This window comes from Pseudoalteromonas sp. PA2MD11, assembly GCF_017808125.1.
Lineage (GTDB): Bacteria > Pseudomonadota > Gammaproteobacteria > Enterobacterales > Alteromonadaceae > Pseudoalteromonas > Pseudoalteromonas simplex.
Genome location: NZ_JADKNF010000015.1, coordinates 1 through 57671 on the forward strand (window position 1 = coordinate 1; position 57671 = coordinate 57671).

The window sequence follows — 57671 nt, forward strand, 5'->3', positions numbered from 1 at the left end:
GGTGACAATAGCGTTTTGGACCCACCTGACCCCATGCCGAACTCAGTAGTGAAACGAAACAGCGCCGATGATAGTGTAGCAGCTGCTATGTGAAAGTAGGTCATCGCCAGGCTCCAAATTAAAGAAAGCCCGATTCGAAAGAGTCGGGCTTTTTTGCGTTTGTAGCTATCAGACAGGTAGGTTGGGTAGAGCGAAACGAAACCCAACGTGAGTTAGCGAGTTATAAGTTAGCAAGGGTAAAGTTGAACTGTAGTGTTGTTTAGTACAGAGTCACCCTCAGCATTAACCCAGTTCATTCCCCAGGTAGGTTGGGTAGAGCGGAGCGAAACCCAACATAATCCATATGACCCTCTTCATAACCCATGGTTAAAAATTCTTAAAATCTCTACTGGTCTAACAGGTTAGCGATCTCTAAAACGGCTTATTTCACCTTGCGCTAATTCGTCTTTTATTAATGAACTTTACCTCTTCATTGTGCATGACGAATTACCACGCTGTTGGGTTTCACTCCGCTCTACCCAACCTACGCCAGACTTCCAAACCTTTACTCCTTCAACTTTCCCCTCGATAACTTTACTCTCGTAATTCACGAACTCGCTCAGCTGCCGTTCATTAAATTAACTTTGCTTTGTTTATGGCTTTGATTTAGGATCAAATCAGTTTAAAAGCAAGAACTAATGGCCTGTGTCTAGATTACTTATTTGTTTATTATTATTTTTTTCGAGTGCTTCAACCTTTGCTGTTGAGGTGACTAATTTATATCAAGATACTCTTAAAGTTGCAGACAAATCACGTGATGCTCGTTTGGCAGCAAGCCGTGAAGCTCTGCTAAATGTGTTGGTGAAAGTAAGTGGGGACACAAGCGCAGATCAAAACCCGGTTGCTAAACAACGCACCCGCGACATTTCCGATTACATGCTCAAATTTGAATATGACGAAAAAGCAGATGGCAGTTTAAATCTGGTCGTGAAGTTCGAAGCCAATAAGATTAATGCATTAATCAAAGATCTTGGCTTGCCACTTTGGGGGACACGTCGTCCTTTAGTGGCGATCTGGCTAGGCATTGAAGATAACTGGCGCCGTGAATTGGTTACTCAAGAATCATACCCACAGCTTGAACAGCTTATATACGACAAAGCAAGTCGTCGTGGTTTACCTGTCGTTGTGCCACTACTTGATTTACAAGATCGCGCTATTGTTGGGATACCAGAAGTGTGGGGTAATTTCTCTGAGCCTGTAGAGCGAGCTTCAAGCCGTTATAGTGCTGAGCGCAGTATTACTGCAAGAATGTATCAACAAGCTGATTCAGAAACCTGGATCCTTGATTGGCGTTTCACTAATGCTGAATTATTCGATACTAATCGTTTGATGGGTGATAAGCAGCAAATTGTTGCAGATATGATTGATAGTTTAGCAGGTGGCTTAGCAGCAGAATACGCAATAGATCCAACGATGATTGGCCAACTTGCTACAGCAACTTTCTATCTTAAAGGTATCAATAACTTTGTTGATATTGAATTTGCTAAACGCCGTTTAGAGAGCTTAAGTGTTGTTACTCGTGCCGTAATATCTGTGCGTACACCTGATAGCGTTCAATTTACAGTTAATCACACAGGCAGCATGAATGATTTTAGAAAAGCGTTAGAACTTGATAATGCCTTTAAAGCCTATCAGGACCCGCGTGATTTCTATCAAGTGGTCAATAAAGATGAGCTTGAATATCAGTGGCAGGGGCTTTAATCGCAGTGCAAGAACCAATGCAAATGGCATTGCCAGTTACTTTGCCTGATGATGAAACATTTACTTCTTATTTTGGTGGCGAAAACTCGCTTGAAGTGAGTCACCTTAAAGATGCGTTCACAAAGCTGAGTAACAAATTTCAATATACTTATTTATGCGGTTTGGGCGATTCAGGTAAATCGCACCTGTTGTATGCGACCTGCATTCACGCTCAAGAGCGCGGTTTGTCAACCATGTTACTTTCGATGCGTGAAGTGATTGACTACGGCCCTGTGGTACTTGAAGGTCTCGAAAACCTTGACGTGTTATGTATTGATGACGTGCACTTGGTAGCAGGCAACGATGCATGGGAGAAAGGATTATTTAACTTTTTCAATCGCTTCAATGAGCCGGGCAAATACCTTGTGGTCACAGCTGATTTATTACCTGACATGCTGCATATCAACCTACCGGATTTAGTTTCGCGTTTGAAGTGGGGCACAACGTTACAAATTCGTTCAATGAGCGATGATGACAAAGCCGAAGCGCTCGTACGCCGTGCTCACATGCGTGGCCTTGAATTGACGGATGAATGCGCGCGCTTTTTATTAACGCGATTAAGCCGTGATATGCGTGCATTATTAGACGTTTTAGATAAACTTGACCACGCCTCAATGGCTGCACAAAGAAAATTAACAATTCCTTTTATAAAATCAACGTTAAAGCTTTAGTAGGGCTAGAATCTAGTCCTTGCTTTCAGTTATCATTAGCTATTACAAAAATCCTTCTGTGAAAGACCAGGTACTCAATGAACTTAGAAAATATTTTAGCGCAAGCACTTGAGGCTGTTGCCAGTGCGAACGAAATCGCGCAATTAGAAGATATCAGGGTTAATTACCTTGGTAAAAAAGGTGAAATCACCAACTTACTTAAAACGCTAGGCAAGATTGCCCCTGAAGAGCGTAAAGAAGCGGGTCAAGTGATTAACCAAGCAAAACAAGAAGTACAAACAGCCATTAACGAAAAGCGTGAGTTACTAGCAAGTAAGGCTCTTGAAGAGAAACTAGCTGCAGAAACGATCGACGTAACTTTACCGGGTCGTGTTATGCCAACAGGTGGCTTACACCCAGTAACTCGTACTATTGAACGTATTGAAAGCTTTTTTGGTGAGTTAGGTTTTGCGGTTAAATCAGGTCCTGAAGTTGAAGATGATTTTCATAACTTCGATGCGCTAAATATTCCTGAGCACCACCCTGCGCGAGCTGATCACGATACTTTCTATTTCAACCCTAAGCTTGTGTTACGTACACAAACCAGTGGTGTACAAATCCGTACCATGGAAACTGAGCAGCCACCACTGCGTATCATTTCTCCGGGTCGTGTTTATCGTAACGATTATGACCAAACACACACGCCAATGTTCCACCAAGTGGAAGGCTTAATGGTTGATACAGATGTAAGCTTCACTGAGTTAAAAGGTATTCTGCACGACTTCTTACGCAACTTCTTTGAAGAAGATATGGAAATCCGTTTCCGTCCTTCTTACTTCCCATTTACTGAACCATCAGCTGAGGTTGATGTTATGGGTAAAAACGGCAAGTGGTTAGAGGTATTAGGCTGTGGCATGGTTCACCCTAACGTTCTTAAATCAGTGGGTATTGATCCAGAAAAATACACAGGCTTTGCATTCGGTATGGGTGTTGAGCGCTTGACTATGTTGCGTTACGGCGTAAACGACTTACGTGCATTTTTCGAAAACGATTTAAAATTCCTAAACCAGTTCCGTTAAGAGTGAAGATATAAAATGAAATTTAGTGAAAAGTGGTTAAGAGAGTGGGTTAACCCAGCAATCGACACACAGGCTCTTTCGGAACAGTTATCAATGGCTGGACTTGAAGTTGACGGTGTTGAGCCTGCAGCAGCTGAGTTCACAGGCGTTGTTGTTGGTGAAGTGGTTGAGTGTGGTCAACACCCAGACGCTGATAAGTTACGTGTAACTAAAGTAAACGTAGGTGGTGATGAGCTACTTGATATCGTGTGTGGTGCACCTAACTGTCGTCAAGGTTTAAAGGTCGCTGTTGCGACTGTTGGCGCTGTATTACCTGGTGACTTCAAAATTAAAAAAGCCAAACTTCGTGGTCAACCTTCACACGGTATGCTGTGCGCATTCGTTGAGTTAGGTATCAGCGAAGAGGGTGATGGCATCATGGAATTACCAAGTGATGCACCAATCGGTACTGATTTACGTGAGTACTTAAGCCTAGACGACAACATTATTGATGTTGACTTAACACCAAACCGTGGCGATTGTTTAGGTATCAAAGGCCTAGCGCGTGAAGTGGGTGTACTTAACAGCGCTGATGTAAACACACTTGAAATCGCACCAGTTGCAGCAACGATTGATGACAAAGTATCGATTGAGCTTGTGAATGATGAAGCGTGTCCTCGTTATTTAGGTCGTGTGATCAAAGGTATTAACCTTGATGCAGAAACACCACTTTGGATGGTAGAAAAACTTCGTCGCAGTGGTATTCGCTCAATTGACCCTGTTGTTGATGTAACAAACTACGTGTTATTAGAGCTAGGCCACCCAATGCACGCATTTGATTTAAATGCGATTGAAGGTGGCATTAAAGTACGTAGCGCAAACGCGGGTGAAGAGTTAGTTCTGTTAGATGGCAACACTGCAAAACTAAACGAGTCTACGCTTGTGATTGCTGATCACAATAAAGCACTTGCTATTGCAGGTATTTTTGGTGGTGAAAAGTCAGGTGTAACTGAAGCAACTTCGGATATTTTATTAGAAAGTGCATTCTTTAACCCTGTCGCTATTGCTGGTCAAGCACGTAGCTACGGTTTACACACAGATGCGTCACACCGTTACGAGCGTGGTGTCGATTTTGCACTGCAAAAAGATGCGATGGAACGAGCGACAGCATTACTTCTTGAAATTGTTGGCGGTGAAGCAGGCCCAGTTGTTGAAGCAGTTGCAACTGACAAATTACCAAAAGTAACAGAAGTGCGTTTACGTCGTGAGCGTTTAGACCGTGTAATTGGCCACCACATTGATGATGCAAAAGTAACTGACATCCTAACGCGTTTAGGTTTAGACGTGAAAATTGTTGATGGTGTATGGAGTGCTGACGTACCAAGCTATCGCTTTGATATTCGTATCGAAGAAGATTTAATTGAAGAAGTTGCGCGTGTTTACGGCTATAACAGCATTCCTAACGTTGCACCAACTGCTAAATTAAAAATGACTAACCATGACGAGTCGCATGTTGCAGTTACTAAATTCCGCAATACGCTTGTAACTCGTGGTTACCAAGAAGCAATTACTTACAGCTTCGTTGATCCAAAAGCACAAGCAATTTTACACCCGCAAAGTGATGCGCTTGTATTGCCACACCCAATTTCGGTTGAAATGTCGGCAATGCGCGTGAGCTTGATGCCGGGTCTATTAGCGTCTCTAGTTTATAATCAAAACCGTCAGCAACCACGTGTACGTTTATTTGAGCACGGCTTAAAATTCTTACGTGACGAAAATGCTGAAAACGGCGTAAACCAAGTTGCTGTTATCGGTGGTGTAATCTCTGGTCTTGCACACGGTGAACATTGGGTTCAAGAAAAGCGTAGCGTTGATTTCTATGATTTAAAAGGTGATGTTGAAGCACTTTTAGCGATTAGTAACGATTCATCACGTTTTGAGATAAAAGCAGAGCAGTCTGATGGCTTACACCCAGGCCAATCAGCGGTTATTTATGTTGATGGTAAGAAAGTCGGTTTCTTTGGTGCAGTGCACCCACAAGTGCAAAAGTCACTAGATATCAACAACACAGCATTTGTGTTTGAAATCGAAATGTCTGCACTAGAAAAAAGAAAATTACCAGAAGCCGTGGCAGTGTCGAAATTCCCGTCAAACCGCCGTGATATCGCGATTTTAGTGGAAGATCACGTAAAATCTGGCGATATTTTAAATGTCATAGAAAAAGTTGGCGGAAATCAATTGGTTGACCTAAACTTATTCGATGTGTATAAGGGCAAAGGTATTGAGCCAAATTATAAGAGTTTGGCGATTGCTCTAACACTGCAAGCGGTTGATAGAACGCTCGAAGAGAAAGATATCAATCAAGTAGTTGATAATGTGGTGGCCGCACTGGCCGAACAATTTAACGCATCGTTGAGGGACTAGATATGGCGCTTACTAAAGCCGACATAGCTGAACACCTATTTGAAAAACTCGGGATCAATAAAAAAGATGCCAAAGATTTAGTTGAAGCGTTTTTTGAAGAAATCCGCTCAGCGCTAGAAAAAGGCGAGCAGGTTAAGCTCTCTGGATTTGGTAACTTTGATCTTCGAGATAAAAAAGAACGTCCAGGCCGCAATCCGAAAACAGGTGAAGATATCCCTATTTCGGCGCGCCGCGTTGTAACTTTTAGACCAGGTCAAAAGCTAAAAACTCGTGTTGAAGTTGGCACAAGCAAAGCAAAATAAGAAAAGGCAGCGTTAGCTGCCTTTTTTATTTGTCTGAGCACTGCACATTAGCGAGTTGGAAGTATCAAAACCCGCGTGGTGATACGAAGCTTCCTTCTTGGATACTGTCGTAGGTTTTTTGTGCTAAATCATCTAAGCTGTCTAGGCTTTTGCCTGCGGCAGCAAGTTGATGTTCGATAGGTAAAATATCGACATCTTCATATCCTGATAATTGTGCTACACGTGCAAACGTGTAGGCATGCTTATACTTTTCGTGTTTGTAGAATAAGCTCACAAGAGTAGGGTAGATCTCAGGGTTGGGTGTTTCACCTGCTTGATTTAGCTCTAGCGTTTTGTAGAGCAAATCAATGGTTTTTTCATCATCAAACTTAACGTAGTAGCTAGCTAAGAAAAACTGCATTTCGGCATCTTCAGTCACCCGTTTATCTTGCTTTTCTTCCAGGGCGAGTAATTTAGTTAACGCAGATTGGTCATTATTACGTGACCAATGGTAATACAACAAGCCTGGGTGGTCTGTGTTTTTGGTATCTTGAAAAATACGTGTCATTTCTTTGATGCTTGTTAAATGACCTTCAACACGAGACGTAGTTTTTTCTTTTAGTTTTATATGCTCAATCTTGGCCGCAAGCGATACGCATTGATCGTATTTCTCAAAGTCTTTTAATAATTGATATTTGTTTTCGTCTGTTGGCGACTTATATTCAACATAACGTTGAATGATGACCTCGGCACGTTGCTCTTTACAGTGACTGTCTTTATTTAAATCACTGCAGAAGCCAGGTGTTTCGTCGCACACTTTTGCCAGTGTAAGCGGATCTTCACAGCCTGCTAATGCCAATAAACCAAGCAACACGCTTGCTCTTAATAACATTCCTTAACCTCTACTTAATTTGTACTACTTTATTCTAGCGCAATGATTTGTTCTGTAACAGTGGAGAATCGTTCGAGTTTAAATTAGAATACCCCTGCCTGAGATGTGTTGCTCTCAAATCACAACACATTTTTTAAGGCTATCCGTTCAAAATTGTTTAATTAGGTAAAAAAAATGACCTCATCTCACGAGTTAGAATACACAAGCAGCTGGCAAGAACGTCAAGATTACGCAGAAAGTATGCAACCTATTATTGGTAGACTTTACCGTAATCGTGGTATCGAAATCGCTGTATATGGCCGTCCTCTCGTTAATGCCAGTACAATCGATATCATCAAAGCACACAAAACAGTTGCTCAGTTTGAAGGTACAAAACTACGTTTACGTGAAAGCTTCCCTTTCTTAGAAGCAATTAGCAAAATGGACTTAAACTCAGCACGTATCGATATTGGTAAACTAGCGTATGGTTATTTGTTTAACGATGCTGCGAAAGGTCGCTCAGTTGAAGAATACTTAACTGACGAACTAGCAGAAATCGCAAACTCAGAGCGCAAAGAGCCACGTGATGTTGTGTTATACGGTTTCGGTCGTATCGGTCGTTTATTAGCGCGTCTATTAATCGAAAAGTCAGGTCCTTATGCAGACCTACGTTTACGTGCAATCGTTGTACGTGGCGGTAAAGACGGCGACTTAGAAAAGCGTGCAAGCTTACTTCGCCGTGACTCTATCCACGGTCCATTCAACGGCTCAATCACAATTGATAAAGAGCGCAATGCAATTAAAGCTAACGGTAGCTACATTCAAGTTATCTATGCTAACTCTCCTAGCGAAGTTGATTACACAGCTTACGGCATTGATAATGCGCTTATTGTTGATAACACAGGTATCTGGAAAGACGAAGCAGGCCTTGGCCAGCACTTAGAAGCAAAAGGCGCAGCAAAAGTATTATTAACTGCACCAGCTAAAGGTAACATCAAGAACATCGTATACGGTGTTAACAACCAAGATATCAAACCTGACGATAAAATTGTCTGTGCAGCAAGCTGTACGACCAATGCTATTACGCCAACGTTAAAAGCGCTTAACGATAAGTTTGGTATCAAAAATGGTCACGTTGAAACTGTTCACTCGTACACCAATGACCAAAATTTAATTGATAACTACCACAAAGCTGAGCGTCGTGGCCGTGCTGCTGCACTTAACATGGTTATCACTTCAACAGGTGCTGCAAAAGCGGTTTCTAAAGCTTTACCTGAGCTTGAAGGTAAACTAACTGGTAACGCTATCCGTGTTCCTACACCAAACGTATCAATGGCTATCTTGAACTTAAACCTTGAAAAAGGTACAACTGTTGAAGAACTAAATGCATTCTTACGTGAAACAGCACTTCACTCAGACCTTCGTGATCAAATTGATTACACAGCGTCTACTGAAATCGTATCGACTGACTTAGTCGGTAGCCGTTACGCAGGTGTTGTTGATTCACAAGCGACAATCGTAGATGACAACCGCGTTGTACTTTACGTTTGGTACGATAACGAGTTCGGTTATAGCTGTCAGGTAGTACGTTGTATGCGTGATATGGCTGAAGTAACTTTCCCAAGCTTACCTCGCTAATACCTAAGTTATAAAGAATCTAGAAGCCAGCATTATGCTGGCTTTTTTAGTCGTGAAAGTTTTTGCAAATTTTCAGCATGTGATAGGCTGTTAAGGGTCTACACCATATTACTAACAAAACGTTCTAACTACAGAGCGTTGACTTAATTCTTAACTAACAAGCGAATAGCTAAGAATTATTTTTAACCAATAGGTTTATAGAATGAAAATCACCAGCAATTTTGACAGTGGTAATATCAAGGTTATTGAAGCCGTTGATCCACTGAATATTCAATTAGAAATCAATAAAGACAATCAGTCTGATTTTTTCCAGTGGTTTCACTTTCGTCTTGAAACAACTGCGTTTCAAAACCATAAATTACACATTAATAACCTAGAGAACTCAGCATACCCTGATGGCTGGGAAGGTTACCATGCGGTTGCATCATACGACCGTCAAACTTGGTTCCGTGTCCCATCTGAGTACGCAAACGGCACACTATCATTTGAAGTAGAGCCTGAGTGCGGCAGTATGTACTTTGCTTACTTTGCGCCATACAGCTATGACCGTCACTTAGATTTACTAGCATGGGCACAAAGCCAACATGCCTGTGAATTAGAAACATTAGGCGAAACCCTTGATGGCCGTGACATGAGTATTTTACGTGTGGGTATTCCTAGCAGTGAGAAGAAAAAAATCTGGATCACGGCGCGCCAGCACCCAGGCGAAACTATGGCTGAGTGGTACGTTGAAGGTTTACTTCATAAATTACTTGATGATGAAGACCCACATGCAGCGGCACTATTATCTAAAGCGGTATTCTACATCGTGCCAAACATGAACCCAGATGGCAGTGTGCGTGGTCACCTACGTACTAACGCTAAAGGTGTTAACTTGAACCGTGAATGGCAAACACCGAGCATGGAAAATAGCCCTGAAGTTTTCTTAGTGCTTAACAAAATGCGAGAAACTGGCCTTGATATGCATTTAGATATTCATGGCGATGAAGCAATTCCTTATAACTTTGTTGCGGGTAGTGAAGGTATCCCGGGCTACGATGATCGCTTAAAAGAGTTAGAAGATAGCTTTAAAGCTGCGCTTTTAACTGTGACGCCTGAATTCCAAGACGAACACGGTTACCCAAAAGATGAGCCGGGCCAGGCCAACTTAACTGTCGGTTCTTCTGCTGTTGCACATGAATTTAATGCATTAGCGTACACGGTAGAGATGCCATTTAAAGATAACGATGATTTACCAGATCCAGATTACGGCTGGTCAGATCGTCGCTCGTATCAGTTTGGTCAAGATACCTTAGCGGCTATTGTTAACGTGGTTGATAAATTAAGATAACGAACCTTACGGGCATCAGCAAAACTGATGCCCGTAATTGTATCTATTGACTGAAAAATGACGGTGTAGAGCAGGATGCATCAAATGTTAACGAGGTAGGTACATTTATCATATTGAAAATTAACTGTTAACAAACTTGGTTGGTTTAAGTTAATATCCAATATATTCAGCTGTGAAGTAACAAAATTTCATTTTTATTTCTCACAGTTATCGTGTCGCGCATTCTCACAAGCTCACGCTGAGTATCGTAACTAACAATAAAAAATATAATCATAGAGGATATCCATGGAAGCTTTAGTAAGCGCCGTTAACGACATAATTTGGAGTGATGCACTCATTTATTTATGTCTAGGTGCAGGTCTGTTTTATTCCGTTTTAACCCGATTCGCACAAGTTAGACATTTTAAAGAAATGTGTAAATTATTACTTAGCTCTAATAATTCAGATACGGGTATTTCTTCGTTTCAAGCGCTAGCGGTTTCGTTATCAGGCCGTGTAGGTGTAGGTAATATTGCCGGGGTTGCTGCAGCAATCGGCTTTGGTGGTCCGGGTGCGATTTTCTGGATGTGGATAGTTGCGTTCCTTGGCGCAAGTACTGCGTATGCCGAGTCAACACTTGGTCAGATTTATAAATCAGAAGAAGACGGTCAATATCGCGGTGGCCCAGCATATTACTTCGACCGCTGCTTACAGCAAAAGTGGTTAGCCGTATTATTTGCAGTGTCGGCGATTATTGCTTGTGGTGTATTCCTTCCGGGCGTTCAAGCGAATGCGGTAGGTAATGCATTCACACAAGTTTTTGGTGAAGGCACATTGGTTAGCACCAGCTTTGGTGAAGTAGGTAGCTTTAAGCTGGTTGCGCTTGCAATCATCTTAATTGTGCTTGCATTTATCATCTTTGGTGGCATTAAACGTATCGCAAACTTCACACAAATTGTGGTGCCATTTATGGCGCTAGGTTATATCGTGTTAGCGTTAATCGTGGTGTTCTTAAACCTAGATAAAGTGCCGGATATCTTCTCAATGATCTTATCTGATGCATTCACCGCGCAAGCAGGCTTTGGTGCTGCAATTGGTTGGGGTGTTAAACGTGGTATTTACTCAAACGAAGCAGGTCAAGGTACGGGTCCGCATGCAGCATCAGCTGCCGAGGTAGATCACCCAGCTCAACAAGGCTTAGTGCAAGCATTTTCTGTTTATGTTGATACCATTTTTGTTTGTACAGCAACTGCGTTAATGATTCTAATCACTAAACAATACAACATTGTGGGTGAGTTACCTGCAGGTCAATTCATTGTGCAAAACGTTGATGCTGCAACTGAAGTAGGCTCTGCGGCTTTTACACAAATGGCATTATTTAGCGTATTTGGTGGCTTTGGTGAAGCATTCGTTGGTATTGCTTTATTCTTCTTCGCATTTACTACAATTCTTGCTTATTACTATATTGCTGAAACGAACGTTGCTTATTTAAACCGTTATTTCAAAGGCAATATTCCGTTGGTTGTTGTGAAGTTTGTCATCATGTTTATGGTGGCTTACGGTATGGTAAACAACTCAGGTTACATCTGGAATATTGGTGACATTGGCGTAGGCTTAATGGCCTGGATCAATATTGTGGGTATTTTGGCTATTTTCTTTGTCGCAAAACCTGCACTTAACTGTTTACGTGATTACGAAGATCAAAAGAAAGCCGGTGGTGAAATCACTTTTGATCCAGTTAAATTAGGCATTAAAAATGCGACTTTCTGGGAAAAGCGTCTAGCTGAAAAGGCGAAACAGAAACAATAAATCGTTTTTTTGAGTTTTTACGGTGAATTTAGTTGTGCAGGTTTTCGAATCTTCATAAATGAATGAAATTCAAAAAAGACATCGACTCATAAAACAAGTACAATAAAGGGCGCCTAAAGGCGCCTTTTTTATGCGTAGTATGGAGAAAGATATGGCGATTATTAGTTGCCCGCAGTGTGCAAAATCAATATCTGACAAACATAAGCAATGCCCGCATTGTGAATGCCAAGTCACCGATCTAAGCAATGAGCAATTGCAGCAAATGCAAAAAGAAACGCGCATTCGTAGACAACAAAAGTTTATGAATCAGTCTTTCCTCGCACTGATTTTATTTTTAGGGGGCTTTTTCTGTTATTACTTTATGCACCCCGAAGCAAAGTCTCTTGAGTGGTATGCCTATACATCGGCAATGGCAGTAGGTTTTGTGTGGTATCTTGTAAGCCGCATCTATTTAGTTGTTTTAAAAAAGAAAAAGTAACATGAATATTGATCACATCGTTAAAAATATCACCCCAGAAGTATTTGAACGTCTTCAGTATGGTGCCTCTACGGGTAAGTGGCCAGACGGCACCCCTTTGACTGAGGAGCAAAAACAACAAACCGTTCAACTCGTGATGCTTTATCAAGCTAAAGTTTCGCAAAGCAATGAGCAGTTTACCATTGGCGCAAATGGTGAAATGGTGCAAAAGAGCAAAGCTCAATTGCAAAAAGAATTCGCATCAGAAAATGAAATAGCTAGGTTTAGTGAAAATGATCTTTAAACACCTGTTTACTCCAAAGTGGAAGCATCCTAAAAACCAAGTGCGTTTAGCTGCGGTAGAACGTCTTGATACAGAGCGTGACCTTAGCATCTTAAATAGCATTGCCCTTGAAGACAGCTCAGCTGAAATACGCAAAAAAGCATTAAACAAAGTGAACGATATTGTTTTATGGTGGCAAGCATACAAGCAAGACCAAGCACTGAAAGACCTTGCTGAGCAGCATATTAACCAAGCGGTTTTAAATACCGATAGCCAGCTAGATGCAAATATCAAAAATGAGTTTATTGAGCGTTATGCACCAGTCAAAACTCTTGAGAAACTCGCCTTTGCAGAAAAAGAACTTCAAGTTCGTGTTAAGTTATTAAAGCGTTTAGCAAACCCAAGCTTAATTGATAAAGCTTTTAAAGAAGGCCGTGAAGAGCTGCAATTGCAACTTGTTGAGCTTGTGATTAATCATCAACTTGCTAAATCACTATTAAAGCATGCAAAAGGTGAGGCGCATACCCAACTGGCGACTCATCTTGACAATGAACGCTTAGCGATAGAAATGCCTGCCAAAGTAGAAGCTGATACACGTGTGGTATTAGCAAAGCTTAATGCGCTTCGTGATAAAAATGACTTTCAGTTAGTGTCGATGCAACATGCTGAGTTATTACAGCAGTGGCAAGCTATCGAACTAAAATGGCTGAGCGATGAGCAAGTAAGCACGTTAGATAAGAAATATTCAGCGATTACGCAAAAGCTTGAATCGCACATTGCAGTTTTAAGTAAAGAGCATGAAGCAGCGCAGCAAGCGTTAGCTGAGCAACAACGTCAGGTATTGGCACTTGCAAGCCTTGAAGCAATTGGCGAAGAAATTGAAAATGCATTGCAATTAGGTTTAGAAACACCAGAGCAAATTCAACAAGATTGGCTAGAGGCAAAAGTTGCAGAGGCAAAAGATGCCTTAGTAGAGGCGGACTTAGCTGATAACCAAACTGTGCGTGATGTAAAACAACATTTAACAAATTTATTTAAGCAAGTTGAGCAGTTACCGCAACTGGTTAGTGCTATTGCTGAGTTTAAAGAGGCATTTGATCAATTAAATATCGTTGCGACGACTGAAGACGAAAGCGAGTTTGACGGCTTAAAACAGCAGTTTGAGCAACAGCAAAAAATAGCACGCAAAAAGCTGGCAAGTATTCCTAGTCGTTTACAAGGTCGCTTTAAAGCCAATTTAGCTGAAACAGTAAATAGCTGGCAGCAAGCGATGGCACCGCTGACGAATAAGTTTGAGAAAAACCAGCAAACAGCGAAGCGCAAAGCCCGTGATGTAAAACGTTTAATTGAGCAAGGTCGCTTTAATATTGCATTTGGTGTGTTTAAAGGTTTTGAAGAGCTATACGCAACACTTACAGACTATTACAAACAGCCATTAAATAGCTTGAAAGCTGATTTAGAAGCCCAACTAGCAGAAGCAAAAGATTGGCAAAAATACGCATCGGCACCAAAGCGTGATGCGCTACTCGTTGAAGTAAATGAACTTGTTGCAACCGAGTGTACTGACCCTAAACAACGCGCAGAGCAAGTTAAACAGTTGCGTCGTCGATGGAATGAGTTAGGACGTTTAGATACTGATGCAGAAAAACAACAAGGCGAGTTATTCGATCAACAAATTGAATTACTGTTTGCGCCGTGTCGTGAGTATTTTGCAGAGCAAGAGCAGCAACGTGAACAAGCTAAAGCACAGCGCGTTGAAATAATCTCGCAAATGCAGCAGTTAACAGAGCTTGATAGCTCTTCTGATGAGTTTGATTGGAAGCAGTTTGAAAGCAAGTTCAACCGTACCGCAAAAGCGTGGCGCTCTGCAGGCAATGTAGATCCTAAAACATACCGTGAACTACAAGCGGAATTTAAAGCTGCGCAATCACAAGTTCAAGGTCAACTTGCTGCATTTCATAAAGCAAATGCTGAGCAAAAAGCTGTACTTGTTGAGCAAGCAACAAAGTTATCGCAAAGCGGTGATTTAGCTGCTGCGTGCCAGGAGCTAAAAGCACTACAACAAACATGGCAGACTATTGGCTTTGCTGGAATGAAAGCTGAAAACACTTTATGGCAGCAATTCAGACGAGTTAATGACGACACCTTTGCTAAGCGCAGTGCCGAGTTTGAACAGCAAAAGCAAGTTCAGCAACAAAATGACGAAGTTGCCGCAGAACAATTAAGTGAGCTTGAGTCTGCACTTGAGACCGTGGTGCACCTTGCACAGCTTAAAGATTTAACAGTGAAGCTTGCAGAGCTTGAGTACTCAAAAGCATTATCGGCACGCGTGACTCAGTTAGAGACCGCGATTAGCGCAAAAACAGCGCTAATTAGTAAGCAAGCAGAGCAGTCTAAATTAACGGCTTTATTTGCTGCTCTTGAAAGCAACAGCGAACTGCCTTCGCAGTTTCAAGCTTCATTAACAACTAAGCTAAACGCTGCGCAGCTGTTAACCCGTATCGAAATTCTGGCAGGCGTAGAATCGGCTGATAGTCAGTTACGTATGACAGAGCAAGTTGCGATGTTAGATGATAAACACCGTGGCGAACAGGCAGATGTTTATTATTACTTAAAGCAATTACTTGCAGTCAGTGAGGGTTCAGTTTCAGCTGACACACTAGCAAGGCTTAAAGCAATATTTGCAATTTAACGAATAAAACCGCTTTTTAAAGCGGTTTTTTTCCGTGTGTTTTTGAGGAAAACAATGAGAATTTTATTACTACTTACCTGTTTATTTTTAGGGGCATGTAAAACGACAGATCAAGGGATGTCTGTTTACTCGTTTACCAACTCTGAAATTGAAGCAGCCCTTGCTAATCAATTACCAAAACTAAGTGAACAGATTAAGCTGATGGGCTTACCAGTTGATTTTGCGGTAAACGACCTGAGTGTCAATGTTGGCCCAGATAAACGTGATGTGGTGGTTTTAGGGGCCGATTCTAGTGCCGTCATCAAAGCGTTTGCGCTTAAGTATCCAGTACGCTTAAAGCTACAAATCGAAGGTAGCCCATTTTATGACAGCGAGAAAAAAGCGGTCTTTTTACGTAATGTAAAACTGGTTGATACAACAATCGACACCGCGGGTTTCAAGGGCAGCTTAAACTTATTAGATGATCAGGCAATGCAAGTGATTAACGGCTTTTTAGCGGTTAATCCTGTCTATAAGTTAAATATGAACGACCCTAAAGTTGCACTATTGAGCAAATTACCATTAGATATGAAAGTATCTCAGGGCGAAATTATTTTAGTGCCCACACTGTAAAACTATTTGATATTTTAAAGCGGCTTCTAGCCGCTTTTTTTGTAATTGCTTGTTAAGCATGTTTAACCTTGCCATAATTGCTCGTGATATTTCGCGAATTGAGTGATGGCTATGATCAAGGAATTTTTAAACGACCCCACATTGCTGCTAAATGCCGTAGGTGAAGGTATTTATGGCTTCGATTTATCGGGTAATGCGGTTTTTGTAAACCCTGCCGCTGAGCGCATGACAGGCTGGAAAGCAGACGAACTCCTTGGTAAAAAAATACATCAATATCATCACCATACTCGTAAAGATGGCTCGCCATATCCCGCAGATGAATGCCAAATATATTGCACCATGTTCGATGGCAAACACCGTCATGTAAACGATGAGGTATTCTGGCGTAAAGATGGAAGCTATTTTGCTGTTGAGTATACTTCAACGCCAGTTTATAAAAATGGTGCCTTGATTGGGGCAGTCGCGATTTTTCGCGATGTATCAAAACAGCAGCAAACAGAAGCGGCGTTGCGTGATGCCTTAGTACAAGTTCAGCACCTATCTGAGCAGCTTCAAGCTGAAAATGCTTACCTTATTTCAGAGTTAAATGAAGATTGGCAAGATTCTGGTTTAGTTGGGCAAAGTCATTCATTTCAAAGTATGCTCGAGCAAATTACCTTGGTAAGCCAAACCAATAGTACGGTTTTGATTTTAGGTGAAAACGGCACGGGTAAAGAGCTGGTGGCACGAAACCTTCACCGCTTGAGCAATCGTGCGGAGCAACCTTTCATAAAAGTGAACTGTGCGGCGTTTTCAGCCAACTTAATTGAGTCTGAGTTATTTGGTCATGAGAAAGGGGCGTTTACTGGCGCTAATGAACGCAGAAAAGGGCGTTTTGAACTGGCTGATAAAGGCACTTTATTTTTAGATGAAGTGGCAGAGCTGCCATTAGAGGCGCAAAGTAAATTACTGCGGGTACTACAAGAGCAAGAGTTTGAGCGCGTCGGGGGCAGTCAAACTTTAAAAGTCGATATCCGAGTGTTAGCTGCAACAAATCGTAACTTGTGGCAAATGGTTGAGCAGGGCAGCTTTCGAATGGACTTGTATTATCGCTTAAATGTGTTTCCTATTCGTGTGCCTGCGCTTCGTGAGAGAAAAGAAGATATTCCACTCCTCGCAGCAAATATTATTACGCAGCTGAACAAGCGCTTAGGTAAACAGTTAAAAGGGCTTAGCAAAGCAACACTCACCAAACTGGCGAATTATGATTGGCCAGGTAATATTCGTGAGCTACAAAATATTCTAGAACGTGAAGCAATTCTGTCTAAGCAAACTGTACTGCAGCTTTCAGCACCTTTGAGTAACGAGCAATCAAATGAGCAGGTGGTTTCTCTTGATGCAGTACAAAAGCAGCATATTTGTGAGGTGCTAAAACGCTGTAACGGGCAAATATCAGGTGAAAATGGTGCTGCAACCTTGCTGGGACTTCCCGAAAGTACCCTTAGATCAAAAATGAAAAAGCTAGCGATAAAGCGCTAAATCGTGAAATATCGCGATAACTCGCGATATATCGTGCTTTCAGTTGTTTGAATGTAAATTTAATCATTTAATATCAATAACTTATTTTTATTTTGTGTTGGCCTGATAGTTGCTCTGTCAGGCTATTACCGACACAAAAGTAAGTAGCAAAATGAAATTTGATATTAAAGAGCAAGACTTAATCATCAAGCCCTACAACCAAGAAGGGCCAATTTATATTCGTGAGCAAAAGGGGTATTTCCAACGTATCCGCCGTTACTTAGGCTGGGTGCTGATGCTGACGTTCATCGCCATTCCGTGGATCCCCTATGATGGCCGCCAAGCCGTATTACTCGATGTAGCCAGCCAAAAATTTACCCTGTTTGGTTTAACGCTGTTACCACAAGATTTTATGATCTTAGCTATGTTATTTATGACAGGGGCGTTTGCATTGTTTTTCGTCACTAATTGGTTAGGGCGTGTTTGGTGTGGTTACACTTGCCCTCAAACAATTTGGATGCTGATGTTTACTTGGGTCGAACACAAAGTTGAAGGTAACCGTAATCAGCGTATTAAACTTGATAAAGCTCAATGGTCAGTAAGTAAATGGCAAAAGAAAATCACTAAGCATGCAGCTTGGCTGGTGATCTCATTGCTTACATCTATGTCATTTATGGCTTATTTCATTCCTGCTAAGTCTCTATACATGAGCTTATTTACCCTAGAAATGTCTGGTATCGTCAGCTTTTGGGTATTCTTGTTCGCGTTTTGTACCTATGGTAATGCGGGATTCTTACGTGAAAAAATGTGTACAGTGGCGTGCCCATATTCGCGTTTTCAATCAGTGATGTTTGATAAAGACACGTTAGTTGTTACCTATGATCAAGCGCGAGGGGAGTCTCGTGGTGCGCGTAAGCGTAAAGCCGACCCTAAAGAATTAGGCTTAGGTGACTGCGTAGACTGTAACCTATGTGTCGAAGTATGTCCGGCGGGTATCGATATTCGTAATGGCTTGCAGTATGAATGCATAAACTGTGGCTTATGTATCGATGCATGTGATAGCACTATGGAAAAGTTCAACTATCAAAAAGGACTGATCAAATACGCCTCAGAAAAACAAATGGAAGGCAAAACGACCAACCCATTTAGGTTAAAACTGCTTGGCTATGGTGGTTTAACGGCGCTGTTTGTCGTGGGCATGGTTGTGTGGATGGCAATGCGAACACCTATTGAGGCCTCTGTCATTCGTGACCGTAATTCCCTGTATCGTGTTAATTTTGAAGGTTTAGTAGAAAACCCATATACCTTATCAATTATCAACAAAACACAGCATAGCTTGAGCTATTCAATCGGTATAAGTGGTATTGCAGAAGCAAGCTTACAGGTGCCTGAAAAGATAACTGTTGAAGCAGGTCAGATGAAACGTGTGCCTGTCACTGTGGTTGCTGATGGCTACGAGTTAAAGTCAAAAGTAACGCCTATTAGTTTTCACATTCAAGCATTAGAAGATGCTGATATCGCAATAACTAAAGAAACTAAGTTTTACCGAGATTAACCTCAATCACGGCTCTAGAAACGAAAATGGCTTGTTTTTAACAAGCCATTTCTGCAAATTCGAGCTGCTTTAGCACATAAGCTTTAGCGCTGTCTAAATCATCAAATAAACAGTCCATTATTTGAATTGGAGATTGTGCTTGTGCAATGATGCGTTTCATTTGATTAAGCACAATAGACGAGCTAAACATATAAGCGGTTGCTATACAGTTAGTGCCTTGCAGGGCACGGAATAATTGAGTAAAACCACGTTCTGCATCAGGGGTGGTAGCAAGTAAATGGGTAGAATGACTAATATACGCCCACGGCTTTCCAGCGAAAGCAGTAATATGCTTTTTTAAATTGATTGCAAAGTCATTGACTAAACGAGCGTTAATATTGCCAGAAAACTGCCCAATAACAATTGGACCTTCAGTAATAATCCTGACACTGCCATAGTGATTCTTAAATTCCAATTTGCTTCCTTTTGAACTTAAAAAGAGCGCGAATTTTATACAATTCTATGTATGTGTCTAGTTATTTAGTATACAAATTTCAAAAAACATAACTTTTTCATTAATTTTATTTTTATGTGAATCCTATCTAATTATTTTGCATTGGAGTGAATAAATAATCCACTCCCTTTTTAAAGTATAGCTAACTATTTGTTAACAATGTAATTTAGAGCACCGCTAATTGAGGCTACTTGTGCATCAATACAAATGTCATCATTTGCTTGTGGACTATCAGGGTAAACCTCTGTTGTTGTGACATATTCTGCATCGGTTAAGCCCATACATAACCCCAGTTTTTTCGCTTGGTAATTAATTACACCAAATTGAGTTTGTGGTACGCCAATCAATTGGTTATTCTCATCACTTGGTGCGATGTGGGTTACTTTCTCAACTGATTTTATAATCGCTGCCTGAAATGCATCATGCGGACGCTCACTATCAGCGACAAGATAAAAGCCATCAGGAATGTTCCAGTTATCGTGGGTCGTTGCATCACGTGCTGCTAGAGCAGGGCGAAACTCACTATTATCAGTGTCTGTCGTTTCATGTAGGTCAATATGCACATAAGGTGCAATAGTGTTATTTGCTAAATATTGTATAATTGCTGCAGACTCTTCAGCGGGGCTATCTGCATAGAAAGAGCGATTTGGATCCGTGGCATTTGGATTCCAGCGGTTAATCGTTTCATATCCCCAAGGGCTGATACACGGAGCCACTAAAATATTAAAATCAGCAAAGTAGTCTTTGGCACTTCTCTTAGCAAACGCTAAAGCACCATGCACGCCACTTGTTTCATAACCATGAACACCACCGGTAACCAGCACAACAGGTTTATCAGCTTGCCATTGTTTGCTCTTTAAAATGTAAAGAGGGTATTTGTTGCTGTCGTAACTTAATGCGCCATATTGCTCAATATTGAAATCGCTTGTTAAAGAGTCTAGTTGCGATACAACATCATCTAAATAGCTACGCTTTACTGACTGTAATTCAAACCATGCTTTCTTATCTTCTTTGTTCCACGGCTTACCAGGGGTTCCTATAGGGTAACTCATAAAATACCTTGTTGTGACTTGCTGCAAAACGCCAAGCTTATCTAAGCTGTTAAGCTGCTGCAACTAGATAAGCTCAGTAGTAAAGTTACCTTGCTCGTACAGCTTTGCATGATGGTGCTTATGGGTCTCAAATAAGTAATTACGAAGTGCATCTTCACCCTGACACACTTTCATTATTTTTCCGGCAATTCCTTTGCTGGTCGTTCTTATTGGCTTTACGCTAAGAATAACCTGTTCTTCACTCGGTAAATTAAATGCCAACAGTATTTCTTTATTAAGATCGGGTGATTGACGCTTTGGCTTGAGTAACACGCCTGTGCTTGATAAAGACAGTATCTGAAATTGCTCTGTGTGAATTTCAAGATCAGGCGTACGCCAGCTGCGCTCAATGCCTTTGGTGTCTATTACTTCTGGTGCGCTAAGTAAAGGGATCAGCTGACCATTCTCGTCCTTGGTAAATTCAAGCGGAAACCACAATTGATAAATCCCCACTTCAGCAAGCAGTGTCAGTTTGGCATTGGTAAGTAAGCCGTTTAATTTATCAGGCAAATTGAGCCTAACAGACATTTTTGTGTCGGTTGGATCGTTATCAGTCCGTTCTGCCTCGAATAAACGGTTGAAAAAAGTGAGTTCTTGTTCGGATAAATGTGCCATATAAAGCTCCTTTTAAAGCACGCTTAGTTATATGTATCATAAATTGTTCAAATTATGCACGTATAAAGAGCATTAATTGTGCCAGCAGCTTTGTGATTTATTTTGCGACGTATTTCACTTACACTGATAAAAAAACTAACAAGGATTTTATTTTGTCGAGCCTGACTGGTGTAAATAAAAGTTTAGTGATATTTGCTGCTTTAGTCGTTGTTTTAGCGGGTATTAAAGCTGCAAGTGTGATTGTTATCCCATTTGTATTGGCAGCCTTTATTGCCATTATTTGTAATCCCTTAATTCGTTTCTTTGCCAAATACGGTATCCCTAAAGGCATTGCTGTTGTATTTGTGATGTTGATGATTGTCGGTGTAGGGATAAGCCTTGCCGGGTTGGTTGGGCAATCGATGACCGATTTCTCTGAAAAGCTGCCTGAGTACAAAGCACAACTAAAAGAAGAATTTGTCTGGGTGGTTAATGTTGCAGCGAGTTATAACATCCTGATTGATAAAGAACAGATTATTTCTTTATTCGATCCGGGCAAAATGATTGATGTTGCAACCAACATGCTCACAGGCCTTGGTGGGGTGATGGCGAACTTGTTTTTGATCATCCTAACCGTGGTATTCATGTTATTTGAAGGGCCTATGCTGAGCAAAAAAGTGCATTTAGCATTGGACGATCCTGAAATGAAAATGCAGCAGGTTGATCGCTTTTTAGATTCAATTAATTCTTACCTGGCTATTAAAACGCTAGTTAGCTTAGGCACAGGTATGCTTGCAGGCTTTATGCTGTGGGCACTTGATGTTGATTACTTTGTACTTTGGGGTGTAGTGGCGTTCATGCTTAATTACATTCCAAACATAGGCTCTATCATTGCTGCGGTGCCTCCTGTGTTACTTGCTTTGATAACTCAAGGCCCACTGGTTGCAGGGTTTATTGCTGGCGGATATTTGGTTATTAACACCGTCATGGGTAACATTGTTGAACCGCGCTTTATGGGTAAAGGGTTGGGTTTATCGACGCTGGTGGTGTTTTTATCGTTAATATTCTGGGGCTGGCTGATGGGGACCGTGGGCATGTTGTTGTCAGTCCCATTAACCATGATAGTTAAAATAGCTTTAGAGACTAGTCAAGAAGGGCGATGGTTAGCTACCTTGCTTGGCAATGGCGAAGAGCTAAAACTTGAAGAGTAATACCAATCCGCAATAATACTTAATCATTTTGAGGGATTAAACCTGTCGCTATCTGCGTTAAAAATTTCTGATTTAGAACAACTAAATAACGAAATTTTTGCCTTGCTATCAACGAGGTTTTCTTGCCTCAAAATAGACCACTTAATTAAGCGAATTGGTATAAAAAGGCGCTTAAGCGCCTTTTTACTTCTCAAACTGTTTGAGTTGCTATTACTTTAGAGGTCGCTGTAAAACCTGCACATGGTTTTTTAGGATCTCAATTTCACATTGTTTGTAGGCAATAGCGGCTTTCGTACTATTTGGCATTTTTTGTAGATAACGCCAACGACAGCTGTCTTCTAAATAACGCTCCTGGTTCTTGATGCTGCGATTAAAAATCGGTAGCAATTGGCTGTTACCGCTATCTTCTTTGATTTTCTCAAGATCCATAGTGAGCTTATTAATCCACATCTTTTGGTCGCGCTGCAGATCGGCGATAACTTGATCAAGACATTGAATATAGCGTTTGGTGTCATCGGTATTGTTGCTAGCAAGCTCACACGTTTGCTCTGCTTGAGCATGCGATGCACTCACAATTAAAGCTAGAAAGCTGCCCTTAACGAGTATTGATGTTTTATTTTTTATCATGGTAATTAAACTCTAATATAAACTCAGCACCGGCTAGTTTCTCTGCATCTTTAATGGTTAAGGTGCCATTATACGAGTTGACTAAATCCGACACGATAGCCATGCCGACACCGTGGCCACTTTCATAGGTATCGAGTCTGGTACCGCGAGTCAGTAATGATTCACGCTTGTGCTCAGGGACACCTGGGCCATCATCACTTATACTGAGGGTTAACTTTTTGTTCTGCTTAACCTTTATATCGACCTGTGAACGGCAAGCTTTACAGGCATTATCGATTAAATTACCAAGTAGTTCCATCAAATCTGTTTTATCACCTAAGAAATAGTCTTTTTCACTAACCTCAGAGGTAAAAATAATATCTTTGTCGCGATAAACCTTGCTCATCGCGCTTAGGATTGAATCAATAACAGGCTTGATATGAGTTTGTTTCTTCCAGGTGTCAGACGCACCTGTTGCAGCGCGCTTTAACTGGTGTTCGATCATCACATTAATTCGGTCTAGCTGCTCTTGTGCATCCGCATCATTGGCTAAAGGGCTTGATTTAAGCACTGCCAAAGGCGTTTTTAATGCATGAGCAAGGTCGCTCAACGAAGCACGGTAACGCTCTTTTTGGCGTTGCTGCGATTCAAGCAATAAGTTTAAATCGGCTTTAATAGTTTGTAGTTCAACCGGGTAAAGACCTTTAATTTGTTGGTTATCACCCGACTCAATGGCTTTAATTTCTTTATCGAGTCGTTGCAATGGTCTTGCACTCCAAACAAAACCAATCGCCATGAATGCAGCAATGGACACTCCCATGACATACATCCAATTTACGAGTGTCTGTTTAAAGCCATCCATCAACCTCAGTAGGGCATCATTACGCTTTAATAGGATAAAACGTGCATGCTCTGATTGGTCAATGTTTTCTAAAATAACGGTAAGGGTTAATTGCCAATATACGGTATTGTTGTATTCAACCCGACGAAAATCCGCAGAGCCAGCTGGGGCTTCAAAGTTATCAGGAATAAAATTGATATTAGTAGCCGATTCAGAATACCAAACTGGTAAGTCACCGCGATAAACCATCGCGTAGGTATCTGAGTTTAATCGATTTAGCTCTGGCGTTAAGATGGTGCTAGGCATAACAATGCCACGTTCAGTGAAATCAACTTCAGAAATTAATGAATATAAGTGAGCTTCGAGGGTTTTTTCGGTCGCTTCGACCAAAGAGGCGTAGTAAGCCTTACCAATTGAGAAAAACAGAATTGGTAGGGCGACTAATAAAACAAAGACAAGGATAAATCCTTGTCTTACTTTAAGCGGTATTTGCGATGCTACCACTGACTTTTAAGCCTATAACCACGGCCGCGTAATGTTTCAACTGGGTTAAGGGTACCATCAGGGTCAAGCTTCTTACGTAAACGCAATACGAAAACTTCGATTACGTTTGAATCAAGGTCAAAGTCTTGGTCGTAAATGTGCTCTGTGAGTTCAGATTTAGAAATTACCTTTTGTGGATTAACCATTAGGTATTCTAAAACTTTGTATTCGTATGCCGTTAAGCTAAGTTCTTTATCGTTAACCCATACTTGCTGTGAGCGAGTATGAATTTTAATAGGGCCAGCTGTCATTTCTGGGTTTGCTTTACCGGCGCTACGGCGGATAAGCGCATTACAGCGGGCAATTAGCTCTTCAACGTGGAAAGGTTTAGTTAGGTAGTCATCTGCACCAGCATCTAAGCCTTCTACTTTATCTTGCCAACGGTCACGTGCCGTTAAAATCAAAATAGGAATGGTAATACCTTGTGCGCGTGCTTTGGTAATTAGTTCAATACCATCAACTTTAGGTAAGCCTAAATCGACTACCGCCATATCTAGCGGGTATTCGGTAATATGGAATAAACCAGCTTCACCATCGTGACAAAGGTCAACGCTGTAACGCTCTTTTTCTAGGGCATTACGAAGGTTATCTGCTAAGTGTAAATCATCTTCAATAACTAAAATTCGCATTCTTAATCCTTTTTCACTTCGCCAGTCTTTTTGTTCACATGGACATCAACCACGTGGCCGTTCGTTTTTAAAATTCTTACGGTAAATACTTTATCTTGCTCTGTGATTTTTAGGGTTCGGCCGTCTTCAGACTTTTTGGCGATCGTCACAGCCTGCTTTTTAGTCACCTCTTGGGCTTGTTTCTTATTGGCATCAGCATGAAAGCTTGATAATGCAAATAAAAGACTAAAACTGAAGGCTAATAATATGCGCATGACGGGGAACTCCTAAACCAGACCCATTTAGTTTAATTAACCAATTAACTAAAATTCAAGTAATTACGTTAAATTCTGTAATTCAATAGCCAAATCTTAGTTAATAAGCCGTGAACAAACACTGAATTATTGGTTCAGTTAAGTTCAGAGGTTAACCAAATACTTTCTTAAATGGTTTTACGACTGAGTTGTCGTAAACACCCGCCGCAATATACGGATCGTTTGCAGCCCATTCACGTGCTGCTTCTAACGACTCAAACTCAGCAACCACTAATGAACCAGTAAAACCAGCGTCAGCTGGATCTTCACTGTCAATGGCTGGCAATGGGCCTGCCGTAAATAAACGGTTTTGATCGTCTAATTCTTGAAGGCGTGCTAAGTGAGCAGGACGTGCAGATTTGCGAGCTTCTAAACTATTTTCAACATCCGTTGAATAAATCATATACAGCATGGTGTGTTCTCAATGTTATTTTTAAAAAATAGTAGCATATTCTTAGCAATAGACGAGAGATTATTCGCGTAATAATCTTTACACAAACCCATATAACTTTAACTTATAAAGCTTGAAATACGCGGTGTAACACTGGTAGAGTCGCTGGGTTGAGAAAATAATAATAAGGTTTTTAAATGAGCGAAAAACGCGAGCATTTTAGCTCCCGCCTCGGTTTTATTTTAGCGGCAGCCGGTTCTGCTGTAGGTATCGGAAACTTAGTAGGTTTTCCTGTTTCAGCCACAAAAAACGGCGGTGGTGCTTTCCTTTTAGTCTATGCATTGTTTGTCATTTTTATCTGTTTGCCAGTGATGATGGCTGAAATGGCCATGGGTCGTAAAGCGCAAAAAGATCCACTAGGTTCATACAAATTTTTAGCGGGTAATGATCCAAAATGGAACTTTGCTGGCTTTTTAGCTGTATTAACGCCATTTATGATTGCTGTTTTTTACATGGTGATCACGGTATGGATTTTCGGTTATTTATCGCAAACCGCTTTTGGTAATCTAGATGCCTTAGCGCAGCCGGATAATTTTGGCACCTTTATCAATAGCTACACCGTGTTTGGTTATATGGCCGTGGTTGCCATCATCGTTAACTTGATTTTAGTGGGCGGTGTTAAAGAAGGTATTGAAAAAGCGGCTAAGTTTATGATGCCAGCTTTATTTGTACTACTCACCGCGTTGGTTGTATACGTACTAACTCTTGATAACGCAATGGCCGGTGTTAAGTACTATGTTGTTCCTGACTTTTCAAAAATGGATGCCAGCGTATTAAATGGTGCATTAGCTCAAGCGTTTTTCTCGTTGTCACTGGGTATGGGTATCTTAATGACCTATGCATCGTATATTTCTAAGAAAGATGACATTGTTGGTAGTGCAAAAATGGTTGCAGTCACTGACTCGATGGTGGCATTCATTGCTGGTCTAATGGTGCTTCCAGCTATTTTCAGTTTTAACCCAGATACTGACCCTAGTAATTTATCAGATTCGTCAGTATCGATGATTTTTGTCTACCTACCAAAAATTTTATTAGCGTTACAAGCTGATATTGGCTACGTGGGTGCATCAATTGTTGCGTTTGTATTCTTCTTACTTGTCTTTTTTGCTGCAATTACGTCACTTGTATCAATTGTAGAGGTGCCAACAGCGACTTTAAGCGACCGCAAAGGCATTAGCCGTAAAAAAGCACTGGCTATCTTAACTTTATCTACAGGTGTTTTAACTGTGCTGTGTACAATGTCATTTGGTATGGTTGACTCGCTTACAAAGTTTGTTAGCTATGGCGGTGCAGATAAGAGCTTATTTGATATTGTTTATGATGTGTTTTACGACACAATTTTACCGCTTAACGGTTTAATGGTGTGTTTATTCGTTATGTATCGTTGGAAAAAAGCAAACTTGTCGGCAGAGCTAAGCCAAGGCTGTGAAGGCTATATTGGCAGCTTCACAGAGAAGTATGTGAACTTCTCACTATCAACGTTTATCCCTGCCATTTTATTACTAATTTTTGTAAATACGGTGGCGACTAAGTTTTTTGCATTTAGTATTTTCGGATTTTAAAGACCAGTTCAATACTTAGCCGCGCACTTTGCGCGGCTTTTTTATGCCTATTAAATTAAAAGGCCCCCGCATCGAGCACATCACCCAAGCCAAGGGTAAACATCCAAAGTCCCCATAAACTGTGTTCAATCACACACACGAAGGTTGAGCGGCTTTGCGCATAGGTGTAAGAAAACAGCAGCCCCCCTAAAAAAGCCAACAGTACAGCCAAAACATTCGCATAGACAATATGCGCCAACGCAAACACCGATGCGCTGACAATAATACGCACCGTTTTACTTGGCATAATGCGTTTGTAGCGATGGAAAAAGTAGGTTCTAAAAATAAGTTCTTGCGGCATCACCGATAAAATAGGGTAGAGCAATAACAACATTAGCCAATCGTTAAATGAGTTTCGTGGCAGTGAAAACCAGTTTTCTTGATTCATAATCCCGTAAAACATTCCAGAGAATAGCGCCCCTAAAAAGAAGAAACTAAATAAGCGACGTTTTACCGCACTAAATTGCCCAAGGCTTGTTAAACGAAAGCGTTTAAAATGGGGATCAGATAAAAGCAACATGCCGCACACGGCCATTAAAATAATAAGGGCAGGAATAAGCCAGTTAGCGAGATAGGCACGAAGAAAAAAGCCTAATAGCGGCAGAGAAACAAATATGAGGGTAAATTCAAGCCAGCGGTATTGGTTAGCGTTCAATGTCGTCTCAGCGTGTTTTTTGCTTACGCTAACAAGCTAAGACGACAGATTTATGACATTAAGATTGCTTTGGATCTTTCTCTTCGTCATCTTCTGGTAAGTATTTGAATAGGGTGATGATCGTTGCTAACACGCAAACAAAGGTAATGCCCATTAAGCCAAACACTTTAAAGTTAACCCAAAAATCGAGCGAGAAGTTATAGGCAATGTAGATATTCAGCGCCGAGATACCAGCAGTCACCGCAACCCAAAACAGGTTAAGCTTATTCCATAGCGCTTCAGGTACATTGATTTCTTGCTTACTCTCAGAGGCATTTTCTAAAATCGAGCTTAGTGCTTTTTTCACTAAGTTTTTGCCGAGTACATAGCGGCTTACCAGCAAAGTAACACTGAAAATGGCATACACAATGGTGGCTTTCCATTTTACGAACTGCTCGTCGTGGAACACTAAGGTGAGGGTACCTAACACCACCGCTATGGCAAAAAACACCCAGTGACGGGTTGGCACTTTACCATCTTTAAAATAACAGTAAGCAACTTGAATTAAGGTGGTTAGCATCAGCAAGGCTGTTGCCCAATAAATATCAACTAACTTGAAAACCGCAAAAAATAAAATCAGCGGGATGTATTCAATAATCGCATGCATAAATTTACAAATGCTCTAATTTAAAAAGATACTGGGTTGTATCAAGTTATCGTGCAAGATACAAGGTTGACTTAGCAGCCCTGAAAGCTTAGCCTCCCGAGCCAATCTGGCCTAAACCTGCGTTTAGGTTGTTTTACCTTATCTTTTTCCGCTTAACCTCAGATGATTAAGCGGCGTATTTTGGAGCACTTTTATGAATAAAGCCGCGTTAGTATCGCAAATGGCTGCCCACAGTGAATTAACAAAAAAAGACACTCAAGCTGCCTTAACCAGCATGTTAAATGCTATCGAAAAGTCTCTTTCTGAGGGCGATCAAGTGCAAATTAATGGCTTTGGTACGTTTGCTCTGAGTTATTACCCAGCACGCAAAGGACGCAACCCACAAACCGGTGAAGAAATTGAAATAGAAGGCGCTAACAAGCCAGTTTTTAAACCTGCTAAAGCACTCAAAGACGGTTTATAAGCAGGATTTGCAAAGCTGTTGTAGTATTTACAGAGCATAAATAGAATACCTGAAATTTATTCAATATTTTCAATCTATTAAGTTTGGCATGTTGTCTGCTGTTAATCGTTTAGGTTTACCTAAATAAGGAGATAACATGTCAAATTTAAATAGCCAACTGAATGGTAAAAAGATTGCCATTCTTGCAACCAATGGTTTTGAGCAAAGCGAGCTATTGTCACCACGAAGCGCATTATTAGAAGCGGGTGCACTTGTCGAAGTTGTGTCACTTGAGCGTGGCGATATCACCGCATGGGATGAAAACCAATGGGGGGAGCGAGTCAGTGTTGACCGTGTAGTTAGTGAAGCAGACTCTGCAGAGTATTACGCGTTACTGCTTCCTGGTGGCTTATTCAACCCAGATACGTTACGTCAAAATAGCGAAGCAAAAGCATTTGTTGATGGTTTTTTCAGTGCCGGTAAAAACAAGCCCATCGCCGCGATTTGCCACGGTCCATGGTTATTAGCCGAAATTAATAAACTACGCGACCGCAAAGTAACCTCATACCCAAGTATTAAAACTGATTTAATCAATGCAGGAGCTAATTGGGTTGATCAAGAGGTGTGTGTTGATGAGGGCATAGTTACAAGCCGGAGTCCAGCCGACCTGGAAGCCTTTAATCGTAAGTTTATCGAAGAGATTAAAGAGGGTGTGCACCGCCATCATTAATCATAGATTGTTAAGCACAAAAAAGGGCCTACATGGCCCTTTTTTAAGTAATAAAAACAAACTTACTTTGTAGCTGCTTTCATACTAGCTACAAACTCTTTTAAACCAGTTAGCATTGCTGCTTGATCATCAAGGTTTGCCTCGATAATTTTAACAACCGCAGAGCCTGAAATCGCACCAGCGGCTCCTGAATCGAGTGCTGATTTAACATCTTCCGGTGTTGATACACCAAAGCCTAATAATGCCGGTGCAGCATGGTAATCTTTTAGTTTTTTAACTAATGAGTCTGCTGGCATTTGTGCCTTGGTTTCTGTGCCTGTCACACCTGCGCGTGAAAGAAGGTATGTGTAACCACGGCCATATGACGCACACTCTCGTAAAGTGTCATCATCAGCATTCGGTGTAGCAATAAAAATTGGGTCGATGCCATTTTTCATTGCTGTTTGGCGAAATAGCTTTGATTCATGTAGCGGCACGTCAGCCACTAAAATTGAATCGACACCGGCTTCTTTAGCATCTTGATAAAACTTCTCAATGCCACGTTTAAACACTAAGTTTGAATACAATAACAGGCCAATTGGAATATCGGCATTGTACTGGCGCACTTGCTTGATGATATCGAAGCAATCTTGGGTATTGATGTTTTCATCAAGTGCACGAATGTTGGCCGCTTGGATCACTGGGCCATCTGCAATCGGATCTGAAAATGGAATCCCTAGCTCAAGGGCATCGGCGCCGCCATCAATTAAACTTTTGATGATTTCTACGCTCAGTTCTTTATTAGGATCGCCAATCGTAACAAAGGGTACAAAAGCACCTTGGTTTGTTTCATTTAATGTGGCGAACAGTTGTCCGTAACGGTTAGTCTGGCTCATAGTGCGCCTCCTTCTGATAAAACACTGTGTACGTGAGCTAAATCTTTATCGCCTCGACCGCTTAGGTTAACCACTAAAATGGTGTCTTCGGTTTGTTGCTCGGCATATTTAAGGGCATATGCGAGGGCATGGCTTGATTCAAGCGCTGGAATAATCCCTTCGTTCTTAGCCAGTAGTTGGAATGCTTCAAGTGCTTCAGTATCGGTAATACCTACGTACTCTGCACGGCCAGTTTCATGTAAGTGCGCATGCTGTGGACCAACAGCAGGGTAATCAAGGCCTGCTGATACAGAGTAAGACTCTTCAATTTGACCATCATCATCTTGCATAATATAGGTATAGGTACCGTGTAAAATGCCTTTTGTGCCTTTACATAAGGTTGCACCATGCTGGTGGGTATCTAAGCCTTTACCAGCTGGCTCTACACCAATTAATTTTACGCTTGGCTCATCAATAAAGTCTGTGAACATACCTATCGCGTTAGAGCCACCACCCACGCAAGCAAGCACAGCATCCGGTAAGCGGCCTTCAGCTTTCAGTACTTGTTGTTTTGCTTCTTCACCAATCATTTTTTGGAACTCACGCACCATGGTTGGGAATGGGTGAGGGCCTGCTGCAGTGCCTAGTAAGTAGTGAGCATCTTTGTAATTTGCTGACCAGTCACGAAGGGCTTCGTTTACGGCATCTTTTAAGGTACCAGAGCCTGCTGTGACAGGAATAACCTCTGCGCCCATTAGTTTCATACGAAATACATTTGGTTGCTGACGTTCAACGTCTTTTGCACCCATGTAAATACGGCATTTTAAGCCTAGTAGGGCACAGGCTAGGGCCGTTGCAACACCGTGTTGGCCGGCACCTGTTTCTGCAATGACTTCTTTTTTACCCATACGTTTGGTAAGGAGTGCTTGACCAAGTACTTGATTGGTTTTGTGCGCACCACCATGGAGTAAATCTTCACGCTTTAAATACAGTTTTACCTTAGGATTTTTAACTAAGTTACGTGTCAGTGTTAATGGTGTAGGGCGACCTGCGTACTCATTTAATAGTTTTTCAAACTCAGCCTGAAAAGCAGGATCGTTTTGCGATTTATTAAACTCTGCTTCTAGTTGCTTGAGTGCTGGCACAAGCAGCTGTGGTACAAACATACCACCGAATTCACCGAAATAAGCTGGATTTTGCATTCTAACCTCAATAATTTCTGATATGCGAAAACGCATTTTGTAATTTTGTTTGGCACTTTTTACCCGCTGACGCTTCAACGCCAGAATTTAGGTCAAGACCATTAGCACCGCGATAAAGCGCTGCGTGAATATTTTCTGGGTTTAAACCCCCGGCTAACATAAACGGCACGGTTGCCGTCTCAAGCACAGACCAATCAAATGCTTCGCCTGTGCCGCCTTTTTGGCTTTTGCTGTAAGTGTCGTACAAATGGCGGTCAACCCCTTCAAGCGGTTTGGGTAATTCGCCTTTAACGGCTTGGGCTTTCCAAATTTCACAGCCAAGCGGTAATTGCTTTCTGAGACTTTGAATATACTCGTTATTCTCATCGCCATGTAATTGCACTGCAGCTAATTTTAAGCTTTGTGCATAATCGACCACTTGTTCTAGAGGTGCATTGACAAACACACCCACATACGCGAGCGGGGCACTTTGCGTAACTTGCTTGGCACAGTCGATATCGACATAACGCGGTGACTTAGGATAAAAAATTAAGCCACCATACACAGCACCACTGGCGTAGGCTGCCATCGCATCTTGTAAACGGGTTAAACCGCACACTTTGTTCTCACCTAAAATGACTTTACGGCATGCGGCTTCTAAGTCGCGCTCAGCCATTAATGAGCTGCCAATTAAAAAGCCATCGCACAATGGTGCAAGGCGTTTTACATCTTTATGGGTATAAATGCCCGACTCTGAAATTACCACTTTGTCATTTGGGATAAGCTGACGTAAACGCTCAGTTGTTGCAAGATCAGTGCTTAAATCACGAAGGTCGCGGTTATTAATACCAATTAGGCTGGCATTAAGTGCCAGAGCACGGCTTACTTCTTGCTCATTACTGACTTCTGTCAGTACTGACATGTTTAAAGAGTCAGCCACTTTATGAAGCGCTAAATATTGCTCGTCATCAAGGACTGAGAGCATTAATAAAATGGCATCACCACCAGATAAGCGTGCTAAATATACTTGGTACTCATCAATAAAGAAGTCTTTACAAATAAGCGGCTGTTCAACTTGGCTGCGCACATACTCAAGGTACTGATAGCTGCCTTGGAAATATTTTTCATCTGTTAGTACGCTCATACAGGTTGCGTACTTTTTATAAACCGATGTAATTTCGTCTAAATTAAATGGTTCGCGAATAAGTCCTTTTGACGGTGAGGCCTTTTTACATTCTAAAATAAACTGTGTACCGGTTGCTGCTAATGCGCCTTCAAAGTCTCGCTTGGTTGGCACAACCTCGCTAATGAATGACTCAAGCGGGCGCTGTGCTTTTCTTTGTTCTAATTCAATACGTTTGTCGGCAACAATTTTGTCTAACACGTTAGCCATGACTTACCTCAATAATTGCGTTCAATGTGTCCATCGCTTTGCCTGATGCTAATAATTCGCTTACTTGATCTGCGGCTGCTTTTAAATCACTTGCTTTATCGGTTAAATAAAGAAGAGCGGCAACGTTGGCTATAATGGCTGCGTTATGCGCCATTTCACCTTGACCTTGTAAAATCGCTAAGCTTGCTTTTGCGTTATATTCTGGGCCTTGGCCTGCTAGTTGTTCAAGTGAATAGTTTGCAAGACCAAAATCGCTCGCTGTTAGCGTGTATTCACTCAGTTCACCGTTATTAAGTTCAACCACTTTGGTTGTTCCGTGTAAGGCAATTTCGTCAGTGCCTGCACCGTGAACCACCATAGCGCGTTTTGTGCCAAGGGTTTTTAGGGTTTCGGCCATTGGTAAACACAGCGAAGGGTCATAAACACCAAGCAATTGCACCTCAGGGGCAGCAGGGTTCGCCAGTGGCCCTAGGATATTAAAAATTGTGCGGCTTTTAAGGGCCGTACGCACGCCCATCGCATGGCGTACACCACTGTGATAATGCGGTGCAAATAAAAATGTAAAGCCGGTATTGTCTAAACAATGGGCAGCTTGCTCAGGGCTCATATCGATATTGATACCCAAGGCTTTAAGTAAATCTGCAGAGCCCGAGTTACTCGACACACTGCGATTACCATGTTTGACCATGTTGATGCCCGCAGCGGCAGCAACAATAGCAGCCGTGGTACTAATATTAATTGTGTTTGAGCCATCGCCACCGGTACCACAGCTATCAGCAAGTAAGGTTTTGCTGGTTTGAAATGGCACTGCATTGGCGCGCATTGATGCCGCAGCACCGGCAATTTCATCACTTGTTTCGCCTTTTAGTTTTAGGGCGATAAGTGCAGCCGTTAATTCAATATCATTAAGCTGGCCATTCATGATGGCGTCAAACAATTGAGTTGCTTGCGAAAATGATAAATCTTGCTTTGCTAATAATTGGTTTAACTGGGTTTGAGTTGTTGCTTCCATGTTATTCCTCTACTGCACGCGTGCGGTTAAAAATTCAATGCTTTGTTGTAATAGCAATGCGCCATTTGGCGTTAAAATTGATTCAGGATGAAACTGATAGCCAAGGGCATTATCTTGTTGATGGTAAATTGCCATCGGAATATTTTCATAACAAGCAATTACTTCAACGTCATCAGGGACTTTGGTTGCCATTAATGAATGATAACGAGCAACCGGCATTTTATCGCCCATACCCGCGAATACTGGTTGCTCAGTCAACGAAATAATTGATGACTTGCCGTGCACAGTTTCGCCTGCATGACCAATAACCCCACCGTAGCTTTGTGTTAGTGCTTGCTGCCCTAAACAGATACCCAGCATAGGGAAGCGACCTTTACACAGTTCAATGAGCTCCATTAAACAACCCGCATCAGATGGTGCGCCAGGGCCAGGTGAAAGTACTAATAATACAGGCACTGTCTCTTGGCTCATTTTGTCAAAGATGCTTTGTGCACTGATGTTATTACGGTATACCACTAACTGGCACCCTAACATAGAAAGTTCATCGACTAAGTTATAACTAAATGAATCAAAGTTATCTAAAAAGTAGATTTTATAGGCTGATGTTGTCGTCATTATTGTGCCTCGTAAGTCGATTGAATCGCAGTGATCACAGCTTGTGCTTTTGCGCGGGTTTCATTGGCCTCTGATTGTGGATCTGAATCAAACACCACACCTGCACCTGCTTGCACGTAGGCCGTGCCGTTTTTAACAAAGGCAGAGCGAATAACAATGCAGCTATCCATGGCGCCATCGCCCGTTAAATAACCCACTGCACCTCCATAGCTGCCGCGGCGTTTTTGTTCGGTTTGACGAACTAACTCAGCAGCGCGTACTTTAGGTGCACCCACTAAGGTGCCCATGTTCATACAAGCTTGGTAAGCATGTAGCGCATCGAGTTCAGGTTTTAAAGTACCCACCACGCGTGAAACTAAATGCATCACTTGTGAGTAGCGGTCTACTTTTAATAACTCTTTAGCGTGACGTGTGCCTGGTACGCTAATACGGGCTACATCATTTCTTGCTAAATCAACTAACATAAGGTGCTCGGCACGTTCTTTTTGGTCGTTGCGAAGTTCAAGCTCAATGCGGCTGTCTAGGTCTGGATTAATTTGCCCATTAGCAAACTTGCCACGAGGGCGAGTGCCGGCAATAGGGTATACCTCAACTTGTTTACTCTCTGCGCAATATTTGAGGGCTGACTCGGGTGATGCGCCGAATAACACGAACTCTTCATCGCGCATGTAAAACATATATGGGCTTGGGTTTTGTAGTTTTAATTGGCTGTAAGCATGAAGTGAGTCAGGGCAGGCGAGAGAAAAAGTACGTGATGGCACAACTTGGAATATATCGCCATCAACGATGTTATTTTTTAACTTGATGACATGTTCGCAGTATTGCTCGTCGCTAACATCAACAGAAATTGGGTTTGAGCCTGTTTGCTTTTGCCCTTGGTAGCTTTGTGCATTGTCACATACGGCATTTAAACGCTCTAACTGTTGACCAACCTCAAAGCAGTTTGCATGGACTTCAGGGCCGTTAAATACGTTGCCAATTAGCTCGGTTGTTTTTGCTTGATGGTCGATGACAACTAACGTTTCGGCGAGGTAGAAAACATAATCTGGGCAGCTGTTTTCGCCGTCAGGCACATCAGAAAGAGTTTCGAAATTAGCAACCATGTCGTAGGCAAATACACCGCCTAAGAACACAGAAAATGGGTTATCTGTGGTGCTTTTAATACTGTTAATACAGCTACGTAGCGCGCTAAATGCGTTATCTGCTACTAATTTACTGGCTTCATCAATGTCGCTTGCTACCTCGTTGTAGGTTAACGTTAATGTATCTTCTACAAGCTCTGCAGAGCAGTTTTGCACATGAGTTTGTAAATAAGGCAGTAATTGCTTGCCATTATTTGACTGTGCAGTGAGTGTGACCTGTTTGCCTTGGCAAACAATACGTAGCGCTGAGTCAACCAAAATTAGACTTTTTACACTGTCTTTAGAATCAATTTCAGCAGACTCTAACAGCAGTGAATTAGGCTTATCGAGTAAACTGTATAACGCAAGTGGGCTACTGATGTAGTCGCGCACTTGAGTGATACTGGTTACTTCACCCGGTGTCGTTGTTATATGACTAAAAATCAAACCTCATTCTCCCTCATTCCCAAAAACTCTTTAAAAAACAAAACCCCGCGAAGCGATGCTTGGCGGGGTTCGTATAAAGATGCCTATAAATTAGATAGACCCTTACCGTCCCGCTAAGCCAGGCGCCACCACCAATGATGTGTAAGAGTTGCTATGTAATTCATTATAAAACCTTAAAATTTAGATATAAAAAAACCCGCTATATGAGCGGGTTTTGAAATCGTTAGACACGACAATTCGTCACCCGCTAGTTACGAGTGCCACCACCAAATTGTGATTTGAATTGTTTTGTTCATTGTTATTGCTTATTTAACGTGTCTGAAAGTGCATACAGTAAAGCGTACCTAAGCGGATACTGTCAAGTATTAATTTACATATTAGTACGAGTTCGGCATTTACCCATCGCAATTGCCCATTTATGAGGGTAAAACACACAGCTATATAAGATAATCACGCTCTCGCAGTAAATTTTTGTTATACTCACATCATTGATTCAAGAACTTACGTAAAGCAGTCTTTCCCTTTGATAAAATACGATTTACATAGCCACACCACATACTCAGATGGTCAGCTATCAGTCGAGCAATTGTTACACCGCGCGGTTGAGAAAAACATAGATGTGTTTGCAATTACCGATCACGACACGTTAAGTGCGATAAAACCTGCTCGCCAAGTCATTACAAATGATAATTTACCGCTTAAATTAATTGCTGGCGTTGAAGTATCAACAAAATGGGAAAGCTTTGAAATTCATATTGTTGGCTTAAATGTTGATGACGAAAATGACGCACTGTTGTCATTATTACAAGCGCAACAAGGTAAGCGTGAAGAGCGCGCTTTAGAGATAGGTCGTCGCCTTGCGAAAAATGGTTTTGAAGGCATTTATGACCAAGCAAGGACATTTGCTGAAAACGCCCAGATCACACGCGCGCATTTTGCCCGAGCGCTGATTGAGCGTGGTGTTGCTAAAAACTTTCCTGGGGTATTTAAAAAGTACTTAGGGCGAGGAAAAACAGGCTATGTACCAAGTAGTTGGTGTGATATGCAAACAGCAATTGCTGCCATTCACCAAGCCGGTGGGGTTGCCGTTCTTGCTCATCCTGGGCGTTATCAAATGTCTAACAAGTGGCTACGTAAGTTAATTATTGAGTTTAAAGACGCAGGTGGCGATGCGATGGAAGTTGCACAACCACAGCAAGCACCCAGTGAGCGCCAGTTTTTAGGTGAACTGAGTCGTGAATATGGCTTACTTGCGTCACAAGGGTCAGATTTTCATTTTCCGACCAGTTGGTTGGAGTTAGGTAAAAATTTATACTTACCAAAAGATTGCCAAGGGGTTTGGCAAGCATGGGAAGGGCAATAGGAGCGTGTAATGAGTCAGTTTTTTCATATTCATCCAGATAATCCGCAACCACGCTTAATCAGCCAAGCGGTTGATATTATCAAGCAGGGCGGTGTTATTGTATACCCAACCGATTCGGGTTACGCACTTGGCTGTAGCATTGGTAATAAGCAAGCAAAAGAGCGCATTGAACGTATTCGTGGTATTGAAAAACACCATAACTTTACTTTGGTCTGCCGTGACTTATCGGAACTATCTACCTATGCTCGCGTCGATAATCAGTTATTCAGATTGATTAAAAATAACACCCCTGGGCCTTATACGTTCATCTTTAAAGGCACTAAAGAAGTACCAAAGCGTTTATTAAACGAAAAGAAAAAAACCATTGGTATTCGTGTTATCGAACACCCAATCACCTGTGCTTTATTGGCTGAATTAGGTGAACCGTTAATGTCGTGCTCTTTAATTTTACCGGGTGAGCAATATACCGAGGCAGATCCTGATGAAATTCGCGATCGCATTGAAAAGCAAGTTGATTTAATTATTCATGGTGGTTATCTTCCTGAACAGGCAACCACAGTAATTGACTTGTCGGATGATAGCATCGAAATCTTACGTGTGGGTTGTGGTGATACTAAACCATTTGAGTAGAGACTTCATTGACTAGCCCAGAGCTTGACGCGCCAGATAATTTACAAGAGCCAGTACAGCAAAAGCTGCCACTGGCTTTTTTGCATGGCAAAGCAGTGGTTGATAAACCTGAAGATTTATATATTCCCCCCGATGCGCTAGAGATCATTTTAGAAACCTTTGAAGGTCCTCTCGATTTACTTCTGTACTTAATCAAAAAACATAAACTCGATGTGCTAGAGCTCTCTATTTTTAGTATTACTGAGCAATACGTGAGTTATGTTGAAATGATGAGCGAGTTTCAGCTTGAGCTGGCAGGTGAATACCTTGTGATGGCGGCGCTATTAGCACAAATTAAATCACGATTATTATTACCAAAACATGAAGAGATTGAAGAGGAAGAAGACCCACGAGCTGAGCTTGTCAGACGTTTACAAGAATACGAACAATTTAAAAAAGCCGCCGAAAATCTTGATGAAATTCCTCGCGAAGGCCGCGATATTTTTGTTGCCGAAGCACTGGTGCCAGAATTCAGTGAGCGTGAGGTACTGTTACCTGACGTTGACATGAAAGACTTGTTAGTTGCACTAAGCGACGTTATGGCCCGAGCCAAAACATTTGAACACCATCATATTACCGCAGAGGCTTTATCAACCCGTGAACGGATGAGCTTAATCTTAGATAAACTCTCAGAGGCTCAATCACAGTTGCCTTTTAATACTCTTTTTACGGTAGAAGAGGGCAGAAGTGGTGTTGTAGTAAGCTTTATCGCCATGTTAGAGCTGGTGAAAGAAAACCTGATCAGCTGCTTTCAGGTAGATGCCAATAGCCAGATTTATGTTGGTTTGGTGGAAGAAAGCGAATAGCTAGAAGTTAATGGTTTTAAGCAGTAAGTTTTAAGTTAGCTGTCAGAGTAGACTGAAAAATATAAGGAAAGCAGATGCAAAGTAAACATTTTACAATCAAAACCATGACCAAGAAGGAAGTCGAACTCATGATTGATTGGGCTGCAGCAGAAGGTTGGAATCCAGGCCTTAATGATGCAGAGTGTTATTTTGCAGCTGATCCTGAAGGGTTTCTGGTTGGTTTTCTAGACGATGAACCTATTGCTACAATTTCTGCCATTAATTACCACGATGTATTTGGCTTTATTGGCTTCTACATTGTTAAACCTGATTACCGAGGCAAAGGCTACGGAATACAAATTTGGAATGCCGCGTTAAAGCGCCTTGAAGGGTTGAATATTGGCCTTGATGGTGTGGTGGAGCAGCAAGAGAACTACAAAAAATCTGGTTTTAATCTGGCTTATCGCAATATCCGTTTTGCAGGAATAGGTGGTGGTAATTCACCGCAAAATGCAGACATTGTTGATCTTAATACTGTGCCATTCGAAATTATTGACGCATATGAACAGGCTTTTTTCCCAGTAAATAGAGCAAACTTTACCAAAGCATGGTCAAGCCAACCCCAGTGCAACGCTCTGGGCGTAATGCACAATGGGGAACTGGCAGGATACGGCGTAATTCGCAAGTGCCAGAACGGCTTTAAAGTTGGCCCCTTATTTGCCGACTCACCAGAATTGGCTGAATCTTTGTTCCTTGCTTTAAAATCTAAAGCGAGTGCATCCGACGCTATTTTCCTTGATACACCAGAAATTAACCAAGCTGCTGTTGCTTTAGCACAGAAGTACAACATGCAGGTGTCGTTCGAAACCGCCAGAATGTATACCGGTGAATGTCCGAACTTGCCATTAAACCGTATTTTCGGTGTTACTTCTTTTGAAATCGGCTGAGTTTATTGGGTTGAGTGATTAAACGGTTGTGCGTAAAACTCAAAATTTATCACGTTAAGAATTAGACGCTTTTATCAACGAGTATTCATAATATTGCTAGCACCTAGCACCTAGCACCTAGCACCTTCTGTCTTTTTCCTTTCCACTTTCCCCTTACTACTTTCACCTTTCTCCTTTGACTGGGTGTGCATATACGCACAGAAGCTGTTCGTTTTACGCTATTTTCATTACATCAATCCTAAGCTAAGCTGTACCTAGTTTCACGATTCTCATGGGAAATGAGTATGTTAAAGAATTCAAAGTCAAGTTATGGCTGGGTGGCCATCTTAGTGCACTGGTTAATGGCACTTGGAGTGTTTGGTTTGTTTGGCTTAGGCGTATATATGGTTGAGCTAACCTATTACGACGCATGGTACAAAGGCTCTATGGACTTACATAAAAGCGTTGGCATTACCTTAGCGGCATTACTGTTGTTTCGTTTTGGTTGGCGATTGTTAGGCACCCAACCTGAGCCTGTTGCAGGTAGTTCAAAAGCAATGAATCTAGTTGCTCACTCAGTTCATAAACTAATTTATTTAGCTTTAATCGTCATTGTGACATCAGGCTATTTAATCTCTACGGCTGATGGCCGTGCAATTGAAGTATTTAATTTATTTGCTGTACCGGCATTACCAGAGTCGGTCGCGAACCAAGAAGATATTGCAGGTAAAATTCACTTTTATGCCGCGTATGGGCTAATAGCTGTGGTTGTTTTACATGCTATAGGGGCACTAAAACATCATTTTATCGATAAAGATAAAACCTTAATTAGAATGATCAAACCATTGAAGGATGATTAATATGAAAAAATTACTATTAGGCACAGCACTAAGTGCTGCACTTTTCTCAACAGCTAACGCAAATGCAGCTGACTACGTTATTGATACAGACGGTGCACACGCATTTGTAACTTTTAAAATTAAGCACTTAGGTTACAGCTGGTTACATGGTCGTTTTAATACTTTCTCAGGTGATTTTAGCTATGACGATAAAGCGCCTAATGCATCTAAAATCAATGTAACAATTGATACTAAAAGCATCGACTCAAACCATGCTGAGCGTGACAAGCACTTACGCGGTAAAGACTTCTTAAATGTTGATAAATACCCAACTGCAACATTTAAAAGTACCTCAATCAAGTTTGATGAAGACGGTGACGAAGCAGATGTTACTGGTGAATTTACCTTAAATGGTGTCACTAAAACCATTACTTTTGAAATTGATAAAATTGGTGAAGGTAAAGATCCATGGGGTGGATACCGTGTTGGTTTTGAAGGTGAAACAAGCCTAAAATTAGCTGACTATGGTATCGACTACAATCTTGGCCCTGCTTCTACGCATGTTGATATTGGTTTATTCATTGAAGGTGTGCGTAAGTAAGTACCATAAAACGACTGCCAATCCGCATAACTATGTGGGTTGGTAAACTTAAAAGTGCCGCTTAATGAGCGGCACTTTCGTTTCTATCTTTTAATCTCTTTTCTAAAATTGGCTTTAAATTATCGGGTAACCAGCGAACTAAAACATCATGAAAAGCATCTGTATGCGCTATTTTTTCAAGGGTTTCATCTAATAATTTTGCTGTTTCTTTACCTTGTTCGTTGTTTGTACAACCTATATAACCAACGCTTAGCACTGGTGCTTCAGTAAGTGATAGTTGAGTTAAGTCATCTTCAAAGCCCATAGAGTGCGCTAAATAGTAATGCTCGCTTGGGTAGCCAAGTAATATATCAATGCGCTTCTTATGCAGCATATAAGTTAAGCTTGCGAGTGTATCTCTGCCGGGGCGTGAGATAATATTAGCGTCATGGCTTTCGTTAATCACGCTATCTATATCGGCGCCAAACGAGCGGCTCATTGATACCCCTAATGCCAAGTGTTTTTCGTTTAATAACGATTTTAAAGACACGGGTTTTGTCACGTCTAACTTAAGTTTTGTGGCTAACTCTTTACGTATGGCAATGGAGGGTGATAAACCCACTGTTGAAGTGTGCTCTGTAAACTGAATATGCTGCTTACGGTGCTCGCTTTGATATAACGACAGCATACAGTAATTGTTGTGTGGGTTTGATAGTTCATGCACGGCGCGACTGGCTGGCAATAGGGTGCGTTTAAATGAAACCTCTGGCAGAAATTGCTCTAGTAATTTGATCACACTTTCGTCACGACCAGTTCCTTCATATTTGTCATTCATGATGTAGTAGGGAGCAAAATCAACCATGATCCATTCGATTGACTTCGGTTGCTTAGTTGCCGCAACGGGGAGGCAGAAAAGTAATAGTAAAATAGAGCACGTAAAACGCATTTTTACTACCTATTTGTGGGCTTAAAATATAAGTGTAGCAGGAATTTAGCTATATGCAGGCTGGTGGTGAAAACTAAAACGCCAGCTTGTTGGCTGGCGTTTATCGGTAGGGTTTAGTTGGCTTTTAACCACTTCACAAATTGGCGTGCATCACTGGCCTTTTGGAAGATGGCATTTTTTAAGCCCTGCGTGTCACTAAAAATTACACGCTGTTTATTTACCGAGATTGATTGCACTGGATGTGCGATCTGGATCAAAGATCCGTTGTATTTATATGACATAATAAAACTCACTCTTTCTTTTGTCAGTGTCTGTAGAGCTTTAAAAGGCATTTAAAAATACAGACCGACATTTGTTGTCTTGCTAACAGTGTTGACTAAGTTTGTGACAGTTTGGTGATGATTTGAAAATTCATCAAAATGTCATTTAGCAAACAAGTTGCAAGTATTTATACGAATATGCGGGAATTACTGGATCAAGGTAAGGGGTTAACCGCGTGGTTTCTAAAAACCAGACAAGTAGATTACTGTAAGAATTAACTAAGCGCAAGGTTTATTTTTTAAACATCAAAAATAATCTCTGGATGTTTAACAGAAACAGGCGTATTGTGATTAGGCACAAAATAACAATAAGAAGTATGCTTATGAATTACCTTTTGGTGTCAGATATATTTGGTAAAACAGCGCATTTATCGCTGCTTGCCCAGCAGCTTCGAGGTAAGGTGAGTCTTTGCGACCCTTACCAAGGAGAAATTCAGCTCCCTATAAATGAGCAGTTTCAATACCAGCATTTCTTAACACAATGCGGCCATGATAGTTATTTTGAAAAAGTACATTTAAAAATGGCTACTATTCGTCAGCCAACCACGATTATTGCATTTAGTGCAGGCGCTGCTGCCGTTTGGCGAGCTCAAGCAGAGTTAAAAAATTCATTCATTAAAAAAATTATTGCCTTTTATCCATCCCAAGTCAGGCATCATCTTGAGCTTGAGGCTAACGTCCCTTGTCGATTTATTTTTCCTCACAGTGAAGAGCATTTTGATATTAAGCCTGTGGTTGCTTCATTAAAAAGCAAAGCAAAGGTGAGCTGTGAAATAGCCGACTTTGGTCATGGTTTTATGAATCCGTTATCTGAAAATTTTAATCAGTTTGGCTATCAGCAATTTACAGAACAACTGTTAAAAGAAAGTTGTCATCTAGAAGTTACCACCAACCATTAAAAACTAGTCTATAGTCATTACTAAACAATAATATAAGTAATAACTATGACGGACCAAGCAAATTACAGCCATTTCTTATCTAACCCGGTTGCTAAACCACCTTGTCGAATGATCAATGCGCAAATGTACGGATTTTTTGTTGCAGGGTGTGAGCAAAAAATGCAGCAGTATGTTGATGCAACTTTAAATTTACTAGCAACCGAATCAACCTCGTTTAATGTGTTAGGGAGTAATTGTTTACTTACCTTCACTGATATCGAAAAAATCTCTTCGTTAACGCCACCTTTTTCAGATCATGGCTGGATGCAAGAAACCGATATTATTATTTGGCTCCCAGTCGCAAAAATGCAAGGTGGTGACATTAGTCATTTATATTGGTATCCGGCATTTATTAGCGTCAATAACATTTATGCTTTAATTAATGGCCGAGAAGCCTGGGGTTATAATAAATACCTCTGTGAATATCAAATGCCTGCGACTGTGAGTGATGCGGGCGCCTTTAGCATTTCTTTAGAATGTTTTGATGTGTTTAACCCAGACTCTAAATTAGCGATGCATGAGCTATTAACCATTGAGCAAACGCAGGCAAGCACGAAGGAAAACCTACTCGATAACTTATCGCATTTTTCTAAACACGTGACAGATTTATTTGATGCGCAAATTCAAGGCATTGATTTATCACTTCTTAAACAATTATTAGACGGGTTTATTCATCCGCAGATGGATCAGATTTTGTTTAAACAATTTCCCGATGGCCAAGGAGATAAAGCCGTTTATCAAAGCGTGGTTCACTCACCATCGTTAATCAAAAAAATTCACCAATTAAAACTTTTACACAATGATTTTAGTTTGGATGTAAAAGCCCTTGCGAGCTTTCCTCTGAATGACATGTTTGGCATTGCACTTGGCAAACAAGCGGTTCATTTACCCTTTTACGTCAATATGGACTTTGACCAGCTTGGCGCAACACAACTGTTACCGGTACAGGGGTAACCATGGAAAAAGAAAAAATTACCATTGTCGGTGGCGGTGTTGCAGCGATGACCGCGGCAGTGTATTTAACCGAGCAAGCTAATTGGCAAAGCCAGCGCGAGATTACCATTTATCAACAGGGGTGGCGCCTTGGTGGTAAAGGGGCGAGTGGCCGAAACGCCCATTTTGGACAGCGAATTGAAGAACATGGTTTACATGTTTGGTTTGGTGCCTACGTAAATAGCTTTCGCACCTTAGAAGGGGTGTATAACGCACTCAATCGACCAGCTAGTTGTTCATTGGCTACTTGGCAGCAGGCATTTAAACCACACAGTTTTATTGCTTTACAAGAGTTTATTGATAACGAATGGCAAACTTGGCCGATAGATTTTCCTACCGTTGAAGGGAACCCCGCTGATGGCAGCCTAGATATAACAGTGTGGGACTTTGTCACCATGACATTAGCATGGCTAAAAAAATGGACCGAAGGCATTGAGCATGTTTGTCAGCAGCAAGATGCTAAAACCACTTTAGTGACAAAAAAGTCACGGGATCAATCGTTACTCAACCACATGTACCAAGAAATCAAAGCAGACATTGATACCCATTTAAATGGCGCAAAGCAGTTTATTGATGATATTGAAGCAGGCGCAACTGAAATTGCCTCGAACCCACGAACATTGATAACTCATTTGCTGCAGTTCACCGAAAAGCAGGCCACTCATACAGATAAACAGGCCGATCGACTGGTGATTTGGTACATCGTCAGAAAGTTAAAACGTTGGTTTAAAGACCAAGTTATTGATTTGCTCGATGACAACCCAGAACTGCGCAGACTTTATATTTGTGCCGATCTTGCGATTGCAATGCTCACCGGGTTGATTAAAGACAAAGTATATCGCGACGGTTTTGGTGTCATTAATTGCTACGACTTTCGTCAGTGGCTCGAAAAAAATGGTGCTAACAAAACTTACAGTGTCGATTCAGCGCCAGTGCGTGGCTTTTATGATTTGGTGTTCGCATACCCTAAAGGTGACTTTAATAAACCCAATGTTGAAGCAGGCGTTGCCGCCCTTGCCATGTTACGTATAGGTCTTTGTTATAAAGGCGGCGTGATGTGGAAAATGCAAGCTGGGATGGGCGATGTCATTTTTGGGCCAATTTATGAACTTTTAAAGCAGCGCGGCGTTAAGTTTAAGTTTTTCCATCAGTTAACTAACTTAGCTGCAGGGCAAACTGACCAAGGTGAACAGCTGGTAAGTGAAATTGAGCTTTGTCAACAGGTGAGTTTAGTTGGCCAAGATTATGACCCGCTCATTGATGTAAAACAGCTGCCATGCTGGCCAAGTGAGCCTCTGTATGAGCAAATCAGCTCTGAACAAGCGCACTTATTACAAGAATATCAAATCAATTTAGAGTCATTTTGGAGTAATTGGCCTGAGGTGTATCAAGAGCACTTTGGTACCCCATTGCCAACAGTGACACTTCGCCATGGTATTGATTTTGACACACTTATTTTAGGTGTATCGGTTGCCTCACTTGAACACGTGGCCCCTGAACTTTTAGCTATAGATTACGCGCTCTCACAACAAGCTACAAAAGTACAAAGTGTAGCGACTCAGGCTTGCCAAGTATGGTTGAATAAAACCGACCAACAACTTGGCTTTACGCAAACCAATGCCGCTCATGAAGGACCTATTTTAAGTGGCTTTGTTGAGCCGTTTGATACCTGGGCGGCAATGGGCAACTTGCTCGATAAAGAAGATTGGCCAAGTGAAAATGCGCCCGTGAACATTGCCTATTTTTGCAGTGCATTTAGCTGCGAAAACTATCCACCTGCCAGTGCTCATCAATTCCCAGAGCAAATGAAAGCCGAAGTAAAATCAAATATGCATAATTTGTTTAGTGCAGATATGCGGCCACTTTGGCCTCAAGCCTATATTGATAACAAATTTGATTGGCAGGTTTTTTACAGTGATCCGCACAGCATTTTACCTGCTCTCGAGCAACAATACTGGCGCGTTAATGTTGATCCCAGTGAGCGCTACGTCTTATCTGTGGTTGATACAAGTAAATACCGCCTAGCTACAGATGGCAGTCAGTTTGTCAATTTGCGCATCACTGGCGATTGGATAAAAACCGGTGTTAATGCTGGCTGTGTTGAGGCTGCTGTAATGGCCGGTATGCAAACAGCGCGGGCAATATGTGGTTGGCCAAGCGAAATTAGCGGAGAGCATGCATTCGAAAAAAGTTAGGGTGAGCAAAGTTATAAATAAGTATGCGTATAAGTCATGAATTTTCATGATTTATATGCGACTTTAATCTATTGTTTGGTCTATACTTACCACTAAATTACAACAATTTAACAAGTTTCCCTCTTTTAAGGTCTAAAAGCCAATGAAGCGTCCTTTTTTTAAAGATCCTAAATTTATAATGATGTCGAGCACCAGCTTGGCAGCATGTGTAATGGCAAGCGCTGTTGCACAAGGAGCTGAGACTGAAAAAGACATGGAAGTTATTAGCGTTTATGCACAAAAGCGTCCGCAAGCAATTGAAGATGTGAGTGTAGCGGTAAGCCAAGTGGATGGCGAAATTTTAAAAGCTCAGCATTTTAAAGATTCAACTGAAATTGGCTTGTTTGCGCCAAATGTTAAAATCACCCAAAACGCCGCAGAAGGGACGCCTCCCGCTGTGAGTATCCGTGGGGTGGGGTTACTTGATTACAATACGGCGAATACCTCACCTGTTGCTATGTATCTTGATGGCGTTGCGGTGGGGTCTGCTAATAATCAAATTGTTAACTTGTACGATATTGAACAGCTCGATATTTTACGCGGCCCGCAGGGTACCTTGTTTGGTCGTAATTCTACCGGTGGTGCAATACTTATACGCTCAAATCGCCCTGAGTTTGATAGCTATGGCTCGTTGACATTAGGCGTTGCCAACAATAATGCCACCAGCGTTGATGGTATGTGGAACCAGCAACTATCAGGTTCCAGTGCATTACGAATTGCGGTTAACTATCAAGACTACGAATACTCAACAAAAAACACTTATGCAGACTCGCCAACAGCAGGCATGGAGCAAAAAAATGCCCGTGTGTCTTTTTTGTCCGAGTGGGATGAGGTTGATCTTTACCTGCAAGCGCATATTGAAGATTGGGATGGTATTGCCCAGCCAGTTGGTAGTATTGGTATTGTCGCGAACCCTTTAACTGGTGAGCTGTGTTCACCAGCAGATGCGGGCTCAACACGCTGTTTTGATAACTTTGGTTTTAATGATGGCAGTGATGACTTCTTTGCGGTGAGCGTCAATAACGACTCACCTCATAAATCCGATGGCTACGGTTTTATTGCTGAACTGAATTGGCATTTAAACGAGCAAAGTACATTTACTTCACTGTCGAGCTTTAACGATTTAGAAAGAAGCCACGCTTTTAACTGCGATGGCTCCCCAGCTCGTTTGTGCGAAGGGGTATTAGGGTTAGATACCCAACTATTCAGCCAAGAATTCAGGTTATTAAACGAACTTGCTGATTACACACTCACCAGTGGTATTTATTTTGCCAATGAGACAATTGAGCAAGATAATTTAAATGATATTTTGCGCGATTTCCGCGGCATTTTACCGACAAACTTAACCGCGACCTTTATCTACGATAACGAAATCAAGATGCAAAATTTGGCTGTATTTAGCCAAATTGAAGTGCCTGTCGCAGATAAATGGATGATTACAGCCGGTCTTAGATATGACTATGAGTCACTTGAGTATGACTCAATCGCCACCTTAAATGCGGTGGTTGATGTAAACGACTTAGATGGGGTACTGGTACCATTTTATCGTGTTACCGATGAGCAATCGGATAACGGTTTTACCGGGCAATTTGCCGTTAATTATCGCTATTCAGATACAAGCAATCTTTATTATCGTTTTGCTAATGGTAGTAAAAGTGGTGGCTACAATGGCGGCTTTTTGTCATCCGAAGAACAAGCAATCTTGGCAAACTATGGCAAAGAGCGCTTAAATGCCCATGAAATTGGCTTAAAGTCGTTCTGGCCTGGGAAGCAACTTAGAATGAATTGGGCGGCGTTTTATTATGATTATAACGACCAACAAGTGTTTATGAACCAAGCGTCAGAAACACCGCAAATGCCCCCAGTGCAATTACTTGAAAATGTGGCTGATTCAACTATTTACGGCCTTGAAACTGAAATTAATTACCAAGCAACTAAACAATTAGCCATGCTACTTTCAGTAGGCTATATCCCTCATGCTGAATTTGAAGAATACGTTGATCCACTTGGTAATAGTATTACCGATAACCAACTACCATTTACTTCTAAATGGAATGTATCAGCGGGGTTAAAATACGACACCAGCTTGGCGTCGTATCCGTTATCGGCCAACATTATTTACGATTATCAGTCTGAGTTTTATTTTGACCAGAACATGAACCCATATGCCCGCCAAGACGGTTTTAGCATTGTTAATGCGCATCTAAAATACGATGTTGAAAATTGGTCATTTACTTTATGGGGCAAAAATTTATTTGATACTGAATACAGTCAGTTAAAGTTCGATTTAAGCTCGTTCCTAGGCATGCTTGAAGACTTTAAAGGGGAAGGGCGTCGCTATGGCTTTGATGTTTCACTGCAATTCTAGTCGTTGCCATCTCCACACTGGTACAGGGGTTTTGTGAATGCGGTTTAAGCTGTATTTTAGTACTCTGCTGTTTTTGTTGTTATTAAGTGTTTCGGCTAATGCACAAGAGACGTTTGTCTACACCGATGCTGTGGCTGATCAAAATCTTCATGATGTCGGTGATGTGTTTACGGCGAACGATAATATGTTCCCGCAATCGGTGGCTGAAATTGATACTTGGCGAGCCAGCAAAAAGCCACAGTCTCGAATAAGCTCGGTTGGTGGTAGTTATTGGTTAATTGTTGAAATTGAAAATCAAAGTGATATCGAAGATTTAGTGCTCTATCCGTATAACACCTTGGTTTCAAAAATAGAAAGCCGCATTTACGATATCACTGATCCAACAGCCCCCATACAGCACTTTGTAACGGGTGGTAAAGAGCCAAATCAGTTTGCATTCCACTATGGTAATCGCTTGTCTCTTGAGAAAGGCAAGCGCTATACGCTTATTACCTATTTTGAAAGTGACTACTTTTATACCCCTGCAAAGCTAGTATTAACGCCATACCAAGATTATTTTCAGAATATAACCGTTGAAAATATGGTCATGATGCTCTGCTTTGGGGTGGGTATTGCGCTTGGCTTATATAACTTATTAATTTATTTGGTTTCCCGTGATGTGACACATCTTTACTATGCATTATTTACTGCATCTTGGGTGTTTGCTTGGAGCCACTTTTTCCATATTTCGGATCAGCTATTTGGTTACTATAATCCTCACCTTCATTGGCTTGGCTTTGCGCTCACGCCATTAACCAATATTCTGTTTTACAACAACTTGCTTAAACTCAAAGAGACATTTCCAAAACTGGCGCAATTATCATTGATGGTGGGTGTGATCGCGACCTTGGGTATACCGTTTTGTATTTTATGGCCAAGCTTTGGTTTTTATTGGTCAACGTTAGTGACGGGCGTTGCTTTATGTTTAGGCTTATACATAGGTATTCGCTGTATGCTTATTGGCTTTAAGCCAGCGCGATATTTTGTGCTTGCTTACATAGCCATGATGCTACCGAATATGGTGGGTAATTTAACGAATTTAGGCTTGCTGCCAGCAACCTCCATTAATTTATATTTATTGGGTTTGATAGGCACCGCTATGGACGCTATGTTGCTTGCGTTTGCTGTGGCCGATAAGTTTAGACTGCTTCACGATGACAACGTAGAGCTCAACAAAAATCTAGAAGAAAAAGTCCATTTAAGAACGTTGGAGCTTGAAGAACTCGCCTCAGAGCTTCGCGATGCAAATGAGGCTAAAAGCCGTTTCTTAGCGAATATCAGTCATGAAATTCGCACCCCAATGACGTCAATCATTGGTTATGCAGATGGCATTATGCTCGGGGATATTAAGCCCCATGAGCGCAACCATGGAATTGGGGTTATTTTGCAAAATAGTCGTCATGTTCTTGGATTAATTAACGATATCCTCGATATGTCGAAGATTGAAGCTAACAAGCTCGAAATTGATTTAGTCGAAACAGACTTGTTTGCCACGATTGCCAATATAGAGTCGCTCATTGGCAAGCAAATTCGCGATAAGGGCTTAAAGTTCAGTGTCGATTATCAGTTCCCATTACCAGACTACTTGATTACCGATCCGAGTCGATTAAGGCAAATCTTATTAAACTTAACAACCAATGCCCTTAAGTTCACGCAAGTGGGGCGTATAACCTTAACTGTGAGCTGTCACAACGATAAGTTGTCAATTAGTGTAAAAGATACTGGCATTGGTATGACTGAAAAAGAGCAGCAGTTGTTATTTAGTGCTTTTTATCAAGCTGATTCGAGTATTTCTAGGCAGTATGGAGGTACCGGGCTTGGCCTTAATATTTCCAAAAGCCTTGCTAAAAAGTTGGATGGGGATATCAGTGTTAAAAGTAATGTGGGTTCTGGCAGTGAATTTATTTTCACTATGTCGGTGTACACCACAGATAATACTCGTTGGCTCAATGACATGAGCGAAGTGAAGCTAGTTGAAACCTCACCGTTTAGTAAGCTTGATGCGCCAGAGAACTTAAAGGGCAGGGTATTACTTGCCGAAGACCACCCAGACAACCGACGTTTAATTGCGCGAATATTAGAGCGGATGGGACTGACGGTGACCACCGTGGAGAATGGTAAAGACGCAGTGCAAGCAACCCTCGAAGACTGCTTTGATCTTATTTTGCTTGATATTCAAATGCCGATAATGGACGGTCAAGAAGCATTAAAAATGATGCAAGCAACCGGGGTTACAGCGCCGATAATTGCGCTAACAGCGAATACTATGAAGCATGAAGTGACGCGTTATATGAAGCAGGGCTTTAATGATTTGATTGCAAAACCAATCGATAGAAATGCCTTTAGTCATAAAATTGCCAGTTATTTAGAATGCGATGAGTTAGCAGATATAAAGTTGCCTGAAAAAGAGTTTCAGGCATTAAAAAATGATTATATAAAAGGGTTAGAGACACAGTACAAAGAAATGCTAGAACAATATAAAAAAATGGATTTAGAAGGGTTCAGCAAAAATGTGCATATGCTCAAAGGTGCAGCGAATATGTTTGAATGTGAAATGCTGTATGTAAAAGCAGTGGCTGTCGATACGGCCTTAAAAGAGGATACTGTAACCTTGGATACCCAGTTAATTGGCTCATTATTTAATGCGATGGAAAATGAATTTACCAAGGTAACCCATTGATTGTTTGAATAGCGGCTATTTATTTGTAAGCACAGACAAATTAGCTATTTCTTGATATTAATATTGTTAAAACTCTTTGCTGGGAAGGCATGATGCAGTATCAACATATTTCAGTCCCCCCGAACGGCGCGCAAATTACGATTGATAGTAAGGGCCAATGGCATATTCCTGATAACCCGGTTATTGCTTATATTGAAGGCGATGGTGTGGGTCAAGATATTAGCCCGGTGATGCGAGATATTGTCGATGCTGCGGTGAGTCATGCTTATCAAGGTGATAAACAAATACATTGGATGGAAGTGTTCAATGGCGAAAAAGCGGCAGCATTATACGACGGCGACTGGTTCCCGCAAGAAACCCTGCATGCCGTTAGACAGTATAAAATTGCCATAAAAGGGCCGTTAACAACCCCCCTTGGCGGAGGCTTTCGCTCATTAAATGTGGCTCTTCGTCATGAGATGGACTTATTCGTTAACATGCGGCCCATTCGCAGTTACCCGCATTTACCTTCTCCTTTAAAAGAGCCTGAAAAAACCCAAATCACAGTAATACGCGACAGCTCCGAAGACGTTTACTCCGGCATTGAGTGGCAGGCTGGCAGTATCGATAACGAGCGTATGCTTGATTTTCTGTGCCAAGAAATGGGTGTCACCCGACTTCGTTTTGATAACCAATGCGGTATTGGTATTAAAAATAGCTCGAAAGAGGCGGCAGAGCGACTAATGCGTTACGCCCTTAACTTTGCCCTTCAAGAGCACAGTGAATCACTGACTGTGGTGCACAAAGGCAATGTATTAAAATTTACCGATGGTGCCTTTAAACGTTGGGCATTTGCCCTAGCAGAGCAAGAGTTTAACGCTGTAGCGCATGAAAATGGTCGTTGGTTAGTGATCAAACGAGACAATCAAGATGATTTAATCATCAAAGAAGTCATTGCTGATAACATGCTACAACAAGCGCTACTCACCCCAGAGCAATTTGATGTGGTGGTAACAACCAATCAAAACGGCGATTACTTAGCTGATATGCTAACTGCACAAGTCGGTGGCGTGGGCATTATGCCTGCGGCAAACTTAAATAATGAAGTGGCCTTCTTTGAACCGACTCATGGTACATTTAATCGCATCGCCGGGGAAGACAGTGCAAATCCAACAAGCAGTATTTTAAGTGCGGTCATGATGCTACGTTTTATGGGTTGGCACGAAGCGGCGAATAAAATAGAGAAAGCCCTAGAAGAGACGCTTAGCGCAAATGAAATGACGTTTGATTTGGCTAACTTAGTAGCCGATGCGACGATGCTTAGTTGCAGTGATTTTGCAAAAAGCATCATCGCGCGAATAAGTAACTCAAATAATGAACCATATTAAGCGGCATTGGCGCTTTTAACTGAGTAGACACATGGCTTACCTGTTAACAGTGCTGCACGTTGGTAAATGTGCTCTGCACCAGGTTCGTTGCTTGTCATGCCTGTTAATGTATCCATTAACGCAACCACTAAAATAGCTGGTACTTGGCAGCAGTATTCATCGAGCACTGCAGTTGTTGTTTGTGCATCAACATGACAATGCGGGTGAGTACGTACTGTGCTATACGCTTTTAACAGTGTGTCTGCTTGTAAAACATCATCATCATGATGTTTAGTTTTACGACATTGGCAACCAAACTCATCAACCATGGTTGCCAGTGTTTGGTAAATTTCTTCGCAAGCTAAATCGCTTTTTTTACAAAGCTGCTGCTCGATGAATGAGTGTAATTGACCATTGATGTAAAGGCCGTCCTGTTGAGTGAATTGCGCTGAAGTTTCCATAATCATTTTCTCTTTGTTTATGTGCTTAACTTCACTCTAGCCCTTCACTCATTATTTATGAAATTGTTGTTTTCAATAACTGATATTGATTCAATCAATATTATGTTGTTTTTAGCGATCAGCCACCGTACCGGCAAAGGCGAGTAGCTCTCTGCGCAGCCATTGGTGCGGGTTTGCGTGGTGTAGCAAAGGGCTCCATAACATTTTTACTTCAATAGGAACTATTTGAAATGGCACCTGACTTATTACCAAATCAGTGTGTTTTGCAAGTAACATGGCTTGGCGGCGGGGCAATGTGGCTATGAGTTGAGGTGATTGGCAAAGGAGGCTCGCCACCATGTAATGGCGGGTGAATACACGAATATTGCGGGTTTGTTCTAGTTGCCATAATGCCTCGTCGACCCAGCCAAGTTTTTGGCTGCCTGATTTATTTGTTACTGCGGCTTCTACGCCCCAACCAGCCCGATTTACCCAAATATGTTCTTGTGCAAGGTAGCCTTCAAGGTTTTGTTGTTGTAAGTAAGGGTTGTCTGGGTGTGTTAAGCAGCAGTAATTGTCGCGCCATACACTGGCTTGGTGGAATGAGCGGGGCAGGCCGTTAAAGCGGTTAATGGCAAGGTCGATGGTGCCTTTTTCCATATCTTGAAGGTTAACATCGCTTGGGCTCAAAATATCAAAGTTAAGCCCCGGGCTTTTTGCTAGCTGCTTGGTGATAAACGGCGCAATAAGGGTTGATTCAAGGTAGTCGTTTGCCATGATCCGAAACGTAATATTCGCGGTGCTCGGGTCGAATACCTCACTTGGCTGAGTAATTTCTTCAGCCATTTTTAACAGTGATTCTATTTCAGGTTTAAGGCTGAGCGCTTTTGCGGTTGGCGTCATTGTGCCAGCGGCTCTCACTAATAATGGATCATCAAACAAATCTCGCAAACGCTTAAGGGCATTACTCATTGCAGGTTGAGTCAAAGCTAGTTTATTGGCGGCTTTAGACACACTTTGTTCGTCAATGAGGACATTTAAATACACCAATAGGTTGAGGTCGACGTGCCTAATATTCATTTGATCAATCTTATTTATTATCTTTATTAATTACCTAAATTAAAGCGCGCTTGCTATTGTGTGTAAACAAGGCGACTAAAATAATCAGCATAAGCGATAAAAATAATGCCACAGCAAAGTTCACATTTGGCTGTTAAATCACACAGCGAACAGTTAAATCAGGTCGTAGCGACTAAGCTTGCCCGTGCGGTGTATGCTGGCTTTGAGGCTATGTTTGCAGAGTTTTTAAATATTACCCTTGGTGCACAAAGTCGTTTTGAACAGCGCCAGTGGCATCAAGTTCAAGGGGCTATGAAATCGCGATTGCAAGTTTACGAAGGGCAAGTCAAAAAGGTAAGCCAAGCGGTAAAAATTATTGCTTATAGCGAAGTAGACGACCCAGCGCTTTGGTTATTAGCCAAACAAATATACGCAGAAATGGTGCAAAGCCATGAAAACCAGCCCATTGCTCATACGTTTTTTAACTCAACCTTCGGTGCAATTTGGGACTCACGAAAAATTCGCAATGTGCACTTGTTTGTACTGAAAGCACGATATCAACTGGGGCCAAGACCCTTTGATTCACTGGTAAGCCGTATTTCCCTGCAAAATGGCTTTGAAAGTGCGATTAGTAGCTTGATCAAGCGCCATGTGTTTCGGTCACAATACGCTGATTTTTCTAATGATGTTACCATGTTACAGCGCACCTTGATTGCTGGAGCGAAACAGCAGTGCCCACAAGTTTATGAGTTGCTTGCACTTAACGACGGTTATATTGAATACGCTAATTCATTGTTTTTCAGAAATAAAGCCTGCTACATCATAGGTCGCTGTATTGCTAAAAATGGCGATAATATGCCATTTGCGATTGCGCTATTAAACAGTGAAAAAGGGTTGCACATTGATGCTGTGATGATGGGAGCTGATCAACTCAGCTTGCTGTTTGGCTTTGCGCGTACTTATTTTATGGTCGACACTGACCAACCCGCCCGATATGTTGATTACCTCAGTGTTTTAATGCCTCATAAGCAACGTTTTGAGCTGTTTAATGCCATAGGCTTTATCAAACACGCGAAAACCGAGTTTTATCGTTATAAAGTTGATACCACCCGTAATAGCCCCGTTGACGATAAATACACACTTGCGCCGGGGACGCCGGGCATGGTGATGCTGGTATTTACCACCCCAGGCTCAGATTATGTGTACAAGGTAATAAAAGATAAATTTAGTGCGCCAAAAACGGCTACCAAACAGCAGGTGATGGCTAAATACGATTTTGTCAAACAAGCCGACCGAGTTGGCCGGCTAGTCGATACCCACGAATTTCGTTATTTAGCGTTTGATTTAAGCCGATTTAGTGATGAGCTTATACAAATAATGCAACAGCAAATTGGTGACAGCCTTGTGATTTCGGGTAATGCACTTATTTTGCGTCATGTGTATGTAGAGCGCAAAATGACGCCGCTTAATTTGTATATCAACGACTGTGATGAGCGAAAACTGCAGCAAGTAATGGTTGATTACGGTAAAGCAATAAAAGAGCTTGCGGGGGCTAATATCTTTCCCGGTGATATGCTGATGAAAAACTTTGGTGTAACTCGTTGGGGAAGAGTGGTGTTCTACGACTACGATGAAATTTGCCCTATGACAGAGTGCCAATTTAGAGAGCTGCCCAAAACCGAGGATTCATTAGATGAACTCAGCAGCGAAAGCTACTTTGATATCGCAGAAAACGACGTATTTCCGAGCCAGTTTAAAGTATTTTTTAGCGCCAATAAGCGGGCGTTTGATCACTTTAATGTTGCGCATCAAGATATTTTCACCGCCACAATGTGGCAGCAATTACAAACAGCTATAAACGATGGACAATTGCTTGATGTTTATCCTTATAAGCAGTCTTGGCGCTTTTCTTCGATGAGAGCTCAAATGAAAAAATCTCAATCTATAACTGTTTAATAGAAACATAGTGTTAGCGTATGCTGTTTAAAAAGCTAAGGAACGCACTATGAAAAACACACTGTTATTATCGAGTTTATTTATTTCGTCTATGGTAAGCGCCAATCCGTTATTAGGTAGCTGGCAATTTGTTGAAGGCAAATATGCAACCAATGACGGCTATGTGACGGCAAAAGCGCCAGAAATAACCTCAGTTAAACTGATTACACCTAGTCATTTTAGCTATATCACCCAAAAGCAAGGCAACTTTCATTATGCTGGTGGCGGCAAATATGTTTTGCAAGACCAGCAATTTATCGAAACTTTTTCCTATGGTAATGTACCTTCACTACTTGGTAAGACCATGGCATTTGATTACAAACTAGAAGGTGACTTGTGGCATCACACCTTGTATGAAAATGGCAAATTAGTCGAAGCTGAGATCTGGCAACGAATTAAATAGAAGGTGATATGCGTTATATTAAGCACGAAGATTCAAAGTTACATTTTGCGCAAACAGATAAACCAGTTTTAAAAGATAACGAAGTTCTTATTGCTGTTGCAGCAATAGGCGTTAATCGTGCAGATTGCTTACAGCGACAAGGTAAATACCCAGCCCCAAAAGGTGACAGTGAAATTTTAGGGTTAGAATGCGCCGGTACCATTGTTGAGCAAGGTAGTGCAGTATCCGGTGACTGGCTGAATAAACGTGTTTTTACCTTGTGCGCGGGCGGTGCTTACAGCGAGTATGTTGCCGTTGATGTTGCACAAGTGATGCCGTTACCAGATGAAATGACAATGGCAGAGGGTGCTGCTATCAGTGAAGTATACTTAACGGCTTTTTCTG

At 41.6% G+C, this 57671-nt stretch carries 54 protein-coding genes and 1 rRNA gene (1 of these 55 running past the window's edge); 34 read left to right on the forward strand and 21 right to left on the reverse strand.

What is annotated here, in order from left to right:
- From rrf to ihfA, 6 genes are all read left to right on the forward strand, one after another.
- Positions 1-112, forward strand: a 5S ribosomal RNA gene (gene rrf / locus ISP07_RS15365); the annotation flags it as partial.
- Positions 113-684: 572 nt separating this feature from the next.
- The gene (locus ISP07_RS15370; protein WP_209328127.1) at positions 685-1740 is read left to right on the forward strand and encodes a DUF2066 domain-containing protein; all 1056 of its coding nucleotides are present in this window, start codon (positions 685-687) and stop codon (positions 1738-1740) included.
- Entirely contained in the window at positions 1740-2450 is a 711-nt protein-coding gene (gene hda, locus ISP07_RS15375) for a DnaA regulatory inactivator Hda (RefSeq protein ID WP_171038282.1), read from the forward strand. The genes ISP07_RS15370 and hda overlap by 1 nt, the downstream gene beginning before the upstream one ends.
- Positions 2451-2527: 77 nt before the next feature.
- The gene (pheS, locus tag ISP07_RS15380; RefSeq protein WP_062568835.1) at positions 2528-3508 is read left to right on the forward strand and encodes a phenylalanine--tRNA ligase subunit alpha; all 981 of its coding nucleotides are present in this window, start codon (positions 2528-2530) and stop codon (positions 3506-3508) included.
- Between the two features lie 15 nt (positions 3509-3523).
- Positions 3524-5911 (forward strand): phenylalanine--tRNA ligase subunit beta, encoded by a 2388-nt coding sequence (pheT, locus tag ISP07_RS15385; protein WP_209328128.1) that lies wholly within the window; start codon positions 3524-3526, stop codon positions 5909-5911.
- A gap of 2 nt (positions 5912-5913) precedes the next feature.
- Positions 5914-6213, forward strand: a complete 300-nt coding sequence (gene ihfA / locus ISP07_RS15390) for an integration host factor subunit alpha (RefSeq protein WP_002960690.1) — start codon at positions 5914-5916, stop codon at positions 6211-6213.
- Positions 6214-6277: 64 nt separating this feature from the next.
- Here ihfA and ISP07_RS15395 read toward each other — a convergent pair whose 3' ends face one another.
- Positions 6278-7084: a DUF2989 domain-containing protein gene (locus ISP07_RS15395; RefSeq protein WP_209328129.1), complete on the reverse strand. Its 807-nt coding sequence runs from the start codon at positions 7082-7084 to the stop codon at positions 6278-6280.
- A gap of 174 nt (positions 7085-7258) precedes the next feature.
- Here ISP07_RS15395 and ISP07_RS15400 point away from each other — a divergent pair, with 174 nt between their 5' ends.
- The 9 genes from ISP07_RS15400 to ccoG all read left to right on the forward strand — a co-directional run bounded on the left by ISP07_RS15400 (position 7259) and on the right by ccoG (position 18915).
- Positions 7259-8701, forward strand: a complete 1443-nt coding sequence (locus ISP07_RS15400) for a glyceraldehyde-3-phosphate dehydrogenase (RefSeq protein WP_209328130.1) — start codon at positions 7259-7261, stop codon at positions 8699-8701.
- A 202-nt stretch (positions 8702-8903) separates the two neighbouring features.
- Positions 8904-10031, forward strand: coding sequence for a M14 family metallopeptidase (locus ISP07_RS15405; RefSeq protein ID WP_209328131.1), 1128 nt, complete (start codon positions 8904-8906; stop codon positions 10029-10031).
- Between the two features lie 285 nt (positions 10032-10316).
- Positions 10317-11819: an alanine/glycine:cation symporter family protein gene (locus ISP07_RS15410; protein WP_209328132.1), complete on the forward strand. Its 1503-nt coding sequence runs from the start codon at positions 10317-10319 to the stop codon at positions 11817-11819.
- Positions 11820-11970: 151 nt separating this feature from the next.
- Positions 11971-12297 (forward strand): hypothetical protein, encoded by a 327-nt coding sequence (locus tag ISP07_RS15415; RefSeq protein WP_054553080.1) that lies wholly within the window; start codon positions 11971-11973, stop codon positions 12295-12297.
- 1 nt (position 12298) lies between these two features.
- Positions 12299-12580, forward strand: coding sequence for a YeaC family protein (locus ISP07_RS15420; RefSeq protein ID WP_054552899.1), 282 nt, complete (start codon positions 12299-12301; stop codon positions 12578-12580).
- Positions 12570-15251: a DUF349 domain-containing protein gene (locus ISP07_RS15425; RefSeq protein ID WP_209328133.1), complete on the forward strand. Its 2682-nt coding sequence runs from the start codon at positions 12570-12572 to the stop codon at positions 15249-15251. The genes ISP07_RS15420 and ISP07_RS15425 overlap by 11 nt, the downstream gene beginning before the upstream one ends.
- A gap of 54 nt (positions 15252-15305) precedes the next feature.
- A complete protein-coding gene (locus tag ISP07_RS15430; RefSeq protein ID WP_166340678.1) occupies positions 15306-15863 on the forward strand; it encodes a DUF1439 domain-containing protein in 558 nt (185 codons plus the stop codon).
- Between the two features lie 111 nt (positions 15864-15974).
- Positions 15975-17381, forward strand: coding sequence for a sigma-54 interaction domain-containing protein (locus tag ISP07_RS15435; protein WP_209328134.1), 1407 nt, complete (start codon positions 15975-15977; stop codon positions 17379-17381).
- Between the two features lie 151 nt (positions 17382-17532).
- The gene (gene ccoG, locus ISP07_RS15440; protein ID WP_209328135.1) at positions 17533-18915 is read left to right on the forward strand and encodes a cytochrome c oxidase accessory protein CcoG; all 1383 of its coding nucleotides are present in this window, start codon (positions 17533-17535) and stop codon (positions 18913-18915) included.
- 37 nt (positions 18916-18952) lie between these two features.
- On the opposite strand, the gene ISP07_RS15445 is transcribed toward ccoG, so the two are convergent.
- The 3 genes from ISP07_RS15445 to ISP07_RS15455 all read right to left on the reverse strand — a co-directional run bounded on the left by ISP07_RS15445 (position 18953) and on the right by ISP07_RS15455 (position 21114).
- Entirely contained in the window at positions 18953-19369 is a 417-nt protein-coding gene (locus ISP07_RS15445) for a hypothetical protein (RefSeq protein ID WP_054552903.1), read from the reverse strand.
- Positions 19370-19554: 185 nt separating this feature from the next.
- The gene (locus ISP07_RS15450; protein ID WP_209328136.1) at positions 19555-20460 is read right to left on the reverse strand and encodes a M14 family metallopeptidase; all 906 of its coding nucleotides are present in this window, start codon (positions 20458-20460) and stop codon (positions 19555-19557) included.
- A gap of 63 nt (positions 20461-20523) precedes the next feature.
- On the reverse strand, positions 20524-21114 hold the full coding sequence (locus ISP07_RS15455) for a hypothetical protein (RefSeq protein WP_209328137.1): 591 nt from the start codon (positions 21112-21114) through the stop codon (positions 20524-20526).
- A gap of 152 nt (positions 21115-21266) precedes the next feature.
- On the opposite strand from ISP07_RS15455, the gene ISP07_RS15460 reads away from it, so the two are divergent.
- Positions 21267-22304 (forward strand): AI-2E family transporter, encoded by a 1038-nt coding sequence (locus ISP07_RS15460; protein ID WP_054553083.1) that lies wholly within the window; start codon positions 21267-21269, stop codon positions 22302-22304.
- Between the two features lie 210 nt (positions 22305-22514).
- Here ISP07_RS15460 and ISP07_RS15465 read toward each other — a convergent pair whose 3' ends face one another.
- From ISP07_RS15465 to ISP07_RS15485, 5 genes are all read right to left on the reverse strand, one after another.
- Positions 22515-22931, reverse strand: coding sequence for a hypothetical protein (locus ISP07_RS15465; protein ID WP_209328138.1), 417 nt, complete (start codon positions 22929-22931; stop codon positions 22515-22517).
- Entirely contained in the window at positions 22918-24255 is a 1338-nt protein-coding gene (locus tag ISP07_RS15470) for an ATP-binding protein (RefSeq protein ID WP_209328139.1), read from the reverse strand. Before ISP07_RS15470 ends, ISP07_RS15465 begins: the two co-directional genes overlap by 14 nt.
- The gene (locus ISP07_RS15475) at positions 24249-24923 is read right to left on the reverse strand and encodes a response regulator transcription factor (protein ID WP_054552907.1); all 675 of its coding nucleotides are present in this window, start codon (positions 24921-24923) and stop codon (positions 24249-24251) included. Before ISP07_RS15475 ends, ISP07_RS15470 begins: the two co-directional genes overlap by 7 nt.
- 2 nt (positions 24924-24925) lie before the next feature.
- Complete coding sequence (locus ISP07_RS15480; RefSeq protein WP_054552908.1) at positions 24926-25177, reverse strand: PepSY domain-containing protein; 252 nt, start codon at positions 25175-25177, stop codon at positions 24926-24928.
- Positions 25178-25328: 151 nt separating this feature from the next.
- On the reverse strand, positions 25329-25628 hold the full coding sequence (locus ISP07_RS15485) for a YciI family protein (RefSeq protein ID WP_054552909.1): 300 nt from the start codon (positions 25626-25628) through the stop codon (positions 25329-25331).
- Positions 25629-25804: 176 nt separating this feature from the next.
- Between ISP07_RS15485 and ISP07_RS15490 the strand changes: the two genes are divergently transcribed.
- Positions 25805-27229 carry a sodium-dependent transporter gene (locus tag ISP07_RS15490; RefSeq protein ID WP_054552910.1) on the forward strand — a complete coding sequence of 475 codons (1425 nt, stop codon included), beginning with the start codon at positions 25805-25807 and terminating at the stop codon, positions 27227-27229.
- 55 nt (positions 27230-27284) lie between these two features.
- On the opposite strand, the gene ISP07_RS15495 is transcribed toward ISP07_RS15490, so the two are convergent.
- Together ISP07_RS15495 and ISP07_RS15500 are read right to left on the reverse strand one after the other, a co-directional pair.
- Positions 27285-27923 carry a type II CAAX prenyl endopeptidase Rce1 family protein gene (locus tag ISP07_RS15495; protein ID WP_054552911.1) on the reverse strand — a complete coding sequence of 213 codons (639 nt, stop codon included), beginning with the start codon at positions 27921-27923 and terminating at the stop codon, positions 27285-27287.
- Positions 27924-27981: 58 nt separating this feature from the next.
- Positions 27982-28569: an inner membrane-spanning protein YciB gene (locus ISP07_RS15500; protein WP_054561224.1), complete on the reverse strand. Its 588-nt coding sequence runs from the start codon at positions 28567-28569 to the stop codon at positions 27982-27984.
- Positions 28570-28762: 193 nt separating this feature from the next.
- On the opposite strand from ISP07_RS15500, the gene ISP07_RS15505 reads away from it, so the two are divergent.
- Both ISP07_RS15505 and ISP07_RS15510 read left to right on the forward strand, forming a co-directional pair.
- Positions 28763-29032 carry an HU family DNA-binding protein gene (locus ISP07_RS15505; RefSeq protein WP_054561225.1) on the forward strand — a complete coding sequence of 90 codons (270 nt, stop codon included), beginning with the start codon at positions 28763-28765 and terminating at the stop codon, positions 29030-29032.
- Positions 29033-29168: 136 nt separating this feature from the next.
- On the forward strand, positions 29169-29741 hold the full coding sequence (locus ISP07_RS15510; protein WP_209328140.1) for a type 1 glutamine amidotransferase domain-containing protein: 573 nt from the start codon (positions 29169-29171) through the stop codon (positions 29739-29741).
- Positions 29742-29803: 62 nt separating this feature from the next.
- On the opposite strand, the gene trpA is transcribed toward ISP07_RS15510, so the two are convergent.
- Genes trpA through ISP07_RS15540 form a run of 6 tightly spaced genes read right to left on the reverse strand, consistent with a single transcriptional unit; the run spans position 29804 to position 36364 of the window.
- A complete protein-coding gene (gene trpA / locus ISP07_RS15515; RefSeq protein ID WP_209328141.1) occupies positions 29804-30616 on the reverse strand; it encodes a tryptophan synthase subunit alpha in 813 nt (270 codons plus the stop codon).
- Complete coding sequence (trpB, locus tag ISP07_RS15520) at positions 30613-31797, reverse strand: tryptophan synthase subunit beta (RefSeq protein ID WP_138619900.1); 1185 nt, start codon at positions 31795-31797, stop codon at positions 30613-30615. The genes trpA and trpB overlap by 4 nt, the downstream gene beginning before the upstream one ends.
- 7 nt (positions 31798-31804) lie before the next feature.
- Complete coding sequence (trpCF, locus tag ISP07_RS15525; RefSeq protein WP_209328142.1) at positions 31805-33169, reverse strand: bifunctional indole-3-glycerol-phosphate synthase TrpC/phosphoribosylanthranilate isomerase TrpF; 1365 nt, start codon at positions 33167-33169, stop codon at positions 31805-31807.
- Positions 33162-34181: an anthranilate phosphoribosyltransferase gene (trpD, locus tag ISP07_RS15530; RefSeq protein WP_209328143.1), complete on the reverse strand. Its 1020-nt coding sequence runs from the start codon at positions 34179-34181 to the stop codon at positions 33162-33164. The genes trpCF and trpD overlap by 8 nt, the downstream gene beginning before the upstream one ends.
- A 9-nt stretch (positions 34182-34190) precedes the next feature.
- On the reverse strand, positions 34191-34796 hold the full coding sequence (locus tag ISP07_RS15535; protein WP_209328144.1) for an aminodeoxychorismate/anthranilate synthase component II: 606 nt from the start codon (positions 34794-34796) through the stop codon (positions 34191-34193).
- On the reverse strand, positions 34796-36364 hold the full coding sequence (locus ISP07_RS15540) for an anthranilate synthase component 1 (RefSeq protein WP_062565124.1): 1569 nt from the start codon (positions 36362-36364) through the stop codon (positions 34796-34798). Before ISP07_RS15540 ends, ISP07_RS15535 begins: the two co-directional genes overlap by 1 nt.
- Positions 36365-36887: 523 nt before the next feature.
- Between ISP07_RS15540 and rnm the strand changes: the two genes are divergently transcribed.
- The 6 genes from rnm to ISP07_RS15570 all read left to right on the forward strand — a co-directional run bounded on the left by rnm (position 36888) and on the right by ISP07_RS15570 (position 41547).
- Positions 36888-37727 (forward strand): RNase RNM, encoded by an 840-nt coding sequence (rnm, locus tag ISP07_RS15545; protein WP_209328145.1) that lies wholly within the window; start codon positions 36888-36890, stop codon positions 37725-37727.
- Positions 37728-37736: 9 nt separating this feature from the next.
- Entirely contained in the window at positions 37737-38357 is a 621-nt protein-coding gene (locus ISP07_RS15550) for an L-threonylcarbamoyladenylate synthase (RefSeq protein WP_063704570.1), read from the forward strand.
- Between the two features lie 8 nt (positions 38358-38365).
- Positions 38366-39202, forward strand: coding sequence for a segregation and condensation protein A (locus ISP07_RS15555; protein WP_209328146.1), 837 nt, complete (start codon positions 38366-38368; stop codon positions 39200-39202).
- A gap of 74 nt (positions 39203-39276) precedes the next feature.
- On the forward strand, positions 39277-40128 hold the full coding sequence (locus ISP07_RS15560) for a GNAT family N-acetyltransferase (protein ID WP_209328147.1): 852 nt from the start codon (positions 39277-39279) through the stop codon (positions 40126-40128).
- A 284-nt stretch (positions 40129-40412) separates the two neighbouring features.
- The gene (locus tag ISP07_RS15565; protein WP_209328148.1) at positions 40413-40967 is read left to right on the forward strand and encodes a cytochrome b; all 555 of its coding nucleotides are present in this window, start codon (positions 40413-40415) and stop codon (positions 40965-40967) included.
- A 1-nt stretch (position 40968) separates the two neighbouring features.
- Complete coding sequence (locus ISP07_RS15570; RefSeq protein ID WP_054552925.1) at positions 40969-41547, forward strand: YceI family protein; 579 nt, start codon at positions 40969-40971, stop codon at positions 41545-41547.
- A gap of 61 nt (positions 41548-41608) precedes the next feature.
- Here the strand turns inward: ISP07_RS15570 and ISP07_RS15575 are convergent, their stop codons facing one another.
- Complete coding sequence (locus ISP07_RS15575; protein WP_209328149.1) at positions 41609-42472, reverse strand: hypothetical protein; 864 nt, start codon at positions 42470-42472, stop codon at positions 41609-41611.
- A 113-nt stretch (positions 42473-42585) separates the two neighbouring features.
- Positions 42586-42753 (reverse strand): hypothetical protein, encoded by a 168-nt coding sequence (locus tag ISP07_RS15580; RefSeq protein ID WP_165381452.1) that lies wholly within the window; start codon positions 42751-42753, stop codon positions 42586-42588.
- 362 nt (positions 42754-43115) lie between these two features.
- Here ISP07_RS15580 and ISP07_RS15585 point away from each other — a divergent pair, with 362 nt between their 5' ends.
- From ISP07_RS15585 to icd, 6 genes are all read left to right on the forward strand, one after another.
- Positions 43116-43691 (forward strand): hypothetical protein, encoded by a 576-nt coding sequence (locus ISP07_RS15585; RefSeq protein WP_209328150.1) that lies wholly within the window; start codon positions 43116-43118, stop codon positions 43689-43691.
- 45 nt (positions 43692-43736) lie between these two features.
- Entirely contained in the window at positions 43737-44684 is a 948-nt protein-coding gene (locus ISP07_RS15590) for an acetoacetate decarboxylase (RefSeq protein ID WP_209328151.1), read from the forward strand.
- 2 nt (positions 44685-44686) lie between these two features.
- On the forward strand, positions 44687-46918 hold the full coding sequence (locus tag ISP07_RS15595; RefSeq protein WP_209328152.1) for an NAD(P)-binding protein: 2232 nt from the start codon (positions 44687-44689) through the stop codon (positions 46916-46918).
- A gap of 142 nt (positions 46919-47060) precedes the next feature.
- On the forward strand, positions 47061-49325 hold the full coding sequence (locus tag ISP07_RS15600; RefSeq protein WP_228290646.1) for a TonB-dependent receptor: 2265 nt from the start codon (positions 47061-47063) through the stop codon (positions 49323-49325).
- Positions 49326-49362: 37 nt separating this feature from the next.
- Positions 49363-52044, forward strand: coding sequence for a 7TM diverse intracellular signaling domain-containing protein (locus ISP07_RS15605; RefSeq protein WP_209328153.1), 2682 nt, complete (start codon positions 49363-49365; stop codon positions 52042-52044).
- Between the two features lie 92 nt (positions 52045-52136).
- Positions 52137-53411, forward strand: coding sequence for an NADP-dependent isocitrate dehydrogenase (gene icd / locus ISP07_RS15610; protein ID WP_209328193.1), 1275 nt, complete (start codon positions 52137-52139; stop codon positions 53409-53411).
- Here icd and ISP07_RS15615 read toward each other — a convergent pair.
- Positions 53408-53851: a hypothetical protein gene (locus ISP07_RS15615; protein WP_209328154.1), complete on the reverse strand. Its 444-nt coding sequence runs from the start codon at positions 53849-53851 to the stop codon at positions 53408-53410. The genes icd and ISP07_RS15615 overlap by 4 nt on opposite strands.
- A 111-nt stretch (positions 53852-53962) precedes the next feature.
- Positions 53963-54910: a LysR family transcriptional regulator gene (locus tag ISP07_RS15620; protein ID WP_209328155.1), complete on the reverse strand. Its 948-nt coding sequence runs from the start codon at positions 54908-54910 to the stop codon at positions 53963-53965.
- A 105-nt stretch (positions 54911-55015) separates the two neighbouring features.
- Between ISP07_RS15620 and aceK the strand changes: the two genes are divergently transcribed.
- The 3 genes in view from aceK to ISP07_RS15635 are tightly spaced (at most 49 nt apart) and all read left to right on the forward strand, a layout consistent with a single transcriptional unit that may run on beyond the window.
- Positions 55016-56845 (forward strand): bifunctional isocitrate dehydrogenase kinase/phosphatase, encoded by a 1830-nt coding sequence (gene aceK, locus ISP07_RS15625; RefSeq protein WP_209328156.1) that lies wholly within the window; start codon positions 55016-55018, stop codon positions 56843-56845.
- A gap of 49 nt (positions 56846-56894) precedes the next feature.
- Positions 56895-57287, forward strand: a complete 393-nt coding sequence (locus ISP07_RS15630; protein ID WP_063704600.1) for a hypothetical protein — start codon at positions 56895-56897, stop codon at positions 57285-57287.
- A gap of 8 nt (positions 57288-57295) precedes the next feature.
- Positions 57296-57671: the 5' end (the start) of a zinc-binding dehydrogenase gene (locus tag ISP07_RS15635; RefSeq protein WP_209328157.1), read on the forward strand. The gene runs 587 nt beyond the window's last position; only the first 376 of its 963 coding nucleotides appear in the window; it begins with the start codon at positions 57296-57298; its stop codon lies beyond the right edge, outside the window.

What these genes read in the sequence shown, in the direction of transcription:
- ISP07_RS15405 (WP_209328131.1), top strand. Translation starts at nt 8,904, where the DNA reads ATGAAAATCACCAGCAATTTTGACAGTGGTAATATCAAGGTTATTGAA.
- ISP07_RS15605 (WP_209328153.1), top strand. Translation starts at nt 49,363, where the DNA reads ATGCGGTTTAAGCTGTATTTTAGTACTCTGCTGTTTTTGTTGTTATTA.
- aceK (WP_209328156.1), top strand. Translation starts at nt 55,016, where the DNA reads ATGCCACAGCAAAGTTCACATTTGGCTGTTAAATCACACAGCGAACAG.
- ISP07_RS15395 (WP_209328129.1), bottom strand. Translation starts at nt 7,084, where the DNA reads ATGTTATTAAGAGCAAGCGTGTTGCTTGGTTTATTGGCATTAGCAGGC.
- ISP07_RS15550 (WP_063704570.1), top strand. Translation starts at nt 37,737, where the DNA reads ATGAGTCAGTTTTTTCATATTCATCCAGATAATCCGCAACCACGCTTA.
- ISP07_RS15430 (WP_166340678.1), top strand. Translation starts at nt 15,306, where the DNA reads ATGAGAATTTTATTACTACTTACCTGTTTATTTTTAGGGGCATGTAAA.
- ISP07_RS15580 (WP_165381452.1), bottom strand. Translation starts at nt 42,753, where the DNA reads ATGTCATATAAATACAACGGATCTTTGATCCAGATCGCACATCCAGTG.
- ISP07_RS15535 (WP_209328144.1), bottom strand. Translation starts at nt 34,796, where the DNA reads ATGACGACAACATCAGCCTATAAAATCTACTTTTTAGATAACTTTGAT.
- ISP07_RS15570 (WP_054552925.1), top strand. Translation starts at nt 40,969, where the DNA reads ATGAAAAAATTACTATTAGGCACAGCACTAAGTGCTGCACTTTTCTCA.
- ISP07_RS15500 (WP_054561224.1), bottom strand. Translation starts at nt 28,569, where the DNA reads ATGCATGCGATTATTGAATACATCCCGCTGATTTTATTTTTTGCGGTT.
- ISP07_RS15410 (WP_209328132.1), top strand. Translation starts at nt 10,317, where the DNA reads ATGGAAGCTTTAGTAAGCGCCGTTAACGACATAATTTGGAGTGATGCA.
- ccoG (WP_209328135.1), top strand. Translation starts at nt 17,533, where the DNA reads ATGAAATTTGATATTAAAGAGCAAGACTTAATCATCAAGCCCTACAAC.
- ISP07_RS15620 (WP_209328155.1), bottom strand. Translation starts at nt 54,910, where the DNA reads ATGAATATTAGGCACGTCGACCTCAACCTATTGGTGTATTTAAATGTC.
- ISP07_RS15435 (WP_209328134.1), top strand. Translation starts at nt 15,975, where the DNA reads ATGATCAAGGAATTTTTAAACGACCCCACATTGCTGCTAAATGCCGTA.
- ISP07_RS15425 (WP_209328133.1), top strand. Translation starts at nt 12,570, where the DNA reads ATGATCTTTAAACACCTGTTTACTCCAAAGTGGAAGCATCCTAAAAAC.
- ISP07_RS15475 (WP_054552907.1), bottom strand. Translation starts at nt 24,923, where the DNA reads ATGCGAATTTTAGTTATTGAAGATGATTTACACTTAGCAGATAACCTT.
- ISP07_RS15490 (WP_054552910.1), top strand. Translation starts at nt 25,805, where the DNA reads ATGAGCGAAAAACGCGAGCATTTTAGCTCCCGCCTCGGTTTTATTTTA.
- ISP07_RS15595 (WP_209328152.1), top strand. Translation starts at nt 44,687, where the DNA reads ATGGAAAAAGAAAAAATTACCATTGTCGGTGGCGGTGTTGCAGCGATG.
- ISP07_RS15510 (WP_209328140.1), top strand. Translation starts at nt 29,169, where the DNA reads ATGTCAAATTTAAATAGCCAACTGAATGGTAAAAAGATTGCCATTCTT.
- ISP07_RS15575 (WP_209328149.1), bottom strand. Translation starts at nt 42,472, where the DNA reads ATGCGTTTTACGTGCTCTATTTTACTATTACTTTTCTGCCTCCCCGTT.
- ISP07_RS15480 (WP_054552908.1), bottom strand. Translation starts at nt 25,177, where the DNA reads ATGCGCATATTATTAGCCTTCAGTTTTAGTCTTTTATTTGCATTATCA.
- ISP07_RS15590 (WP_209328151.1), top strand. Translation starts at nt 43,737, where the DNA reads ATGACGGACCAAGCAAATTACAGCCATTTCTTATCTAACCCGGTTGCT.
- trpCF (WP_209328142.1), bottom strand. Translation starts at nt 33,169, where the DNA reads ATGGCTAACGTGTTAGACAAAATTGTTGCCGACAAACGTATTGAATTA.
- ISP07_RS15400 (WP_209328130.1), top strand. Translation starts at nt 7,259, where the DNA reads ATGACCTCATCTCACGAGTTAGAATACACAAGCAGCTGGCAAGAACGT.
- ISP07_RS15455 (WP_209328137.1), bottom strand. Translation starts at nt 21,114, where the DNA reads ATGGCACATTTATCCGAACAAGAACTCACTTTTTTCAACCGTTTATTC.
- icd (WP_209328193.1), top strand. Translation starts at nt 52,137, where the DNA reads ATGCAGTATCAACATATTTCAGTCCCCCCGAACGGCGCGCAAATTACG.
- ISP07_RS15630 (WP_063704600.1), top strand. Translation starts at nt 56,895, where the DNA reads ATGAAAAACACACTGTTATTATCGAGTTTATTTATTTCGTCTATGGTA.
- ISP07_RS15600 (WP_228290646.1), top strand. Translation starts at nt 47,061, where the DNA reads ATGAAGCGTCCTTTTTTTAAAGATCCTAAATTTATAATGATGTCGAGC.
- trpD (WP_209328143.1), bottom strand. Translation starts at nt 34,181, where the DNA reads ATGGAAGCAACAACTCAAACCCAGTTAAACCAATTATTAGCAAAGCAA.
- ISP07_RS15505 (WP_054561225.1), top strand. Translation starts at nt 28,763, where the DNA reads ATGAATAAAGCCGCGTTAGTATCGCAAATGGCTGCCCACAGTGAATTA.
- trpA (WP_209328141.1), bottom strand. Translation starts at nt 30,616, where the DNA reads ATGAGCCAGACTAACCGTTACGGACAACTGTTCGCCACATTAAATGAA.
- ISP07_RS15485 (WP_054552909.1), bottom strand. Translation starts at nt 25,628, where the DNA reads ATGCTGTATATGATTTATTCAACGGATGTTGAAAATAGTTTAGAAGCT.
- pheT (WP_209328128.1), top strand. Translation starts at nt 3,524, where the DNA reads ATGAAATTTAGTGAAAAGTGGTTAAGAGAGTGGGTTAACCCAGCAATC.
- ISP07_RS15465 (WP_209328138.1), bottom strand. Translation starts at nt 22,931, where the DNA reads ATGATAAAAAATAAAACATCAATACTCGTTAAGGGCAGCTTTCTAGCT.
- ihfA (WP_002960690.1), top strand. Translation starts at nt 5,914, where the DNA reads ATGGCGCTTACTAAAGCCGACATAGCTGAACACCTATTTGAAAAACTC.
- ISP07_RS15450 (WP_209328136.1), bottom strand. Translation starts at nt 20,460, where the DNA reads ATGAGTTACCCTATAGGAACCCCTGGTAAGCCGTGGAACAAAGAAGAT.
- ISP07_RS15415 (WP_054553080.1), top strand. Translation starts at nt 11,971, where the DNA reads ATGGCGATTATTAGTTGCCCGCAGTGTGCAAAATCAATATCTGACAAA.
- trpB (WP_138619900.1), bottom strand. Translation starts at nt 31,797, where the DNA reads ATGCAAAATCCAGCTTATTTCGGTGAATTCGGTGGTATGTTTGTACCA.
- ISP07_RS15560 (WP_209328147.1), top strand. Translation starts at nt 39,277, where the DNA reads ATGCAAAGTAAACATTTTACAATCAAAACCATGACCAAGAAGGAAGTC.
- ISP07_RS15585 (WP_209328150.1), top strand. Translation starts at nt 43,116, where the DNA reads ATGAATTACCTTTTGGTGTCAGATATATTTGGTAAAACAGCGCATTTA.
- ISP07_RS15420 (WP_054552899.1), top strand. Translation starts at nt 12,299, where the DNA reads ATGAATATTGATCACATCGTTAAAAATATCACCCCAGAAGTATTTGAA.
- pheS (WP_062568835.1), top strand. Translation starts at nt 2,528, where the DNA reads ATGAACTTAGAAAATATTTTAGCGCAAGCACTTGAGGCTGTTGCCAGT.
- ISP07_RS15565 (WP_209328148.1), top strand. Translation starts at nt 40,413, where the DNA reads ATGTTAAAGAATTCAAAGTCAAGTTATGGCTGGGTGGCCATCTTAGTG.
- ISP07_RS15615 (WP_209328154.1), bottom strand. Translation starts at nt 53,851, where the DNA reads ATGGAAACTTCAGCGCAATTCACTCAACAGGACGGCCTTTACATCAAT.